Consider the following 55,695-nt stretch of genomic DNA (forward strand, 5'->3'; position numbering starts at 1 on the left):
GACCCTCAGGCTGATCCGGCAACTGCGGGTTTAGGTACTGCGGCGCACCGTGCGTTAGCGGGCGTGCTGGGCAAGCCAGCGGTCCAGGGCATTGCCGAAGGCCTGGCGGTCGCGAGGGCCCAGGGCCGCGGGACCGCCGGTATCCACGCCGCTCCCGCGCAGGGTGTCCATGAAATCGCGCATGCTGAGGCGCTCGCGGATGTTGTCGCGGGTATAGAGCTCGCCGCGTGGATTGAGCGCCTGGCCGCCCTTCTCGATCACCTCCGCGGCCAGCGGGATATCGGCCGTGATCACCAGGTCGCCCGCCGCGAGGCGCCGGACAATCTCGTTGTCGGCCACGTCGAACCCGGCACCCACCTGGATGGAGTCGATCAGCTTGGACGGCGGCGTGCGCATCGGCTGGTTGGCCACCAGGGTCATCGGCGTCCCGGTCCGCTTCGCCGCGCGAAACAGGATTTCCTTGATCACAGCGGGACAAGCGTCCGCATCCACCCAGATCTTCATGGGCCTCCTTCCGGGGCGTTCAATGACGGTTGCGGTACAGGGTATCGGTTCGCGGCGCCTGGCACATTTTTCGCCGCCCGGATTGGCACCCGCACAAGCCCCGCGCTATCCGGGACCTGAACAGGAGACACCTGCTCCTGCCTTCAAACAGGGCGTGCGTTCCGGTCAAGCCACGCATCCAACCCGCAAGGAGCATCCCATGGGCATCGAAGTTACCGGCATTCTGGGCCTCGTCTGGCTGCTGATCGTAATTTAGGGAAACACTGATCAATGCACACACTCGCGCTCGAGTCGCTTTTGCGTGGGAACAAGGCGCGGTGACTGCCGTGCAGTCATTCTGCACAAGGGAACCGCAACGCCGTTCGCGCGCAAAAGCGGCCGAGCCCCTGCTGTCAATGGCTTGTGGGGTTGGCACCCCAGGTTCCCCGATCCTGCGTTGCGCCACTTGCGGGTAGAACCACTACCCGCTGCGCACCGCGCCTTGTCTCGGAAAACCTGGGGTGCCAACGCGAGCGTGTGCATTGATCAGTGTTTCCCTAAGCCATCGTGCGCACCGCGCAAAGCCCCGCCGGCCCGGTCGTCAAGTTGCTGTGGATCCTGATCCTGCTGTTCCTGCCGCTTCTGGGACTGATCGCCTGGCTGCTGTTGGGCCCCCGATAGGCGCCCGTCGCGCCCGTCGCGCCCTTCACAGGCGGCGCAGAAACGCCGCCAGGTCTACGTCCCGGCCCTCCAGTTCGCGGAGCCGCGCAAGCAGCGCTTCCTGAGAGCCGAACCGCTCGTGATCAAAGCCCGGGGCACGGGATGTCCGCTGCGGCCCCGGGATACCCGCGTCCGGGTCCGCAGCACGCCAGCCGAAGTCCGGTGGCGGGGCGGCCGTCCGCGTATCGGCAACCGGAACGGCATCCCGCTCCGCAGGGGCCCGCGGGCTCGGCGGATCGGCGGGGCCCTGCGCCTCACCCAACGCGACATCCTCCGCAACCTCGGGGGTGGCCGCCTCTTCCGACGGCGCATCGACCGAAGGCTCAACCCCCTTGATGGCCGGTCGCCCCGTGCGCGCCCGGTACTGCTCGTGCAGGGTGTTCAGGACCTCGGCCAGGGCTTCCGGGTCCGCCACCTCCAGCGCGTTCTCGAAGGCCCGGCGCAACGGGTCCAGGCCCTGGTCGGCATCCACCTCCGGCGGGGGCGTCTCGCCGGCCGGGGAATCCACAGCTTCCTGGACCGCCGTTGTCGGCGGGGCCGTGGCTTGGGATCCGCCATCCCCGGCGGAACCGACAGCGGATCGGGGAGCGGGTGGAGACCCCTCGAGCCGCCCGCGCCAGAAGCGGCTGAAGGCCGCGTCGGGCCCCTGCGGCGGGTCGTCGTCCAGCGCGTTGGCCAGGCGCTGATACGGGCGGACCGACGGATCGCCCTCGGCAAACAGCGCGACCGGATGCTGCAGGGTGACCGCCGTGCGCAGGCTCTCGTCGCGCTGGACGAACCCCAGGAAATCGACCCGCGTATGCAGGTATTTTTCCACCGCGTTGCCGAAGCGCTGGAACACGCTGCGCGCCTCGGCGACGTCCGCGACCATGTTGACGACCACCCGTACATCCAGCGCCTGCCGGCGCAAGGCGAGTTTCAGCAGGGAGAAGGCGTCCGTCAGGGAGGTCGGCTCCGGGGTGAGCACCAGCAGGACCTGATGGCTGGCCGCGAGGAAGTCCAGCGTGGTGTCGCCGATGCCGGCGGCGGTGTCCAGCAACAGGTCGTCGAAATCCGATTCGATGCGCGCCAGCTCCGTGACCAGGCGCTGCTGGTGGGCCTCGGAGAGCTCGGCATATTCGCGGATACCACTGGCGCCCGGGATGATCCGCAGGCCATGGGGCCCTTCCAGGAGGATCTCCTCGATGCCGCATTCCCCGGCCAGCACCTCGGGCAGCCCCCGTTGCGGACGCAGCCCCAGCAGGATGTTGATGTTGGCCAGCCCGGTGTCGCCGTCGAGGATGCACACCCGCCGCCCCCGGCGCGCCAGGGTAATCCCGAGGTTCACCGCGAGGCTGGACTTGCCCACGCCACCCTTGCCACTGGCCACGGCCAGGACCCGTGGCCGCGCCACCGCTGCGGATCGGGGATCCGCCGAGGCACTGCGATCGGACATTGCGGCTCCCTGCATGGCACTCATCGGCATGGATTGAGGAAACCCTGATCGGTAAAGGATGACGGCGAACTCACGGCCGGTCTACCCCGTCCGGTAGCGCGTCCGAATACCGCACAGTATAGTCGGTTATCAAGAGCGGCCCGGCGCGCAGGCGCCACACGGTGCCACCACCGGGTTCGCGGTTCGGGCAACTGAGACGGCGGGTCGGCTACAGCGTCTCCGGGGAACAGCATGGCGAGGGTCAACACGGCAACGGACGCATTACCCAGCCTGCCCCAGGCGCTGATCCCCGTTCTCGATGCCACCCAGGCAGATGAAGCCGATTTCCAGTCCCTCGCCCGCGCCATCCTGCAGGATGCCGGGATGTCCGGCCGCCTGCTGCAGGCCGCCAACTCCCCCTTCTACTACCGCGGCTCGCCCTGCCGCACCATCGACCGCGCCCTGTTCAGCCTGGGCCTGGACACGGTGCGCAGCCTGGCCCTCACCGCGGCGATCCAGCAGCTGTTCGGCCAGTTCGCACCCCGGCATCGCAGCTACCTGCGTGTGATCTGGCGCCGCGCCCTGACCACCGCCAGCCTCGCCCAGGTCCTCGCGACCCTGACCCGCTACCCCCGCCCGGAAGAGGCCTACCTGGCCGGGTTGCTGATCGACATCGGCCGCCTGATCCGGCTTGCCGGAGACGAGGGCCACTACTGGCCCCTGCTGCAGGCGGCGGAGGATGACCCGCACCTGGTGGCCCTGGAACGCGACAGCTTCGGGTGCCACTACGGCGAGCTGGGCGGTGATTGCCTGGAGACCTGGGGCCTCGGCCCTTTCGTGGCCGATGCCGTGCGCTACCACCTGGAGCCGGCCGAACGCGTGCGCGATGCCCACCACCTGGTGAAGCTGGTGAACCTGGCACATGCCATGGCGTGCCTTCCGGCCACCCTCGCGGCCAGCACCGAGGCCACCTGCAACGAAACAGCGCTGGCCGCCGCCGACACGCTGTTCGGCCTGAACGAGGGTCTGGCACGGGCCCTGCGCGAACGGGTGGCCGAAGATGTCCGGCGCATCGCCGGCTCGCTGGAGATCGATCTCGACGCCCCCGCGCCGGGTCCAGAGACGCAGGACGGGCCGGAATCGAACGACCGGGCAGCCGAACGCGCCCTTGGGGCACGGGTACGGGACCTCACCGAACTGGAACGGATCAACGCGGAGATGGCCCGCGCGACCCGCCTGCAGGACCGCTGCCTGGCCGCGCGGCGCACCCTGTTTTTGACCCTGGGCGTGAGCCAGAGCCTGCTGTTTCTGGTCGACGACGACCAGCAGTCGGTCTCCGCCTGGGTAGAGGATGACGAGACACCCGATTTCACCCTGCCGCTGCTGCCCGGGCGCAGCCTGGTCACCGACACCCTGCTGGACCGCGAAATCCTGCGTCACGAGGAGGAAAACGCCGCCGGCCTCCCGGTGATCGACCAGCAGCTGTTCCGCCTGTGCGAGGCGGAACGCCTGTGGAGCTTTCCGCTGCTGGCCGAGGGTCAGCAGCCCGCCGGCGTGCTGATCCTCGGGCTGACGCACGGCCAGGCGGAGGGCCTGGAACCCCGCAGCGACTTCATCCGCTCCCTGACCCGCGAGATCGCACGCGCCCTGACGCAGCCCCGCCCCGAGCCCCGAGACACGGACGCTACCGAACAGCGCATCCGCGAGACCGTGCACGAGGCCGGCAACCCGCTCAGCATCATCCAGAACTACCTGGGCGTGCTGCACCACAAGCTGGGCGCGGAGCACGAGGCCCGCCACGAGCTGGGCCTCATCAAGGACGAGATCGACCGGGTCGGGCGCATCCTGCTGCGCCTGCGCGATCCGGAGGCCGCCGCGACCGGAGAGACCGGACCGGGCTCGCTGAACGCACTGGTGCGCCAGGTCGCGGACATCGTCGACGGATCCCTGTGCCGGACCCGGGGCATCCAGCTCCACCTGGACCTCAGCCCGTCGGACCCGCCGCTGTCCGTGTCGGCGGATCACCTGCGCCAGATCCTGACCAACCTGCTGAAGAACGCCGCGGAGGCGCAGGAGAACGGTGGCGAGATCAGTATCGCCACCCGCGCCCCGACCACGGTCAACGGCCGCCGCGTAGTGCCCTTGTCGGTCACCGACAAGGGACCCGGCCTGCCACCGGCGGTCCAGGCCGCCGCGTTTGCGCCGGTGGCGTCCAGCAAGGGGCCGGGCCATGCCGGCCTCGGGCTCAGCATCGTCAAGCGCCTGACCGAGGAGATCGGTGCGGGCTTCACCTTCACCAGCACAAGCGCCGGGACGCGCTTCGAAATCACCCTGCCCTTGGTCACACAGGGGACAGCGGACGCATCAGGGATGACGCAACCATGACGCCCTGAGGCCTTGATGACCGACCGCGACACGCCGATCGACCCGCAGTCCGTCCGCATCCTGATCGCCGATGACGATCCCGGCCTGCTCGAAAGCCTGCGGGGCCTGCTGAGTCTGGAAGGCTATCCCGTACGCACCGCCCCGGGTGGCGGCGCCGCCATCGAGGCCCTGCGCGAAAAGCACTATGACCTGCTGCTGCTCGATCTCGCCATGCCGGAACTCGACGGTCTCGATGTCCTGCGCTTCATGCAGGCCGCCGGCCTGGAAACCCTGACCGTGGTGGTGAGCGGCAACAGCACCGTGGAGGACGTCGCCGGAGCCCTGCGCGAGGGCGCGCACGACTATCTGAAAAAACCCTACGAACCGGCCGAACTTCTGGCGACCGTACGCAACGCGCTGCAGCACAAGGCGCTGGAAGACGCCAACCGCGCCATGCGCGCGCGTCTGGAGAAATCCGAGCGCCTGCACCGCATGATCGTGAACAACTCGCCCGACATCGTGTTCGTGCTGGATGCGGAACACCGCTTCCGTTTCGTGAACTCGCGCGTCCACGAACTGCTGGGCTATGCCCGTCAGGACCTGCTCGAGTCCTCCATCCTGGACCTGGTCGAACCCGAGGACCGCGACAAGGCCGCGTATTTTTTCGAACAGGCCACCCGCCGCCAGCCCCATATCCGCTCCGTCGAACTCGCCCTGAAACCGGCGCGCCCGTCCCACACCCGGCACTTCTTCGAGGTCGCGGTGTGGCCCAACGGGGCCGGGGACGAAAACGCCGAGGGCCGGCATGAGGCGCTGACCTACGGCACCGCCCGCGACATCACCGAGCGCAAGGAATCCGAGGCCTTCATCAACTTCCAGGCCTACCACGACCTGCTCACTCGCCTGCCCAACCGCGCCCTGTTCCGCGACCGCGTGGATGTGGCTATTTCCCACGCCCATCGCTCCGGCACGCAACTAGCCGTGCTGTTTATCGACCTGAACCGCTTCAAGGTGATCAACGACTCGCTCGGGCACACGGTCGGCGACCGCCTGCTGCAGGGCGTGGCGCAGCGCCTGCAGGGCTGCATCCGCAAGGGGGACACGCTGTCGCGCTTCGGCGGCGACGAGTTCACCCTGCTGATACCGGGTCTGGCCAGCAGCGAGTCCGCCATCCAGGTGGCCGAGAAGATCCTGGAGAGCCTGCAGGCCCCGTTCCAGATCGGCGACCACGAACTGTTCGTCGGCGCCAGCATCGGCATCGCAATCTACCCGGATGCCGGCGACAACCTCGAGGCCCTGATCAAGAACGCGGACATCGCGATGTACCGCGAAAAGAGTACCGGCAAGACCGGGGTGCGCGTGTACAGCCCGGACATGGGCGGCCACCCCCCGCGCCGGCTGCAGCTGGAACAGGACATGCGCCGCGCCCTGGAGCGCGACGAGTTCCATATCCTCTATCAGCCTCAGGTCGACACGGAAACCGGGCAAATGGTCGGCGTCGAGGCGCTGATTCGCTGGGACCACCCGCAACTGGGGCTGCTGGGCCCGGCCGAGTTCATCCCGGTCGCCGAGGACACCCGCCTGATCGTGGATCTCGACCGCCTGACCCTGCGCACCGCCATTCGCGAGGTGCAGCAGCACATGCAGTCGGGCTATCCGGAACTACATTTGGCCGTGAACCTCTCCCCCGTACTGGTGGAGCGCGACGATTTCGTCGAGGACTTCCTGGGCATCCTGGGCGAGGCCGGCTTCCCGCCCGATCTGCTGGAGGTGGAGATCACCGAGAACCTGCTGATGAGCGACACCCCGGACACGGTGCACAAACTGAACCGGCTGGGGGCCGCCGGCGTGCAGATCGCGGTGGACGACTTCGGCACCGGCTACTCGTCCCTCAGCTACCTGCAGAAGCTGCCGATCCATACCCTCAAGATCGATCGCAGCTTCACGCAGACCATCTGCCGCGAGGACGAGGCCTGCATCGTCAACGCGATCATCTCCATGGCGCGCGGCCTGAACATGAATATCGTGGCCGAGGGGGTGGAGACCGACGCCCACCGCGATTACCTGCGCAAGCTGGAGTGTCCGATGATGCAGGGCTTCCTGTTCGGTCAGCCCGCCCCGCTGCACCGCCTGCTGGAGAACGACGCGATCGCGCCCCGGCCCGTAGCCTGTCAGTAGGCCGCGACCACGACCGCCTGCTCGACCTACTCGACCGCGGCCACCTGCGACTCGGTATCCGCCAGGAAGCGGTGCCCCTGGCGCAGGCAGTAGCGCAGCCACTTGTACAGGAACCGGTTGTGCCGCCAGCGACAGACCAGGCCCGGGTGGCCGCTCAGCATCTCCGGGACGGCACCGTCCCCGATGGTCCGGCAGTGCAGCTCCAGCACCTCGGCCTGGCGCGCGTCATGGAACAGGCGCACGCGCATGTCTGGCTGCTCGCGGCGTTCACCCTGATGATCGAACCGGTAGGTGAGGTGCAGCGTGGTGGTATAGCGGGTGCGCTCCAGCACCTCCAGGTACAGATCCAGCGCGCCCGCCACCCGCGAGACCGAACGCACCGGCTGCCGCTCGAGTTCGGGACACAGACGGCGCAGCGCGAGGTAGTTCTCCTCGTACATCTCCATCAGTGCCGCGAAGCTCTCGGGCCTGGGTTCCAGGTGGGACGGGGTCTGACGCTCCAGCAACATGTCGCGCAGTCTAACAGGCCAGGGCGGCTTCGCCGCGAGCGCCAGTAGTGCCAGGCGGGACACCCCCCGGGGTTTTTGGTACCTTCGAATCGACCAACAAGGATCCGCGACCCCATGGACATAAGCGTCGTCACCACCCGGCCCTTTTCCGACCAGAAGCCCGGCACCTCCGGCCTGCGCAAGCGCGTCCGCCAGTTCCGCCAGCCGCACTACCTCGAGAACTACATCCAGAGCATCTTCGACGCCTGTCCCGACCTGAAGGACGGCGAACTGCTCCTGGGTGGCGACGGGCGCTTCCACAACCGCGAGGCGATCCAGCTGATCCTGCGCATGGCCCTTGCCAACGGTGTGAAGAAGGTCGCCGTGGGGCACGCCGGCCTCCTGTCGACCCCGGCCGCATCGCACCTCATCCGCTCGCGCGGGGCGACGGGCGCCCTGATCCTGTCTGCCTCGCACAACCCGGGAGGCCCGGAGGGCGATTTCGGGGTCAAGCTCAACACCGCCAACGGCGGCCCCGCTCCGCCCTCGGTGACCGACGCCATCTTCGAGCAGAGCACCCGCATCCAGCACTACCGCATCGCAAATGGCACCGAGCACGTGGACATCGATCACCTGCACGCCGGACAGCTGGGCGACATGGCCGTCGAGGTGGTCGATCCGGTCGGGACCTATGCCGATTACATGGCCACCCTGTTCGACTTCGAGCGCATCGGCGAACTCCTGCGCTCCGATCACTTCCGCATGCGCTTCGATGCCATGCATGCCGTGACCGGCCCGTATGCCGAGGAGATCCTGGTCAACCGCCTGGGGGCCCCGGCCGAGACCATCCTGCGCGCCGAGCCGCTGGCCGACTTTGGGGGCCGCCACCCGGACCCGAACCTGTCGCACGCGCGGGAGCTGCGCGAGGCCCTGTACGGCCGCGATGCCCCGGATTTTGGCGCCGCCTCGGACGGTGACGGCGACCGCAATATGATCCTCGGCCGGCATTTCTTCGTCACGCCCTCGGACAGCCTCGCGATCATGGCGGCCAACGCCCACCACATCCCGGCATTTGCCGACGGCCTGAAGGGCGTGGCGCGCAGCATGCCTACCAGTCAGGCCGTAGACGTGGTCGCCACAAAGCTGGACCTCCCCTGCTTCGAGACCCCGACCGGCTGGAAATTCTTCGGCAACCTGCTGGACGACGGACGCATCCGGCTGTGCGGCGAGGAAAGTTTCGGCACCAGTTCCGACCACGTGCGCGAAAAGGACGGCCTGTGGGCCGTGCTGTTCTGGCTCAACCTGCTGGCGGCCCGGCGCCAGTCGGTGGAGGAGATCGTGCGCGATCACTGGCGCCAGTACGGACGCCATTACTACACCCGGCACGACTACGAGGCCGTGGAGAGCGACCGCGCCGAACAGGTGATGGCACGCATCCGCGAACAGCTCTCGGTGCTGCCGGGGCAATCCCTGGCCGGCATGCGCGTGGCGCGCGCGGACGACTTCGCCTACCGCGACCCGGTGGACAACAGCCTGACCGAGCACCAGGGCCTGCGCGTGCTGTTCGAGAGCGGTGCCCGCATCGTCTTCCGGCTGTCCGGCACCGGCACCGAGGGCGCCACGCTGCGCCTGTACATCGAGCAGCACGAGACCCATCCGGAACACCTCGATGCCGACCCGCAGGAACTGCTGCGTCCGCTGATCGAGGCCGCCTCCCGGCTCGGCGACATCCCCGGCCTGACCCGCCGCGAGAAACCCGACGTCATCACCTGACCGGGCCCGCGCGGCATGGATATCACCGCCACCCGCATCCGCTGGCGGCACGCCTATGCCTTCGTGCTGGCCGCCACTGCCTCGGCCGTCGGCCTGGGCAACATCTGGAAGTTCCCCTATATCCTGGGCGAGAACGGCGGGGGTGCGTTCCTGCTGGTCTACCTCGCGGCGATTGCCGTAATCGGTATCCCGGTCATGATGGCCGAGGTCATGATCGGCCGGCGCGGGCGCCGGTCACCGGGCTATGCGGCGCTGGCCGTAGCCCGCGAGAGTCGGGCGCACGATGGCTGGCAGATGGTGGGCTGGATCGGGATCCTAGCGTCATTCGTGATCATGGGCTTTTATGTGGTGGTGGCGGGGTGGGTGTTTTCCTACATCCCGCAGGCGGCGGCCGGGGCCTTTTCCCAGGCCGATGGCGAACAGGTACGGGCGGTCTTCGTGGCCACCACCACCTCGGCCAGCGGAATGCTGTCGTGGACGGCCTTCGGGATCGGTGCCACCTTTCTGATCCTCGGCCTGGGGCTGCGCGGCGGCCTGGAACGCGGCGTCAGCGTCCTGATGCCCCTTCTGTTCGCGCTGTTGTTGCTGGCAATGGCCAGCGGCCTGTGGATCGGCGACGTCCGCAGCGCGGCCGCCTTCATGTTTTGGCCCGATTTCGCGGCACTGGAGCCGCGCAGCCTGCTGATCGCCGTCGGTCATGCCTTCTTTACCATGACCCTCGCGGCCGGCGTGCTGATGATGTTCGGGGCCTACCTGCCACAGGAGATCTCGATCGGCGGCACCGCCGCCGGCATCGCAATCGCGGACACCCTGATTGCCCTGACCGCGGGGCTCGCGATCTTTCCCGTTGTATTCGCCTTCGATCTCGATCCCACGGCCGGCCCCGCTCTGATGTTCGAAGCCCTGCCCCTGGCGCTCAGCGCGATCCCGGCCGGCGCGCTCCTGACCGTGCTGTTCTTCGTCATGCTGGGCCTTGCCGCCTTCGGCACGATGATCACCGGCGTTCAGGTCTTCGTGCACCTGCTCCACGAACGTTTCGGGCTTGGGCACTGGTGGGCGTCCCTTACGGCCACGCTGAGCATCGGGGCGTGCAGCCTGATCACCATTTTTTCCTTCAGCGGGGCGGAATGGGCGCAAATCGATATCACGCTACTTGGGCGCGAACTGCCAACGCTTTACCACCTGCTGGAACACACCTCGATCAATATCCTGCTGCCCCTTTCCGGGCTGATGATCGCGGTGTTCGCAGGCTGGGTGGTCCCGGCGCACATCGCGGCGCAGGAGCTGCCGCACCGGCCGCTTGTCCTGGCCACCTGGCGCTGGACCCTGCGTTTCGTGGCCCCCGCCGCACTCCTGCTGCTGTTCTGGCAGCTCTCGTCCTTCGGCAGCCACCTGCCCCGCCTTTAGGGAAATACTGGGGTAACTAACCCAGCAGGGTCTGCAGTCTCTCCACGGCCTCGCGCAGTCGGGTCTCCGACTGGGTATAGGCGATCCGCAGATAGTCGCGCCCGCGGGTCGGGCTGAAATCCGTACCCGGCGTCAGGGCCACGCCGGCCTGGTCGAGAATGCGTGCGCAAAGCGCCTCGGAGTCCGCTCCGTGGGCGGTACAGTCGGCATAGATGTAGAACGCCCCTTCCGGACGGGCCTGGACCGCGAGCCCGAGCCCCGGGAGCGCGTCCAGGAGCACGTCGCGCCGCTGTTCCAGCTCGCGCACCTGCGTCTGCAGCAGTGCCTCGGTCGCCGGGGTGAAGGCCTCCAGTGCCGCCGTCTGGGCCATCGTGGCCGGGGCCACGAACAGGTTCTGCGCCAGGCGGCGCACCGGGTCCACCCAGGTCTCGGGCACCACCATCCAGCCCAGGCGCCAGCCGGTCATCGCGAAGTACTTGGAGAAGGAGTTGATCACCACCACGTCCGGGAAGCCGGCCGCGGCACTGGGCTCGGGGCGGTCAAAGACAATCTGGGCGTAGATCTCGTCCATGATCACCAGCCCGCCGCGTTCGCGCACGACCTCGACGATCGCGGTCAGGCGTTCGCGCGACAGGCAGGTCCCGGTCGGGTTCGCCGGGGAACCCAGCAGCACCGCCCGGGTGTTCGCGTGCCATGCCCCGGCGATGGCCTCGGGCGTCGGCTGGAAGGCATCCTCGGCGTGCACCGGCAGGCCCACGGGCAGCGCGCCACGCGCGGCGACGAACTGCCGGTTGCAGGCGTAGCCCGGGTCTGGCAGCAGGACCTCCTCGCCCGGGTTCACCCCGGCGGCCAGGGCCAGCAGGATCGCCGCCGACGCGCCCGCCGTGATCACGATCCGCTCGGGATCCACATCGGCACCGTGGCGCCGACGGTAGTCGGCGGCCAGTGCCTCGCGCAGCGCGCGGGTCCCGTGGGCGGGGGTGTAGCGCGTATCCCCGGCGGCCAGCGCCGCACGACCGGCGGCAATCACCGGCGGCGGCGTCGGGAAGTCCGGCTCCCCGACCTCCAGATGGATGATATCGCGCCCGTCGCGCTCGGCCTCCTGGGCACGGGCGAGGATGTCCATCACGCGGAACGGCTCGACCACCCTGGCGAATGCCGACAGGTCCGGGTCATGGGCCGGGCTGGCGAAAGGCGCCGAGGTCATCCTCGACTCAGCGGCGCACGTGCCGCATCAGGCGCTTGCGCTTTTGCTGCTGCCGCGGAGTCAGCTTGTTGCGCCGGCCGGCATACGGATTGCGACCGGACCGGAACTCCAGGCGCAGGGGCGTCCCGACCAGCTTGAGGTGCTTGCGGAAGAAGTTTTCCAGGTAGCGCTTGTAGCTGCCCGGCAGAGAATCGGTCTGGTTGCCGTGGACCACGATCACCGGCGGATTCTGCCCGCCCTGATGGGCGTAGCGCAGCTTGATCCGGCGACCGCTGACCATGGGCGGCGCATGCTCCGCCACCGCGGCCTCGAGCAGGCGCGTGAGTTCCGGCGTGGAGACCTTGCGAAAGGCGCTGGCATGCGCCTCGCGCACATCATCCAGCAGGTGCCCGACATTGGTGCCGTGCAACGCGGAGATCAGGCGCATGCGGGCGAAGTCGACAAAGCCCAGGCGGCGGTCCAGCTCGTCCCGGATGCGCTCGCGCGCATGGTCCTCCATGCCGTCCCACTTGTTGACCGCCAGCACCAGCGCGCGCCCTGCCTCGATCACCATGCCCAGCAGGTGCGAATCCTGGTCCGACAGCCCGGACTGGGCATCGACCACCAGGATCACCACGTGGGCGGCCTCGATGGCCTGCAGCGTCTTGATCACGCTGAATTTCTCGATCACCTCGTGCACCCGCGCCCGGCGCCGCACACCGGCGGTATCGATCAGGGTGTAGTCGGTGCCGTCACGCTCGAAGGGTACGAAGATGCTGTCGCGGGTGGTCCCGGCGACATCGGTGGCCACCACGCGCTCGTCACCAAGGATGCGGTTGACCAGGGTGGACTTGCCGACATTGGGCCGCCCGACAATCGCCACGCGGATGCCCGGCCAGTCGTCCAGGGCCGCCTGCTGCGAGGCTTCGTCGAGCCCGTCGCTGGACGCCGCTTCACTGGCCTCAACGCCGCCGGCCTCCAGCGCCGCGCGACGCGCCGCCGCCACGTCCTTGCGCACGCCCTGCATCAGGCCCTGGACGCCCCGCCCGTGGGCGGCCGCGATGGCCGTGATCGAGCCCAGACCCAGCGCGTAGAATTCGGCACTGACGGAGTCGGCATCCAGGCCGTCGGTCTTGTTCACCACCACCCGGGCCTTCACGCCGGCCGCCCGCAGCTGGTCGGCGATGACCTGGTCCTGCGGCGTCAGGCCATCGCGGGCGTCCACCAGGAACAGCACGTGATCGGCCTCGGCCACCGCGCGCCGAGTCTGCTCGGCCATCGCGCGGTCCATTTCCGCGCCCTCGCCCGACAGGCCGCCGGTGTCCACCACCAGGTAGGGGAAATCGCCCACCTTGCCGATCCCGTACTGGCGATCCCGTGTGAGCCCCGCGACATCGGCCACCAGGGCATCACGCGAGCGCGTGAGCTGATTGAACAGGGTGGACTTCCCGACGTTGGGGCGCCCGACCAGCGCGATCACCGGGATCATCGGTGTTCCCGACCCCCGCGGTACCCAGAGGCGGCTGGCCTAAGCGGGCTCACTCGGCGCCCCGGATCGCGGGGTTCACCGCGGTCAGTTGCCCGTTGTCGGTCACCACGTACAGCGTCCCGTTGACCAGCGTCGGGCGGGTCACCACGGAACCCGAGCTCGCGCGCAGCCGCGCGACGATGCGCCCATCCTCGAGATCGATCCAGTGCAGGTAGCCCTCGTAATCGCCGACGATCGCATGCGGTCCCACCACGACCGGCGCCGTGACCCCGCGCAGGCGCAGCCCGTCCATCTGCCACAGGTCGCCGCCACTGCGCGGCTGCAGGCCCCACACGTGGCTCTCGGCATCGGTCACCACCAGCACGTCGGAGTCGGTGTCCACGTCCGCGCCCTGGTAGGACGAGAAATCGCGGGTCCAGAAGAGCTCGCCGGAATTCAGATCCAGCGCGGCCAGACGGCCCTGATAGCTCGCGGCAATGGCCGCACCGCGATACAGCGGGATATGGCCGTCCACGTCCACCATGCGCTCGACCTCGGTGCGACCACTGGGGATGCCCAGCGTGGTCTCCCACAGGACATTGCCGCGATTAAGCCCCAGCATCAACAGGCGCCCGTTGTCGAAACCGGCCAGCACGCGTCCGGAGGTGATCTGCGGGCGCTGGGCGCCGCGCAGGCTCAGCGAGGGCGTGGTCCGCAGCGCGGTCCACTGGGTCGCGCCCGAGGCGGCGTCCAGCGCATGCAGGCGGCCGTCATTGGTGCGCACGACCACCAGCCCGCCAGCGACGTCCGAGACTGCCAGCACCTCGCTGGACAGCGCGGCGCGCCAGCGTTCCCCGCCCCCTTCCAGGTCCACACCGATCGCATAGCCGTCCAGGGTCCCGACCACCGCGAGGTCTTCGCCAACTCCGACACCGGCCGAGACTCGGGCGTCGTCCAGGCGCACCTGCCAGCGCTGGCTGCCACTCTCCGGATTCAGCCCGGAGACACGTCCACTGGCGTCGGTCATCACCACAAGGTCGTCGGTGATCCCCGGGTAGACCTGCCACAGGAAACGCTCGCCGCCGCTGCCCACCGAGCGCGACCACAGCCGTTCCGGCTGTCCCTCCGCCTCGAACTCCGGCAGTTCGGCCGGGGGCTCGGTGGTATCACGCTGCCACAGCCCGCAGGCGCTGAGGGACAGGATCAGGGCGCCGGCAATCAGCAGACGCATGGCCGGACTTGCAAGGTAAGGCACTGACATCGGGCGACAGATCCTCTAAGGAAACAAGGGTTTATGTACGCACTCGCGTTCGTGTCGCGGGTGCGCGCGAACGACGGGCGGCCCAGGAGTCTGTCGGATTCGGGCGATCGTCGCGAGCGTGGCGGGAGAGCGAGTCCATTTTTTCGGTCTCTCGAGGCGCATAGTGGGCACTATGTAACGAGAGAGAGCGGAAAAAGGGGCCGTTCTCCCACGCGCGCAGCCGATCAGTTCCAAGTCCGACAGACTCCGCCCCCCTCATTCAAACGGAAAGCTCTTCGTATTTCAGGCGCAGATATTCGGGGCTGTGGCCCGCGTCCAGGGCCGCCTCGTAATGTTCCCGGGCGCCCTCGCGATCGCCGCGAGCACGGGCGAGATCGCCCTGCAGCTCGCGCTTCAGGCCGTTGAAGGCCTCACTGCGCACATCCGCGAGGGTGGTCTCGGCGTCGTCCAGACGCTCGGCCAGGATCATCTGGCGCGCGAGACGCAGGGTCAGCACCTCGCGGTAGCCCCGATCGGGGGCCGCGTCGCGCGCGGCCTGCAGGGCGCTGATCGCCGTGTCGTGATCGTCCTGGGCAATGGCGACATCCGCGCGGTAGACCCAGGCCAGCGCACGGTATGGCGTGCCCCGGCCCTGCTCGATGATCGCATCGGCCAGTTCCTGGGCGCGATCGGTCTGCCCGGTCTGGCCGGCCACCTGCAGGGCCTGATACATCTCGGAGGCCGCCTGGGCGCGGGTTTCTTCCCGATCGCTCCACCAGTTCCAGCCGAACAGGCCGGCGACCCCGAGGACCAGGCCAGCCACGATCGCAAGGCCGTTGTCCGCCCACCACTGTTTGATGCGTTCGGCTTTTTCTTCGTCGGTGAGATCGCTCATGCTGTTCCTTGTTCTTGCTGGATCCGCGCTGGCGCGGTTACGACCGCTGCGCCAGCGCTGTACGGAGATGATCGGCCAGTGCGGTACGCTCCACGGCTACCTGCTCGCCTCCCTGCGATCTTAACGGCTTCACCGTCACGGTGCCCGCGGCGTGCTCGTCACTCCCGAGGACCAGGGCGTAGTGGGCGCCGAGGCGATCGGCCCGCTTCATCTGCGACTTGAAGCTGCCGCCGCCACAGTGCTGGACCAGGCGCAAGCCGGGCAGCTCGCCACGCAGCGCCTCGGCCAGTTGCAGCGCCGGCCCCACCAGTTCGTCGCCCCCGACGATCAGGTAGGCATCCGGCCCGGGTGCCGCGGGGGCCTCTTCGCGGGCCTCCAGCAACGCCACCAGGCGTTCCAGGCCCATGGCCATGCCGATGGCCGGGGTCCCGCGCCCGCCCAGCTGTTCGACCAGGCCATCGTACCGGCCCCCGGCGCAGACCGTGCCCTGGGCACCGAGATCGTCGGTGATCCACTCGAACACGGTGTGCGTATAGTAATCGAGCCCGCGCACCAGTCGCGGATTGTGCTCGTAGGGGATGCCCAGCGCATCGAGGTGCGCGCACAGGGCATCGAAATGGGCACGGGAGGCCTCGTCGAGGTCGTCCATCAGGCTGGGGGCGTTGACGACGATCGCACGGGTTTCCGGGTGCTTGCTGTCGAGGATGCGCATCGGGTTGTCGTAGAGCCGACGCTGCGCCTCCTCGTCCAGGGCCTCCCGGTGCTGTTCGAAATAGGCGATCAGATGGTCGCGGTACCGGCGGCGGCTTTCCGGCGTCCCCAGGGTGTTCAGCTCCAGGCGCACGTTGGCCAGCCCCAGCATGCGCCACAGGCGCGCGGTCATCGCCAGCATCTCGGCGTCCACATCCGGCCCCGGCAGACCGAAGACCTCGACCCCGACCTGGTGGAACTGGCGGTACCGCCCCTTCTGCGGCCGCTCGTGGCGGAACATCGGCCCCAGATACCACAGCCGCTGCACCTGGTTGTGCAGCAGCCCGTGCTGGATCCCCGCGCGCACGCAACTGGCCGTGCCCTCGGGGCGCAGGCTCAGGCTGTCGCCGTTGCGGTCATCGAAGGTGTACATCTCCTTCTCGACGATGTCCGTGACATCCCCGATGGAACGCTTGAACAGCTCGGTCGCCTCGACGATCGGCATGCGGATTTCATGGTAGCCGTAGCCCTCCAGGACCTCGCGCAGCGTGTCTTCCAGGTGCTGCCAGACGTGAACGGACTCGGGCAGGATGTCGTGCATCCCGCGGATCGACTTGATCGCTTTCATGATGTCTTTTCTTGTACGTGATGGCCGCGCGGGCAGATCCCGCGTCAGCCTTCCAGGTCGAAGCGCGCGGTGCGGTCGCTCCGGATATGCGGCTCGAGATCGACGGGCGTGCCATCCAGTGTCAGCGAGACCCCCTCGGCGTTGCCGAGGATCACACGGCCTGGCAATTCCAGGCGCAGCGTCTCGCGATCCCCCGAACTGAGGACGCCGGTCAGGACGACCTCGTCAGCGGCGTCGCGGATCTCCACCCAGGAGGTTTCGGAGAACTCCAGCACCAGCTCGGCGCCCCCGGCGGTGTCCGCCGGGGCCGGCGACGTCTCGGCCGGAGCCTCGGCCTCCGGCAGCGAGGCGATCTCGGACGCGACCTCGGGCGTGACCGGTTCCTCCGGCACGGCCACGCGCTCGGTCAGGGACTCGGGCGTGATCGCGAGGGTCTGGCCATCCTCGATGCCAGTGTCAGGGGTACTCTCGCCCGACTCGATGGGCTCGGCTTCGGCGGCCTCGGCCGCCGCGCTATCCTCCGCTCCGCCCTCGGTCGGGAGCGCTTCCGGGGGCGCGGCTTCACCATCCGGCACCACGGCCGGTTCCTCGTCCGTCAGCGCCGGATCCGCAAGGCCCTGTACAGCCTCCCGGGCATCCCCAAGGTTGATAGACGGCAGGCCGAGCGCGCCCGTGCGCTCGTTCCAGGCATAGACCCCGAGCCCCAGCAGGGCCACAAGCAGCAACAGTGCCAGCCAGTAGATCCCGCGGCTGCGGCGGCGCCGGCGTGCCCGCGCCGAGGGAGTCGCGACCGCCTGCAGCTCGGGATCCACCAGCCCGTGCTGTTCGAACGACTGGATCCAGGGTCCCGCGTCCACCCCCAGCTCGCGGGCACAGGAGCGCAGGTACCCGCGTACGTAGGCCGGCGGCATGTGATGAAAGCGATTGGCCTCGAGATCTTCCAGTGTGCCGCGCCCGAGGTGGATCCGACTGGCCAGGGTCGCGGTATCGAGGCCCGCGGCCTCGCGGGCACGGCGCAGACTCGCACCGGGCTCGTTCTCGCCCCCGGGCGTCTCTGCCTCGGCCTCGGCGGGCCGGTCGCGCGTGGTCAGGCCGTGCGCGGCCGAGAACGACGGCTCGGGGTCCGGGTCGCTCCCCTCGGTACGCAGGGGGGCGACGTTGGTGGTCGAATCGTCAACGTCCTCGACCCGCCCCAGGTCCGGTTCCTTGTCGCGCGGATCACTCATCCTTCACGCTCCAGACGCCGCAACTCGGTCATCTCGTCGCTGTCCGGATGCTGACGGCTCAGGCGCTCGGCGCAGGCATTGGCCGCGCGGCTGTTGCCCAGCGCGGTTTCGGCCTGATAGCACAGCAGAAGGGTCTCGGCGCTCTCGATACCCTGGCTGTCCAGCCGCTGCAGGAAGGCGCGGGTCTGCATCGGCCGGCCGTCCTGGTAGGTCAGCCGGGCCATCTCCAGCAGCGCGCGGGGATAGCCGGGATTGATCTCCAGCGCTTGACGGAGCTGGCGCTCCGCCTGCTCGGTATCGCCCGCATCGGCGTGGCAGACGCCGGAGTTCATGTAGGCGATGTCGCGGCGGTCATAATCCGGATTGTCGATGGCGCGCGCGAACAGGGCCTGCGCCTCGTCGAATTCCTCGCGGCTGCACAACAACGCCCCCAGGTTGGTCTGGGCGAAGGGGTTGCCCTCGTCACGGCGCAGGGCCCGGCGGTAATGTTCCTCGGCGCGATCCAGCTGGCCCTTGCGCTCGAGGACCGCGGCCATGCCGATATTGGCCAGGGCATCGCCGGGGTCATAGTCCAGCGCCCGACGCAGGTTGCGTTCGGCCTGTTCGAACTCGCCCTCGCGCAGATACCCGATCCCGAGCTCGGCGTGCACCTCGGCGGCCTCCTCGCGCTCGCCGGACACCGGCCGGTCGGCCGTGGCGGCACAGCCCCCCAGCACCAGCGCCAGCGTCAACGCCGCGGCGAGGCGCCAACCCGCGCGTCCCGTCATGAAGCCCTCCGATCCGTCTGTGGCAATTCGGCGTGCAGGCGGAACATGCGCATCCCGCGATTGGTACGGTCCTCGACCTGGCCCACCAGCTGGCCGCAGGCGGCATCGATGTCATCCCCGCGGGTACGCCGCACGGTGGTGACGTAGCCGGCCTTTTGCAGCCGTCGTTCAAAGGCCAGCACATCGGCCTCCCGCGGGCGGTCGAACGGGGCCCCCGGGAACGGATTGAACGGGATCAGGTTGATCTTGCCGGGAATACCGCGCAACAGTCCGGCGAGCTCGTTGGCATGTTCCGGCTGGTCGTTGACCCCGGCCAGCAGCACGTATTCGAAGGTCACGCCGCTGTGGGCATCGGTCGCCTCCACATAGCGGCGACAGCTGTCCAGCAGCTCGGCGATCGGGTACTTGCGGTTGATCGGCACTAGACGGTCGCGCAGCGCATCATTCGGCGCGTGCAGACTGACGGCCAGCGCGACATCCGTGTGTTCGCTCAGACGATCCAGCGCCGGCACCAGACCGGAAGTGGACAGGGTCACGCGCCGCCGGCTCAGGCCGTAGGCGTTGTCGTCGGTCATGAGCTGGCAGGCCGGCACGACCGCGTCGAAGTTGGCCAGCGGCTCGCCCATCCCCATCAGCACCACGTTGCTCACCGCCCGCTTGCGCCCTTCCGGCGCCGGCAGGCGCTGCATGGCCAGCCACACCTGGCCGATGATCTCGGCGCTGGTCAGGTTGCGGTTAAAACCCTGCTGAGCGGTGGAACAGAAGGTGCAGTCGAGCGCGCAGCCGACCTGGGAGGAGATGCACAGCGTGCCGCGCCCGCCCTCGGGGATGAAGACGGTCTCGATGGCATTGCCGTCGGGGAGCCGCAGCACCCACTTGACGGTGCCGTCGGCGGAGGCCTTTTCCAGCCCGATCTCGGGGACGCGGATCTCGGTCTCGCGCGCCAGGCGCTCGCGCAGCTTGCGCGAGACGTCGGTCATCTGCTCGAAGTCGGTGACCCCGCGCTGATGGATCCACTTGACGAGCTGGGTGGCACGAAAACGCGGTTCACCCCACTGCGCCAGCAGCTCGACAAGCTGTTGGTGGCTGTAGCCCAGCAGATTCAGGGGGGTGGAGGATGCGCTTGCCATATCAGGGACCGGTTGGCTCAAGTCCCCTAGTGTACTGTGCCGAAGGGATGCCTGCCTACGGGGCCCGGTGCACGGTGCAACCGGGCCCCGCAGCACATGCGGTGCGGACCGTCTTAGCGGGTGCGCGGGCAGACGCCGTCGTCACCGAAGAAGAAGGCGATCTCGCGCTCGGCGGTCTCCGGGGCATCGGAGCCGTGCACGGCGTTCTCGTCGATGGAGACGGCGAAATCGGCGCGGATGGTGCCCGGGGCCGCTTCCTTCGGGTTGGTCGCGCCCATGATGTCGCGGTTCTTGGCGATGGCGTCCTCGCCTTCGAGGACCTGAACCAGCACCGGGCCGGAGATCATGAACTCAACCAGATCGTTGAAGAACGGGCGTTCCTTGTGCACGTCGTAGAAGCCTTCGGCCTGTTCGCGGCTCAGGTGCATCATGCGCGCGCCCACGACCTTCAGGCCGGCCTTCTCGAAGCGGCCGATGATGTCGCCGATCGCGTTCTTGGCAACGGCGTCGGGCTTGATGATGGAAAGGGTGCGTTCAACGGCCATGGGGCGGCTCTCCTGCTACTGGGTTTGAAGATCGGTCGCCGGGCCCGCCCTGAAAACGAGAGAACCCGCTGAACAGCGGGTTCCCAACGCAAAATCAACGCGGACACAACGTGCGGCGCGTAGTCTATCGACCTCCCACGCCCACGGCAATCGACCGCGCCAAGACCTTAGTGCACCGCCAGCGTCGTACCGAAGGTCAAAAGCGACTCACAGGAAGATGGGAAGACTGGAAGGAATCATTATGTGTGGCGATCGGGTGGCTCTTGCCGGGGCGAAGCACCGTTGAATTCTTCCAATCTTCAAACCTTCCTGTGAACCGCTCTTGACCTTCAGGGCGCTGATACGAAACCAGGCTTGGGTCTTCAGTCGTCGACGTCGGCCTCGTCCATCCAGGCGGCCTGGATCGCCTCGAGGATGCGCTCGCCGGAGCGGTTGGGGTCATCGTCGAAGTCCGGCAGGTTCATCACCCACTGGCGCAGGTCCACGAAGTTGATGTTGCGCGGGTCGACGTCCGGGTGTTCGTCGGCCAGCTGCATCGCGATTTCCTGGGTATCGGTCCACTTCATCGCCTTTCCCTCGCTCAGTGGTTCTCGGAGACCTGATTGATGGTGTACTTCGGCAGTTCCACCACGAGGTCCGTGTCCGCGACGATCGCCTGGCAGGACAGCCGCGAGTCCGGCTCCAGGCCCCAGGCCTTGTCGAGCATGTCCTCTTCGTCCTCGGTGGCCTCCTCCAGACTGTCCAGCCCCTCGCGCACGTAGACGTGGCAGGTCGTGCAGGCACAGGACTTCTCGCAGGCGTGTTCGATCTCGATCCCGTTTTTCAGGGCGAGATCGCAGATGCTGATGCCCGGCTCGGCCTCGATGGAGGCCCCCTCCGGGCAGATTTCCTCGTGGGGCAGAAAGATTACCTGGGGCATGGTGTCAGTTCCCTGCGTCGTATTCGCTAACGTTGTGTCCGGCGAGCGCGCGCCGGATGCTGTCATTCATGCGCCGCGCGACAAAGGCCTCGGAGGCCTGCTCCACGCGCTTGCGCGCCGCCTCGATGGCGTCGGGGTCGGCCCCCTTCTCGCGTTCGGCGCGCAGGGCGTCGCGCGCCTGCTCGATGGTCTGGCGTTCCGCGGCCTCGAGGTAGCGGTCACCGTCCGTCTCCAGCGCGGCGTCCAGCGCCTCGAGCACGCGGTCGGCCTCGACCTGTTCCTCGCGCAAGCGCCGCGCCTCCATGTCCTCGCGCGCGGAGGAGGCGGAATCGCGCAACATCTGCTCGATCTCGGAATCGGTCAGGCCGTAGCTCGGCTTGACCTCGATATGCGCCTCCACACCCTGGGTCTGCTCGCGTGCCGTTACGTTCAGCAGGCCGTCGGCGTCCACCTGGAAGGTCACGCGAATGCGCGCAGCGCCCGCGACCATCGGCGGGATGCCCGACAATGTGAACCGGGCGAGCGAGCGGTTGGCATCGACCACATCGCGTTCGCCCTGCACCACGTGCAGCGACATCGCGGTCTGGCCGTCCTTGAAGGTGGTGAACTCCTGCGCCCGCGTGACCGGGATGGTGGTGTTGCGCGGGACGATGAACTCGACCAGCCCGCCCATCGTCTCCAGCCCCAGCGACAGCGGGATCACGTCCAGCAGCACCAGTTCGGTATCCGGCTTGTTGCCGGCGAGGATGTCCGCCTGTTGCGCGGCCCCGATCGCGACCACGCGGTCCGGGTCGATGCCGGCGTGCGGGGTGCGGCCGAAGAAGCCCTCCACCGCCTCGCGCACTGCCGGCATGCGGGTGGAACCACCCACCAGCACCACCTCGTCGATGGCGCCGGGCTCCAGCCCGGCATCCTCCAGCACCTGCCGGCAGGCGGCCATGGTGCGCTCCAGCAACGGCCGCGCCAGCTCCACCAGGGTGTCGCGATCCAGCTCGCCGGACCAGGTGGAGCCGTCGGCGCGCCTGACCTCGACCGGGGTACGCGCGGCATCGGTCAGGGCCTCCTTGGCCTGGCGGGCGGCCAGCAGCACGCGGCGCAGGCGCTGCGGATCGGTCTCGCCGGCCATGCCGGCCTGGTTCAGCAGCCAGTCGGCGATGGCGCGGTCGATATCGTCGCCGCCCAGGGCGGAATCACCGCCGGTCGCCAGCACCTCGAACACCCCGCGGCGCAGCTGCAGGATGGAGATATCGAAGGTACCGCCGCCCAGGTCATAGACGGCAATGGTGTTCTCTTCGCCCTGGTCCAGTCCGTAGGCGACCGCCGCCGCGGTCGGCTCGCTGATCAGGCGGAAGACATTCAGGCCGGCCAGCTGTGCGGCGTCCCGCGTGGCCTGGCGCTGGGCATCGTCGAAGTACGCGGGCACGGTGATCACCACGCCTTCGAGTTCGTCGCCCAAGGTCTCCTCGGCCCGCTGGCGCAGGGTATGCAGGATCTCCGCGGACACCTCCACCGCCGTCTTGTCGCCCGCGGCGGTCTCGATGCGCGGCACGCTGGACTCGCCGGTCTTCAGCCGGAACGGCAGCTCGCCGGACAGCGTGGCGACGTCCGCCGCGCCGCGCCCGATGAGCCTTTTGACCGAGGCGATGGTGTTGTGCGGGTCATCCGCGGCGTGCTCGGCAGCCGCATGCCCCACGCTCACCGCATCCGCGGCATAGTGCACCACCGACGGCAGGATATGCCGACCCTGTTCGTCGGGCAGTGTGTCCGCCTCGCCGCTGCGCACGGTCGCGACCAGCGAGTGGGTCGTGCCGAGGTCGATCCCGGCCGCGAGATGGCGCTGGTGCGGCGCGGACTCGGCTCCGGGTTCGGTGATCTGCAATAACGCCATCGGGTATTCGGCTCCTTCACACGGGCGCGGCGGGTGCTACTTGCCGCGCGCCAGGTTCTGTCGGGTTCGTTTCGTTTCTTCCAGCAGGCGATCGAAGAAGCGCAGCTCCAGCACCCGGTCCTTGGCATCCGGCGCGGGTGCTTCCGGGTCTTTCAGGGCATCCGCGACCTTCGCCCGCGCCTCGGCGCGGGCCTGCGCCAGCTCGGTCGCGACCGCTTCCAGTCCGGCCGCATCCCCGCTCGCCGCGGTCTCCTCCAGGCGTTCACGCCATTCGATCTGCGCCTGGATGAACTCGATGTCCTGACTGGTATCGCGTTCGGGGTCAAAGGCCACCCCGGTCCGCTCCAGCAGGTGCACCGCCCGGCGGTAGTCGTCGCCCAGGATCGCGTAGGCCTCGTTCACGTCGGCCGCCACCGCCGCCGCCATGCGGCGCGCCTGGTCACCCTGGCGCACGAAGCGGTCCGGGTGCAGTTCCGCCTGCAGGCGACGAAAGCGCTCGTCCAGCTGTTGCCGGTCGACCTCGAAGGCCACCGGCAGGTCAAACTGCTCGAATGGGTCGTTCATTGCGTCCCTTGCGACGGGCTTGCAAAAGAAAAGGGGTGGTACGACAGCCACCGGGGACGTATCCCCGGGCAACCGCCATGCACCACCCCGCGTGCGAGGCTCAGTCAGATGCTGAAGCTTTCACCGCAGCCGCACCGGGCCTTCTCGTTCGGGTTGTTGAACTTGAACCCCTCGTTCAGGCCTTCCTTGCCGAAGTCCAGCTCGGTGCCGTCCAGGTACACGAGGGACTTCGGGTTCACGACCATCTTGACGCCACGATCCTCGAAGACCGTGTCGGTCTCCTCGATATCGTCGGCGAACTCCACCACGTAGGCCATGCCGGAGCAGCCGGTCGTCCTGACGCCCAGCCGAACGCCCACACCCTTACCCCGCTTCTCGAGGAAGTTGTGGATGCGTTCGGCCGCGGGTTCGGTCACTGTAATCGCCATAGAGCCCTCAGGCAGATTTCTTCTCGGCTTCCGCGGCCTGGCCGTGGCGCTCCTGGTAGTTCGACACCGCCGCCTTGATGGCGTCCTCGGCCAGCACGGAGCAGTGGATCTTCACCGGCGGCAGGGCCAGCTCTTCGGCGATCTGGGTGTTCTTGATCTGGCTCGCCTCTTCCAGGGTCTTGCCACGCACCCATTCGGTGAGCAGCGAGCTGGAGGCGATCGCCGAGCCGCAGCCGTAGGTCTTGAACTTGGCGTCCTCGATGATGCCCTCGTCGTTGACCTTGATCTGCAGCTTCATCACGTCGCCGCAGGCCGGGGCGCCGACCATGCCGGTGCCGACCGTGTCGTCGTTCTTGTCGAAGCTGCCGACGTTGCGCGGATTTTCATAGTGGTCCAGAACCTTGTCACTGTACGCCATGACCGTTCTCCTGTTGCGTGTGTACGCGTTGCGTTAGTGGTGTCGAGCGGGCCCCTAGTGGGCCGCCCACTCGACGGTGCTCAGATCGATGCCGTCCTGGTACATCTCCCACAGCGGGGAGAGCTCGCGCAGCTTGGCGACCGCGGCGCGCACGATCTCGACCGTATGGTCGATCTCCTCCACGGTGGTGTAGCGACCGATGGAGAAGCGGATCGAGCTGTGTGCCAGCTCGTCGTCGCGGCCCAGTGCGCGCAGCACGTAGGACGGCTCCAGGCTGGCCGAGGTGCAGGCCGAGCCGGAGGACACCGCGATGTCGCGCAGCGCCATGATCAGGCTCTCGCCCTCCACGAAGTTGAACGACACGTTCAGGTTGTGCGCGACACGCTGTTCCTGGTCACCGTTCAGGTAGACCTCTTCCATGCCGTCGAGACCGGCCCAGAGGCGGTCGCGCAGCATGCGCACGCGCTCCAGCTCGGGACCCATCTCGGCACCGGCGATCGCGAACGCCTCGCCCATGCCGACGATCTGGTGCGGCGCCAGCGTGCCGGAGCGCATGCCGCGCTCGTGGCCACCGCCGTGCATCTGGGCCTCGATACGCACCCGCGGCTTGCGCCGCACGAACAGCGCACCGATGCCCTTCGGACCGTAGGTCTTGTGCGCGGAGAAGCTCATCAGGTCTACCGGCAGCTTCGACAGATCGATGGCGACCTTGCCGGTGGACTGCGCGGCGTCCACATGGAACACGATCCCGCGCTCGCGGCACAGGTTGCCGATCGCCTCGATGTCCTGGATGACTCCGATCTCGTTGTTCACGTGCATCACCGAGACCACGATGGTGTCGTCACGCATCGCGTCTTCCAGCTCCTGCATGTCGACCAGGCCGTTTTCCTTCACGCCCAGGTAGGTGACCTCGAAGCCTTCGCGCTCGAGCTGGCGCGTGGTGTCCAGCACAGCCTTGTGCTCGGTCTTCACCGTGATGATGTGCTTGCCCTTGCGCTGGTAGAAGTGCGCCGCGCCCTTGATCGCCAGGTTGTCGGCCTCGGTCGCACCGGAGGTCCAGATGATCTCCTTCGGATCGGCGCCCACCAGCTGGGCCACCTGGCCCCGGGCGTTCTCGACCGCCTTCTCCGCGTTCCAGCCAAAACTGTGGCTGCGCGAGGCCGGGTTCCCGAACAGCCCGTCCTTGGTCAGGCAGCCCGCCATCTTTTCCGCCACGCGCTCGTCGACCGGCGTGGTGGAGGAATAGTCGAGATAGATCGGCAGTTTCAGGTCACTCATGGGGCGTTAGCTCCTCTCCGCGGCCGCCTCGGCGGCCGCATGGCTTTTGTCGGTCGAGGCCTGCAGGGAGGCGCCGTGCATCACGACCTCCTGCACACCGTCTTTTTCCATTTGTTCGCGGTGGCGCTGCAGCACATCCGCCAGCGAGCGGGTACTGAGAAAGTCGTAGACCTGCTGGCTCAGATCGGTCCACAGGTCGTGCGTCAGGCAGCGCGAATCGGAATTGCAATTGGCCTTGCCACCGCAGCGGGTCACGTCCACCGGCTCGTCCACCGCCACCACGATATCGGCGACGCTGATGCCCTCCGGATCCCGGCTCAGGGCATAGCCTCCGCCCGGACCGCGGCTGCTGTTCACCAGCCCCTTGCGGCGCAGCCTGGAAAAGAGCTGCTCCAGATAGGACAATGAGAGCTTCTGCCGGCGCGCCACCTCGGCCAGGGATACCGGCCCGTTGCGGGTGTGCATCGCCACATCCAGCATGGCGGTCACGGCGTAGCGGCCTTTGGTCGTCAGTTTCATGGTTGAGTGCACTTGTCGGTCATTTGCCGGCAAGCTTAGCAATACCTGACAAAAACGATCAAGTATTCCCCTGCTGTTTACGTTCTTGTTCGCTCGTGGCAGCTCCCGGGACCTCGCATTCGTCCGGCTCCAGGCCCTCCAGATCGCAGGCCTCCAGCGGGCCGGAATCGTCTTCGCCCAGGGCCTCGCCCGGGTCGATCCCGGCGCGCTTGAGCGCCTGGCAGGCCCGCTCCATGCGTTCGTCCAGGTCGTGCACCCGCTGCACGATACGGTGGATCGCGTTGGCCACCGGGTCGGGCATGTCGCGCGACAGGCCGTAGGCATCGAAGCCCATGCGGTCGGCCATCTGCTGGAATCGTGGATCGGGCTCGGGCCGTGGCCCGATGACCCGGGCCGGGATGCCGACCGCGGTCGCATCGGCCGGCACGTCCTTCAGGACCACCGCGTTGGAGCCGATGCGCGCATGGTCGCCAACGTGGATCGGGCCCAACAGCTTGGCACCCGCCCCGATGACCACCTCGTTGCCGAGCGTCGGGTGGCGCTTGCCCCCCTCCCAGGTCGTGCCGCCCAGGGTGACCTGGTGATAGATCGTGCAGTCGTCGCCCACCTCGGCGGTCTCGCCGATCACCACGCCCATGCCGTGGTCGATGAAGAAGCGCCGGCCAATGGTCGCACCGGGATGGATCTCGATGCCGGTGAGCCAGCGGCTGAAGTTGCCGACCACCCGGCCCAGCCAGCGCAGGCGATGCGTCCACAGCCAGTGCGCGAGGCGGTGATACCACAGGGCATGCAGCCCGGGGTACGCGGTCAGCACCTCGAAGGCGTTGCGTGCCGCCGGGTCGCGGTCAAACACGCAGCGAATGTCCTCGCGCATCCTGTCAAACATCGGCCGGCCTCATTCCTGAGTCTTGCACTAAGGTATCACGCGCCCCGCGCGCGCCCTCAGCGGCCCCTTTCCGTGTGCGTCAATATACCGCGCAGCATGCGCACCTCGCTGGCGCTCAGGCCGGCCCGCAGATACAGGTGGCGCAGGCGCCGCATCAGGTGGCGCGGGTTGTCCGGATCGAGCACATCGATGGTGGTCAGGGCCTGCTCGAAATGCCGGAACAGCCCCTCCATCTCCGCCTGGGTCGCGGGCGGGTCCCGCTCCACCCCGGTCGGCTCGGCTCCGGACACGGCGGGTGCTTCGCCATTCAGCGCCGCCATGCGCAGCGCGTAGGTCATCACCTGAACGCTGCCGGCCAGATTCAGGGAGCTGAAATCGGGGACGGTGGGTATCTGCACAAAGGCATTGCAATGATCGAGTTCGGCGTTGGTCAGACCGCTGTGCTCGCGGCCAAAGACCAGGGCCACCGGCCCCTCGGGGGCGTTTCCCAGCGCCTGCCCGGCCGCGACATCGGGGCCCAGGACCGGCACCGAGTGGGTGCGCAGACGGGCGCTGGTCCCCACCACCCAGACACAGTCGCGGATCGCGGCGGCGAGATCCTCGACCACGCGCGCACCCGCCAGCAGATCGTCCGCGCCCGAGGCCAGCGCCGTCGCGTCGGCATGCGGGAACCGCTCCGGCGCCACCAGCACGAGGTCGGTCACCCCCATGGCCTTCATCGCACGTGCGGCGGAACCGATGTTGCCCGGGTGCGTCGTGCCCACCAGCACGACCCGCACCCGACCGAGGCGTTCTTCCATTCCCGGGGCCCTGTATTGAACGGTGCGGGATTGTACACGCGCACGGTCACGACTTCCCAAGAAAGAGCCGCTTGTGTATTGTTCGCGGCCTTCCCGCGGCGCGCCACAGGCGCCCGCCGGACACCCCGCAGAACACCAGGAGACCCCCATGCACCCCATGCTGAACACGGCGGTATCGGCGGCCCGCGAGGCCGGACGCATCACCACCCGCGCCTGGGGCCGGCCGGATCGCATGAATACCCGCGAGAAGGCCCGCAACGACTGGGTTTCGGACGTCGACCTCTCGGCGGAACAGGCGATCGTGCAGACCCTGCGCCGCGCCTACCCCGATCACGCGATCATGGCCGAGGAAGGCGGCGAGCAAAGCGGTGCCGATGCCGATTTCGTCTGGATCATCGACCCGCTGGACGGCACCACCAACTACCTGCGCGAGATCCCGCAGTACGGCATCTCCATCGCGCTGAAGCACAAGGGACGGCTGGAACAGGCGGTGGTCTACGACCCGCTGAAGGAAGAGCTCTTTACCGCCACCCGAGGTGCCGGTGCCTTCCTCAACAGCCGCCGCATCCGGGTCTCCGAGCGCAAGGACCTCAACGGCGCGCTTCTGGGTACCGGCATCCCGTTTCGCGAGGGCCAGGACCTGGAGCGCTACCTCAGCAGCCTGCGCCACCTGATCCCGGGCACGGCCGGCGTGCGCCGCCCGGGCTCGGCCGCGCTGGATCTGGCCTGGGTCGCCTGCGGGCGCTTCGACGGCTTCTGGGAGATGGGCCTCCAGCCCTGGGACATGGCCGCGGGCCTGCTGCTGGTGCAGGAAGCCGGCGGCGTGGTCAGCGACTGGCAGGGCAACCCGGACGTGATGCGCCGCGGCGACGTCGTCGCCGGCAACCCCAAGGTCCTCAAGGCGATGCTCCAGCGCCTGCACAAGGCCGAAAAGGAAGCCTCCGCCCGCTCCGACGCCTGAAGGGCCTGTTGGGTCACCACGAAGCACACGAAGGCACGAAGAAGGTCAGATGCGACTAACAGGAAGGTTAGAAGATCGGAAGGAATTTAGTTTGGATGAATGACCCCGGAAACGGGCAAATCGCCACCAGAAATCGTTCCTTCCAGCCTTCCCTTCTTCCTGTTAACCGCCCTTGACCTTCTCCGTGTCCTCTGTGCGCTCTGTGGTAATACAGCCCTTCAGCGATCGCGCTGCTGCAGCCAGAGGATCAGGCGGGCGTGGTGGTGCGGGTCGGACTCGATGGCGCGCCCCGGGCGCAGGTCGTATTCCGCGAACGCCGCATCCACCGCCTCGCTGGCATCACGCCACTCCGCGCTGAGACGGAAGATCAGGGTCGTCGGCGACGGCCGGTGCACCGCCGGATGGAAGCGCTGCGAGATCATCCCCGGCAGCGGCGGCTCCGGCTCCGAGCGGAAGCCGTCGTCATCGCGGAAGCGTTCCCAGGCCGCCTCCAGCAGTGCCAGCGCCGGCCCCTGCTCACCCTCGCCCGTGGCGGCCTTCCAGTCCCGCAGGCCGCGCGCGACAAAGGCGTAATCATTCAGCGTGGCCGTCCCGGCCTGATCCGCGGGCAGCCCCATCAGCGTGGGCAATTGGTCCGGATCGGAAGCGACCTCCAGCAGCCAGCCGTGCACCGCCGCACCCGCCTCGCGGAAGCGCTCGTCATGCTGCGCCCCCTCCGCAAGGGCGGAGAGCAGCAGGCCATGCGCCCCGGTCAGGACCTTCTCGTCCCGCGGCAGGCCGCGCGCCTCGCGCGCCCGGATCAGCATCTCGCGCCCGGCGTTCACCTGCTCGCGAACCTCCGCCTCGTCCAGGTCAAAGCGCTCCACCAGGGCCTCGACCCCCGCGCCGCGCCGGGGCAGGTAGCCGAGATCGAACACGGAACTGCCCTCCATGCCGAACCACGCGCGCACCAGGTCCGGGTAGTCATGGTCCGCCAGCGCGGACTCCAGATCCGCCTCGGGCCACAGGTAGGCACCCCCCTCATGCCCTTCCTCGTCGACCGCCGACAGGCTGGAGGCGAACCCGCGGAAACCACCCTCGGCGGTATCCGCCTGCTCGCCGGTCTCGTCCTCGCGCAGGGCCATGTCGCGCTTGACGAAGTCGAGGTTCTCCAGCCCCAGCTCGATCCAGTCTTCGCGACCGAAATGCTCACCGGCCCGTAGATACAAAAGCGCGAGCTGGGCCTGATCCTCCAGCATCACCTCGAAATGGGGCTCGTTCCAGTCCGGCGACTCGGAATAGCGGAAGAACCCGCCCCCCAGCACGTCACGCAGACCGGAGTGCGCCATCTCGTCGAGCGTGATTTCCAGGAACTCGCCGACCCAGGGAGGCGCGGTGCCCGCCTGTTCGGCCTCCAGCATCGCGTGCAGATACGGCGAATGCGGGAACTTGGTGGAGCTGCCGAACCCGCCCTGCAGGTCGTCGGACTCGCGCTCCAGGCGACTCCACAACACCTGCGGCAGGCGGCCGGCGCGGCTTTCCGACAAGGGCTCCTCGCCCGCACGCAGTTGCTGGGTCAGCTCGTCACTGCCGCGCCGCGCCAGATCGACCAGCCGGTCGTAGTCCGCCTCCAGGCGTTCGGTAATGCCGTCGAGGAACTCGGCGAACTGATCGCGCGGGGCATAGACCACGCCGGTCAGGGCATGCCCCTGGGGCGTAACCACCACGTTGAGCGGCCAGCCCGCGCTCCCGGCAGTGGCGCGCTGAAACTCCAGCAGGTAGCTGTCCAGCGCCCCGTCGACCTCGCGATCGACCTTCACCGGGATGAAATTCTCGTTCAGCCGCTCGGCAATGCCCTCGTCCTGGAAGCTCTCTTCCTGCATGACGTGGCAGTAGAAGCAGGAGTAGTAACCGCTGGAGATCAGCAGCGGCCGCCGCTCCTCCCTGGCCTGTTCCAGCAGGGCCGGATCCCAGGCCCGCCACTGGACGGGGTCGTCCGTGTGCAGCCGGAGGTAGGGCGAGATGCTGTCGGCCATCTCGGGGTTGGCCTGCGCCGCACCGGGCATCGCGAGGGCTGCGACCAGCAGCGAAACGACCAGACCGACCCGGCGATTTTCCGGCGTTGCAAACATGTGACCCTCCAGCAGCATCTAGAAAAGGTTGCTACCCTTTGGGACGCGAAGACCGGAAAGGTTCATCCCTGCAGCCCAATGGTCTCCGCGGATCGCATCCGGGATCCGGCACTTGTACATGCGCTGTATAAATGTCGTACAATTTCTCCATGGCGAGCGCAACGCACATCGAACTTCAAGACGAAGAAGGCCTGTACCCGATCCGCCACGTGTGTGCGGAAACGGGCATCAACGACGTGACGCTGCGCGCCTGGGAGCGTCGCTACGGGCTCATTCGTCCCATGCGCACGCCCAAGGGCCACCGGCTCTACAGCCCCGGCGATATCGCCCGCATCAAGCGAATCATGGAACTGCTGGACCAGGGCATCCCGGTCTCCCAGGTCCACCGGGTTCTGGACGACGAACCCACAGCCGCCACTCCCCGCCCGGATCCGGACGCGACCGAAGACGCCCCGGACACCACCACAACGCCCCGTCATCGCGACAGCCCCGGCCCCGGGATTGCACCCCACACCATGGACCCGGTTGCCGAGGCACTGTACGACTCGGTCACGGATCTGGATGCAGGGGAGCTGGATCGCGTCTACGCCCGGCTGGTCATGCGCCACGGCTGGAATGGCGTGCACGAAAGCGCCTTCCTCGAGGTGTACCGCCGCCTGCGCGAGGAATCCCGACACAATGCCGAGGGCGAGGTCCGCCTGGCGGTGTTCGCCGCCTGGGCCACGGCGGCATTCGCGGACCAGCTGCGCTCGGCCACGCGCGCCTGCGACGACCCGTCCTACCCCTGCTTGGTGCTCGGCGGCGGCCACCAGCAAGTCGGTGGTATGCTGCTGCAGCTTGCCTGCGCCCGCCACGGCCTGAAGACCCTGCCCCTGTTCGACGCCACCAGCCCCGAGGGTCTGGAGACGCTGATGCGCCGTCTGCGTGCCCCGGCGCTGATCATCCATGGTTCCTCGCAGTTGATGCGCAGCCCCGAACTGCCCCGGGTGGAGGCCATCCTCAACCAAGCCGGACCGCCCTGCTACCTTGCCGGCTCGGCCGCGCTGGAGCTTTCCAAGGTCAAGCACGGCCGCACGGTGGAGGTTCTGCCCGGACCGCCGCTGGAGGCCGCCGCACGACTCTCCCGGCACCTGCCCCAGTAGCCGCCGCGCGCGCCTCCCGGCTCAGTGGCCACCTCCGCCGCATCCGTGCGCACCCTCCTGGTTGTGCTCGGCGACCAGCTCGCCCCCGACCACCCGGTTCTGCAGGAGCTGGACCCCGACCGGGATGCCGTGTGGATGGCCGAGGTGGCCCACGAATCCCGCCACGTCCTCTCGCATGCGGCCCGCACCACCCTGTTTCTGTCGGCGATGCGCCACTTCGCCCGGCAGCTCCGCAAGGCAGGCCTGAGCGTTCACTATCGCCATCTCGGGGAGCACCCCGAGCCAACCCTGGGCGAGGCCTTGGACACCGACCTGGAACGGCTCCAGCCGACCCGGGTGATCGTCCTCCAGCCGGGGGAACATCGTGTATGCCGTCAGCTTGAGGCCACCTGCCGCACCCGGGGCGTGCCAATGGAGGTCCGCGAGGATCCCTGCTTCCTGGTATCGCAGACGACCTTCGAGCAATGGGCCGGGACGCGCAAGCAGCTGCGCATGGAGTACTTCTACCGCCAGCAGCGAGCCGCCCTGGGCATCCTGATGAATGGCGACGAACCCGCCGGTGGACAGTGGAACTTTGACGCCGACAACCGCGGACATTTCGGCCGGGACGGGCCCGGCCTGCTGCCGCCCCCCGTCGCCTTCGAACCCGACACGATCACGCGCGAATGCCGGGATGCCGTCGCCCGGTATCTGCCGGAACTGGCGGGCCAGACGGATGCGTTCGACTGGCCGGTCACCCCGGAACAGGCACAACAGGCCCTGGCCGACTTCATCCAGCACCGCCTGCCCCTGTTCGGCACCTATCAGGACGCGATGTGGACCGACCAGCCGTGGCTCTATCACGCCCGCCTGTCGGCCGCGCTGAACCTGCACCTGATCCATCCGCGCTCGGTGATCGACGCGGCGGAACAGGCCTGGCGCGACGGCCATGCGCCGCTCCCCGCGGTCGAGGGGTTCATCCGGCAGATCCTCGGCTGGCGCGAATACGTGCGCGGGCTGTACTTCCACTTTGGCGAGGCCTGGCACGAATGGAACGCCCTGGAGGCGGAGCAGCCGCTGCCGGCCCTCTACTGGGATGCCGAAACCTCCATGCAGTGCCTGCACCAGGCCGTGGGCCAGACCCTGAAACGCGGTTATGCGCACCATATCCAGCGACTGATGGTCACCGGGCTGTTCGCCCAGCTCCTGGGCGTGCGCCCGGCCGAGATCCACGCCTGGTATCTGGGTATCTACGTCGACGCCGTGGAGTGGGTGGAACTCCCCAACGTGGTGGGCATGTCGCAGTATGCCGACGGCGGCCGCATGGCCTCCAAGCCGTACGTCGCCACCGGCCGCTACATTCAGCGCATGAGCAACTACTGCCGGCACTGCCCGTTCGACCCGGCCGAAGCCCTCGGCGCGAAGGCCTGTCCGTTCACCACGCTCTACTGGGACTTCCTCGACCGTCACCGCGAGCGCTTCGCCCGCCACCCGCGCACCGCGCTGCAGTGGAAGCACCTCGAGAAGATGGACCCCGAACGCCTCGAGGCCATCCGCGACCAGGCCCGCCACATCCGCAACACACTCGCGCAGGGAGACCGTATCTGATGCCGCGCCCCGGCCCCACCCTCGTCTGGCTGCGCCGCGACCTGCGCCTGGCCGACCAGCCTGCCCTGCACGCCGCCAGCGAGCGCGGCGGGCCGGTCATCCCGGTGTTCATCCATGCCCCGGAGGACGAGGCGCCCTGGCAACCGGGGGCCGCATCCCGCTGGTGGCTGCACCACAGCCTGCAGGCCCTGGACCAGGACCTTTGCAAGAACGGTTCGCGCCTGATCCTGCGCGCCGGCCCCGCCCTTGACAACGTGCGGACCCTGGTACGCGAGACCGGTGCCACTGCCGTCTACTGGAACCGCCTGTACGACCCCGCCCGGGTCCTGCGCGACCCGGAGATCAAGGCCGGCCTGCGCGCCGATGGCCTCGAAGTCCACAGCTTCAATGCCCACCTGCTGGTCGAGCCCTGGGAGGTCGAAACCGGCCAGGGCCGGCCCTACAAGGTCTTCACCCCATTCTGGAAGGCCTGCCTGCACCGCGGCATTGATCGCGACCCGCTGCCCGCGCCCAACGACCTGCCGCCCCCCGATGCCTGGCCCGCCAGCCTGCGCCCGGAAGACCTCGGACTCCTGCCCGAGATCGACTGGGCCGGGGGCCTGCGCGCCGCCTGGACGCCCGGGGAGGACGCGGCCCACCAGCGGCTGACGCAATTCCTCGACGGCGCGCTGCACGCCTACGCCAGCGAACGCGACCGCCCGGACCATGACGGTACCTCGCGCCTGTCACCGCATCTGCACTTCGGCGAGCTCTCCCCGCGCCAGATCCTGCGCGCCCTGCGCCAGACCGGCCTGCATCCGGACCACGGAGGACCCGAGGCCTTCGTGCGCGAGCTCGGCTGGCGCGACTTCGCCCATCACGTGCTCTATCACTTCCCCCACACCCCGGAACGGCCGCTGAACCCGCGCTTCGAGGCCTTCCCCTGGCGCGAGGACGCGGCGGACCTGCGCGCCTGGCAGCAGGGCCGCACCGGGCTCCCGATCGTCGATGCCGCCATGCGCCAGTTGTGGGAGACCGGCTGGATGCACAACCGCCTGCGCATGGTGGTCGGCTCCTTCCTGACCAAGAACCTGCGCCTGCACTGGCAACACGGCGCGCACTGGTTCTGGGACACCCTCGTGGATGCCGACCTCGCCGCCAACACCCTGGGCTGGCAGTGGGCCGGAGGCTGCGGCGCCGATGCCGCGCCCTACTTTCGCGTGTTCAACCCGCAAACCCAGGGCGAACGCCACGACCCCGACGGCGCCTTCGTGCGCCGCTTCGTCCCCGTACTCAAGGACGTCGAAACGCGGTATATTCACGCGCCCGGCGCCAGCGGCGCACGCGGCTATCCGGCCCCCATCGTGGACCTGAAAGCCAGCCGCCAGGCCGCACTCGAGGCCTTCCAGGCCATCAAAGACCACTGATCGAAACAGGCCCCTACCATGAGCTTCTCCGAACAGAACCTGCAGTACCCCAAGGACGTGAGCTACAACTTCAGCCGCTACGACGACACCACCCCGGTACGCGTCACCCACGAGGGCAAGCGCTTCATCGGCCAGCTGCTGAACCACGAGGCTCCCTACCGTATCCGCGTCACCGAGGAGGTCGTCAGCCCGGGCGCCTCGCGCTTCATCTCGGTGCGCGAGATCCAGGTCCAGACCCTCGAAGCGGTGGAATTTCTGCACAACGGCCACCACGGGCACTGAACCACTGCCGACGGCCGCGCCCGACTCCGGGCGCGGCCGTTGTTCCCCCGGCGTCGACCCGACATCGCTGCACGCAGCGCGCGCGGGACTGCTACTCTCGTAACAGGACCTCCGCCAAAAGGGACGACTGCCATGCACCGCTTACTTGCATCTTTCCTGCTTGGTGCCCTGCTGCTCCCCGGCCTGGCACTCGCCGACAAACCCGGCGATCAGCGTGCCATTGCCGGCATGGACACCGGGCGCATCCTCTGGGACATCACCATCGGCGAACCCGACCGGCTGATCGCCCGCCTGAGCGTGATCCGCGAGACCTACGACGACATGCAGCGCCAGGGCCTGGAGCCGGAGATGGTGTTTGCCTTCCGGGGCGGCGCGGCGGGGCTGATCGCCCGCTCCACCGACCACCTCGATATCGAGGACGTCTCCGCCGTGCGCCATATCCACGAACGGCTGGAGGGCCTGCTGGAACTGGACGGCATCCACATGGAGGCCTGCAGCATTGCCACGCGGCGCTTCGACCTCGAACAGGACGACCTGCTGCCCGGGATTCACCTGGTCGGCAACACGTTCCTCTCGATCATGGGCTACGAAAACCAGGGCTATGCAACCATCCGCATTGACTGACCCCGGCCGCGGAATGCCGGTACAATCAACCCGGACGGAGATGGGGCCCGCCCCTGCACCGCAAATGCGGCGGCGGCCCGGTACACGAACGCCCTGACCGGATCGCGGAAGGCCACAAACGGCCGCTGACGAAGAAGACGGGAGACCTGCTTGGCGCATATGGAAATCACGACCTTCGGCACCGTCGGCGTGCGCGTGGAGGACCGTGACATACCCGCTCTCTCCGGGACGAAACTCGGCCTGCTCCTCACCTATGTGGCGGCCGAGAGCCCGCGGCGTATCCCGCGCGAGGAACTGGCCCGCCTGTTCTGGCCCGACCTGGACGCCGACAGCGCCCGGGTCAACCTGCGCCAGGGCCTGTTCCAGCTGCGTCGCCAGCTACCCGCCGGCGACCCGCCCCTGCTCGACACGACGCCCCGCTATGTGCGCTTCCAGCCGCAAGCGGACTCGCGCATCGACTTCCTCACCCTGCAGCGTGCGCGCTCCGAGCGCCGCACGACCGAGGGGCGGGAGACCACGGCACCCCCGCCGGACCTGGCCATTGTGTGCGAGTACCGCGGACACTTCCTCGAGGGCCTGCGCGCCCTGCAGGACCTGCCGGAACTATCCGCCTGGGCCCAGTCCCAGCGCGACCATCACTGGCAGAATCTTCTGGTCTTCATCGGCCACAATCTCCCCGAACTCGCCAAGCCCAACGAGGGCGAACCCCTGCTGGCCGAGCTCCACCGCCTGCTGGCCATGGAGCCCCACGACGAGACCCTGCACCACCTCCTGATGAAGGCCCTGGCGGCCAGCGGCCACCCCAAGCGCGCGCTCGAGCACTATGCCCACCTGGAGGCCGAGGCCGGCAAGCCCCCGGGCGAACTGCTGGCGCGCACGCGCGAGGAAATCCTGGGCGCCGAACGCGCCGAGGCCAGCCATCAGCACGCCAGCCCCGAGGATGCCGAGCCCGCCACCCTGCGCCCCGAACGCCGTCGGGTCACGGTCGTGGCCTGCCATGTACAGCCCGATGCCGACGCCGACATCGAGATCCAGCAGCAACAGGTCAACCGCACGCTGGAGCATGTCGACTTCGTCCTGTTGAGCCACCACGGCCATGTCGTGCCCTCGCCCGGCCATGGCCTGCTCGCCTATTTCGGCTATCCCGCCGGACGCGAAGAGGCGACGGTCGACGCCGTGCATGCCGCCTGGCAGGCGCTGGAGAGCGCCCCCGGTGACTGCCAGCTGCGCCTCGCCGTGGATACCGACCTGATCGTCACCGGCGCCGACCCGGATCTGCCCGACCCCGCCGGCCAGCTCACCGCCCGCGTACACGAGTGCGCCCAGCGCGCCGACCCCGGCACCCTGCGCGTCAGCGCACCCACCCATGCCCGCGTGTCCGGCTACTTCAGCTTCCGCGAGGCGGAGGACGGCACGGGCGCCTACCGCGTCACCGGCGATCCCGGTCCGCTGGACCGCGTGGATGCCCAGACCCTGCGTGGCCTGACGCCGCTGACCGGCCGCAACCCGGAACTGCAGGCACTGCGTAGCCACTGGGATCAGGTGCTCGACCGCGACGAGGTCCGCTTCGTGCTGGTTCAGGGCGAGGCCGGTCTGGGCAAGAGCCGCCTGGCCCGCGGGCTCGATCTCCAGGTCCGCGGCCAGGCCCGCTCACGCTACCTGCTCAAGTGCCGCGAGGACCGCGCCCGCCAGCTCCTGGCCCCGGTACGCCAGGCCTTCGCCACCTGGATGGGACACGACACCCTGCGCGATGCCCGAAAGCGCCGACTCGCCGGCGCCCTCAAGCATGCCGGGGTCGCCCCGGAGCTTGCGCCACGCCTGGCCCACTGGCTCACCCATCCGGACGCCGACGGCCCCGAAAGCCTCGCCCACGAAGGGCTGGACCGCGACCGCATCATCGACACCCTGGTCGAACTGGTGCAGCGGCGCGCCGCCCACGGTCCGACCCTCCTGATCTGCGACGATCTCCACTGGATGGACTCGGGCACGGCGGAGTTCCTGCGCCGGCTGTACCAGCGCCTGCAGCACCAGCCGGTGATGGCCATCCTGACCGCGCGCATGAGCTTCCGCTCCTCCTGGCGCGATCTCTCACTGCAGCACATCCGACTGCACGGCCTGGACGATGCCGCCGCCCGCGACCTGGTCGATCGCCTGGACCCCCACGGCCGCCTGGCCAGCGGCGTGCGCGACCAGCTGGTCGAACGCGGCGAAGGCGTGCCGCTGTTCCTCGAGGAACTTACGCGGTATGCCCTGGAGGCTGCCCGCAGCGGTCAGCTCCCGGACACCCTGCCACCCGGTCTCTCCAACCTGCTGGTCGCACGCCTGGAACAGCTGGGCAGCGCCCGGGAACTGGCCCACTCGGCCGCGGTCATCGGCCGCGACTTCGATACCCGCATCCTCAGCCGACTGCGTGGTCAACCCGCCGACACCATCCGACGGCAGCTGACCCGGCTGACCGGAAAGGGATTCATCGAACCCGCCGGCATGGTGGACGGCGTGCGCTATCGCTTCCGCCACGCCCTGTTCCGCCAGGCGGCCTACGAGTCGATGCTGCTGAGCGAACGCACGCGCCTGCACGGCCAGCTGGCCGACCTGATGCAGGAAGACGGCGAGAACGGCATGCAGACCGCGGACTGGGGCCGCATCGCCAGCCACCTCTACCATGCCGCTCGCTACCCCGAGGCGGTCAGCGCCTGCCTGCATGCCGGCGAGGCGGCGTTCGCGCGAGGCCTCCTGCCCGAGGCCTCGCACTACTTCGAGGATGCCCTGGCCTGCCTGGAGCGCCATCCGGCAGCTCACAAGGAACATGACCCGACGGATTTGGAACACAACACGCTGCGGGCCCTCGGCGGGCTCGGCGCGTCCAATCTGGCCCTGCTGGGCTACGGTTCGCGCACGGTCAATGACATCTTCGAACGGGCCATGCACCTGACCGCGCCGGAGCAGGATCCGGTGCAGTACTTCCGCGTGCTGTGGGGTTTGTGGCACGGCGCCGGCTCCTGGCATGGCTTCACCGAGGCCCACCGTCTCGCCGGGGAGATGGAACAGCTCGCCGAGCGATCCGGCGACCGCCTGCTGCGGATCGCCGCCCATTACGTACAGGGCAACACCCACTTCTGGACCGGTCGCTTCGCCGAGGCCCTGGAACATCAGACCCGGGCGGTGGAGCTCTATCGCGAGGAAGACCACGCCGCCCTGGTAGCCCGGCACACCGAGAACCCGGCCATCAGCGCGCGCGGCTTCATGGCCTGGACGCTGCTCCACCTGGGGAACCACGCGCGCGCCTGGGCCGAGATGGACACCGCCTGCGAGCAGGCGGACGCACTCGGCCATCGGCCCACCGAGGCCTTCGTGCAGGCCTTCCGCGCCGTGCTCGGCTTCTACAGCGGGGATCCGGACTCCACCCTGCCGGCGGCACGCCGAACGCTCGCCATCGCGCGCGATTACGACTACCCGCTGTGGCGCGCCGCCGGCATCACCCTCGAGAGCTGGGCCCTCGCCCGCCAGGGACAAGCCGACGCCTGTCAGACCATCGAGCAGCAGGTGGAGGCCATGCGTCACATCATGGACGGGGTCAACACCATCTTCCAGTACATCCTGCTGGACGCCCTGCAGGCCAGCGGCACCGCGGCGGACCAGCGCCTGAGCGTCGCCGACGTCGCCCTGGCCGGCTGCCGCAAGCGGGGCGACCTCGCGTTCGAAGCGCCGATCCGGCGCCTGCGCGCCGTGGCCCTGCTCGACCAGAGCCAGGGACGCGACGAAGAAGGCTGGCACGAACTCGAGCGCGCCCGCCGTATCGCCCACGAACAGGGCAACCCCAATATCGAGCGCCAGGCCCTACTGGATCATGCGCGCTACGCCACGGACCCCCAGGTGCAGTCCTGGGCCGAGCGCGAACTCCTGCGCATCAACCACTGCATCATTCCCCGCCCGCACCCGGACGAACCCCGCCAGCGCGACCCCCGCCTCGCCTGAGGCCGTACACGCTCCAGCGAACGGGACAGCCCACAACCGGGGCCGCGGCGGTGGTGCTGCCACCACCCAAAAAAGAAAAGGCCCGAACCTTCCGGTTCGGGCCTTCTCGGGATATGGCGTCCCCACGGGGATTCGAACCCCGGTCGCCGCCGTGAAAGGGCGGTGTCCTAGGCCTCTAGACGATGGGGACGTAGAGGCAACGTCTTGTTGCTATTCCGGTGGGCCTTTGGGCCGGTCTTCTTCGCTACCCGGTGGCCGATGCAGAAGCGTCGTCACCAGACCGTTGAATACCAGCAAAAACCCGATCGGTACCAGCGCGATGAGGGGCTTGGACCAGGTCTGTTCCCCGGTGAGCATCAGCCCGAATCCGCCGATCAATCCGACTACTGCCAGCACCAATCCAACGTAGAGTGATATGACCCCGAAACGATGCATTGATGAACTCGCAAATCACCTGAGTGGTGGAGCCAGGCGGGATCGAACCGCCGACCTCCTGCATGCCATGCAGGCGCTCTCCCAGCTGAGCTATGGCCCCGTGTCAGGCGAGCGCGTACTGTAGCCAGCACCCCGAAATGTGTCAACCCGCTTCGGCGGAAATTTTCGCCAGCGCGCGGTCGATGCGGGCCAGGGCGCGCTCGCGCCCGATGAGCACCAGCGTATCATCGATAGGCGGGGAGACCGTACCCCCGGTGAGGGCCACGCGCAGCGGCTGTGCGACCTTGCCGAGCTTCAACTCCAGGCGCTCGCCGGTATGCACCACCACCTCGTGCAGCGGCTCCTTTTCCCAGGCGCCCAGTGCGCTGAACCCGTCGTGCAGGGTCTGCAGCACGGGCTTTGCCTCGGCGGTCAGCTGCTTGCGCGCGGCCTTCTCGTCGTAGTCCTCGAACTCGCGATAGAAGTACACGCTGTTCTCGGCCATCTCGCGCAGCGTGCGCGCGCGTTCGCGCTGGGCGATCACCACATCGCGCATCGCCGGACCATTGGCCGGATCGATGCCCAGCTGGCCCAGGTGCCAGCCGAACTCCAGCGCCACATGATCCGGGTCCAGCGACTTGATGTAGTGCTGGTTGAGCCACAGGAGCTTGTCGGGGTTGATCGCCGAGGCGGACTGGTTGACGTCCTCGATATCGAACAGACGCACCAGTTCGTCCACCGAGAAGATCTCCTGGTCGCCGTGGGCCCAGCCCAGGCGCACCAGGTAGTTCAGCAGCGCCTCCGGCAGGTAGCCCTCGTCGCGGTACTGCATCACCGAGACCGCCCCGTGGCGCTTGGACAGCTTGGCACCGTCCGGGCCCATGATCATCGGCAGGTGGCCGTAGCGCGGCGGTTCCACGCCCAGCGCTTTCAGGATGTTGATCTGGCGCGGGGTATTGTTCAGGTGGTCATCGCCACGGACCACATGGGTGATCCCCATGTCCATGTCGTCGACCACCACCGTCAGGTTGTAGGTCGGCGAGCCGTCGGAGCGGGCGATGATCAGGTCGTCCAGCTCGCTGTTCTGGAACGCGACCTTGCCACGCACCATGTCATCGACGACGGTCACGCCCTCGTCCGGCGTGCGAAAGCGGATGACCGGCTCCACGCCCTCGCGCGGCTCGGTGCGCGCACGGCAGCGACCGTCGTAGCGCGGCTTTTCCTTGCGCGCCTTCTGCTCCTCGCGCATCGCATCCAGCTCTTCCTTCGTGCAGTAGCAGCGATAGGCGTGGCCTGCAGCCATCAGCTGGTCGATCACCTCCTTGTACCGGTCGAAGCGTTCCGTCTGGTAGAACGGCCCGTGATCGTAGGTCAGCCCCAGCCAGTTCATGCCCTCGAGGATCGCGTTCACCGACTCCGCGGTGCTGCGCTCCAGATCGGTGTCCTCGATCCGCAGTACGAACTCGCCACCATGGTGGCGGGCGTACAGCCAGGAGAACAGCGCGGTGCGGGCACCGCCGATATGCAGATAGCCGGTCGGACTGGGGGCAAAACGGGTGCGAAAACTCATGCGGGCTACTCGTCTCGATCGGGAGGTGGAAAACGAAGGCGCATAGGGTAGCAGAACGCCACTGCACTGCCGCGCGGACCGCCGACTATACTCGAAATGAGTACACAGACCGGCCGAACCCGGGCCCAAGGAGTACCCATGAATACCGCTCTTACTCGGCTCTCCACACTGCTCGTGCTGACGGGAGGCCTCGCGCTGGCCGGAAGTGCCATGGGCAGCGACCGCATCGCGCCGCCGGATGGCGCGAAGGTCTATTTCATCAGCCCGCAGGATGGCGAAACGCTCGAAAGCCCGGTGCGGGTCCAGATGGGCCTGCGCGGCATGGGTGTCGCCCCGGCCGGTGTGGAGATGGACAACACCGGCCACCACCACCTGCTGGTGAACAAGCCGCTCGACGAGGTGGACCTGGACGCCTCGCTGCCCTTCTCCGACCACAAGCGCCATTTCGGCGGCGGGCAGACCGAGGGCGAGCTGGAACTGGAACCCGGCGAATACGCCCTGCAACTGCTGTTCATGGACTACCGTCACATCAGCTTCGACCCGCCCGTTGTCTCCGAGAAGATCACGATTACCGTGGAATAGATCTGTACCACACCATCAAAAAGCCCCCCTCCGTTTCCGGAGGGGGGCTGGCGCATTCGATTCCGATGCGGCCGGTTACGGCAGCGCAGGAATCTCGAACTGCGGCATGTCGCCGGTCAGCGCGTGCATGAAGGCCTCGATATCCGCGACCTCGTCATCGCTGAAGTCCTGCCCCAGCATTTCCTCGCCCATGATGCGGATCGCCTCTTCCAGCGTGGCGGTCTCCCCGTTGTTCATGTAGGGGTAGGTCAGGGCCACGTTGCGCAGGGTCGGGGTCTTGAACGCAAACCGGTCGCTCTCCTCACCCGTGACCAGGTAGCGGCCCTCGTCCTCCGAACCCGGCACCTGGATACGGTGGAAGTTGCTGTCGGTCAGCGCCGGCCCACGGTGACAGGCCACGCAGCCGTTGTCGGCGAACAGTTTCATCCCGCGCATCTGCTGCTCGCTCATCGCGCCCTCATCCCCGGCCAGCCAGCGATCCAGCGGCGAGTTCGGGGTGTTCAGCGTACGCTGGAACGTCGCCAGCGCCTTGGCCACGTGGTCGGTATTGATCACGTTGTCGCCGTCATAGTCGGGATAGGCGGCCTCGAATTTCTCCTGGTACTCATTGAACTCCTCCAGGCGGGCGATCGCATCCTCCAGCGGCATCGCCATCTCGATCGCGTCCTGGATCGGGCCCAGGGCCTGCCCCTCCAGGTCGTCCTCTCGGCCATCCCAGAACTGCGCGGTGAAGAAGCCGGAATTCAGCACGGTCGGGGTATTGCGCTCGCCAACCTGGCCGTCATGGCCTACCGCGCGCGGGATGCGGTCCGCCCAGCCCAGCGCCGGGTTGTGGCAGGTCGCGCAGGAGATCACGCCGGAGCTGGAGATGCGCGGCTCGAAGAACAGCATCTTGCCCAGCTCGATCTTCTCCTTGGTCATCGAGTTGTCCGCCGGGATCGGCGGCAGCGCCGGCAGCGGCTCGAACACATCGCGATACTGCGAGTAATCAGTATCCGCCACGGCGGGCGCGGCCACGCCCAGCGCCAGGGCGGTGCAGGCCGAAAAGATGGCGCTGCGAAGATAAGAACCTCGGATCATGGCAAAGTCTCCCTGAAATTGGATCGGTGTCGGCGAAGACCGATATAGACTCGGTCCAAATCACCTGAATCCCACCCTATCGACCCGGTATTCGATCGACCAGCGAAATCAGCGCTCCCGTTGATCCAGATCAATCACTGCGGTTGGTCGCTCATCAAACGCTCTTCTTGCCAGCCTGTTTGCACCCCAGTACCCTTCGCCCCGCCTCCAGGTGCCCTGGCGTTCCATCGCCGGGGATAATCGGGAAGCCGGTGCGCGAACTGCCGTTCGCAATGCCGGCACTGCCCCCGCAACGGTAGGTGAAGACAACGGATCAACAACCACTGCGCCGCAATTCGGTGTGGGAAGGCGATCCGCCCGGGCACCCCCGCCCGCTTCACGAGTCCGGAGACCGGCCAGGAGGAAACCTGACGCTGCGGCGGGCAAGCGGTCGGGTCGGGCTTGCTGTGTCTATAGTCCCCGACCTCCCCTGGCCCACCCAGCGTCGTTCCATCCACGGCGCACGGGGTGTGCGTCCCAGGGAGAATGACCTTGAACAAACCGACCCGACGACCCGGCCGGCCGCCACTCCTGGCTCCGGCCCCGACCCTTCTCGGCCTGTTGATCGCCAGTGGCGGGGCTTCCCCCCTCCAGGCACAGTTCGAGTTCGGCAGCGAAGCCGACGGCTTCGCCATCACCCTGGACCCGCTCATCCAGGGCCGCTACGCCATCGAGCGGGTCGACGAGGGAACCACCACCGAATTCGACTTTCGCCGTGCCTGGCTGGACACGACGGGCACCCTCTTCCACCCCGATCTTAGTTTTCGCCTGCAGCCCGACTTCAGCAGCGGCGAGCTCTCGATGCGCGATGTCTGGCTCCAATACGCACTGACCGAGTCCCTCGACCTGCGCGCCGGCCAGTTCACCGTGCCCTTCGGCCTGCCGCGGGACATCGGTGGCCCCAACCGGCTGTTCACCGAATTGAGCATCGCGGGGAATCAGTTCGAGGTCCCGGCTGGACGCGATACCGGCGTCACCCTACTGGGGGGCGACGGCGACGACCGGGCCTGGGCCATCGGCGTGTTTGATGGTCGCGGCCGCCTTGACCAGCGGGATGACCGACCGTCCACCTCCGGCCACCTGTTCAGCGCTCGGGGGGCCTGGGCACCGGTAGGCACCCTTCCACGCGACAACACGACCGTCGGCAAGCCGGTCGAGCATACAGTGGCCCACGGCGTCGGCCTGCAGGCGGCGAACCGCAATCACCTGCGCGACTGGACTCGCGGGCGGGAGAACCAGGTAAATCAGCAACGCGCCGACTGGGTCACCGCAACGGCCGACAGCGTCGTCAAGTTTGCCCGCACCGCCATTTCATTCGCCGCCTTCCGCCGCGACGTATCGCCCGATCACGGCCCCGCATACCACGACTTGGGCGCCGAACTCGAGCTGGCTCAGGCACTGCCCTGGGAGGGGCTAGAGGTTGCCGCGCGCCACGCTGTGCTGCGCCACGACGCCGGCGACGACCTCGGCACCGACGAGCGCTGGCAGCGCGAGCGGGGCGCCGGCCTCAACTGGTACCACCGCGGCCAGCGACAAAAAACCCAATTGATGTGGCTGGACCGCGACGCCGGCACTTCGGACTGGGAGCTGCACTTGCAGCACCAATTCCGCTTCTGACACTGGAAAGGAGATCCGACATGACTCGAACCCCCTTTACACCGGCCCTCCGGATCGCCGGCCTTGTCCTGTTCCTGCTTGCTGCCACCGGCGCCCATGGCGACGAGGTGACGCTCCCCATGCCCGGCCCCTGGGGCAAAGACTACAGCGAGACGATGGACAACCCGGCCACAGTAGACGCCACCGAGGCCTTCCAGCGCTTCCGCCAGCAAAGCATGCAGGGCACCTCAGCCACCTACCGCAGCATCGAGCAGATCCTGCGCTACGACGCACCGTTCGCCGAGCGCCTGCCCGACCTGGCCGAGGAACTGGCGCGCCGAGCCGCCGACATCGAAACCTGGTTCGCTCGCGAGACCCCGGCGCGGGACGGCGAACCCGGCGCCCTGCCCGCGGCCTGGGAGGACCCGGAGTTCTCCGAGTACAAGGCAGCCTACCGCGAGGCCGCCGAACGACTGCAGCGCAAGGTCGAGGCGGCCGAGGACCTGGAGAACGAAGACTTCCAGCTTCGCGCCACCGAGGCCCTGAACGGCGTGCGCCACCATTGCTTGGCCTGCCACGACCACTACCGCCGCCGCTAAACCGGGCGGGAACCAAGGGGCCGCCTCACGGCGGCCCTTTCCGTGGTCCTGATCGAGAAGAAACCGCCTTCGCCTGCAAGCAGACTCCTACAGGTTCCTGGCGATGTGGGAACCTGCTTGCAGGCGAAAAGCCCAGTGCCCCACAACACCCACCGGAGTCACCCCTGCCTGCGGAAGATCGGGGCCGCCGCCGCTTAGTCCCCGTCCATGCCGCGGTAACGGCGCACATGCGCCGGGTCGTACAGCGCACTGTCGCGGAAATCGCCCGGGTCCAGCGCCGGGCCCACCAGGATCAGCGCCGAGCGCCGCGTGGTCAGGGCCTGCGCCCGTTCCGCGATATTCCCCAGCGAACCGCGCACCACGGTCTCGTCCGGCCAGCTGGCACGGAAGACGATGGCCACCGGGCAGTCGCAGCCGTAGTGCGGCCGCAGGTCCTCGACCACGGTCTCGATATTGTGCAGCGAAAGATGGATCGCCAGGGTCGCCCCGGTGGCGGCAAAGCTCGCCAGCCGTTCGCGCTCCGGCATGGAGGACGCCCGTCCCGGCGTGCGCGTCAGCACCACCGACTGCGCCACCTCCGGCACCGTCAGTTCCCGCCCCAGAGTCGCGGCGGCGGCGGAGAATGCCGGCACGCCGGGCGTGATGCTGTACTCGATCCCGGCCGCCTCCAGCCGACGGATCTGCTCGCCCAGCGCGCTGTAGACCGACAGGTCGCCGGAGTGCAGGCGCGCCACGTCCTGGCCCGCCGCGTGGGCGCGTTCGATCTCCTCCATGATCGCGTCCAGCGTCAGCGGCGCGGTGTTGACCACGCGCGCCCCCTCCGGGGCATGTTCCAGCACGGCCTCCGGCACCAGTGAACCCGCGTACAGGCACACCGGACAGGCCGCAATACGATCCCGGCCGCGCAGGGTCAGCAGATCCGCGGCACCCGGGCCTGCACCGACAAAATGAACCGTCATGATGACTCCTCGAAAAGATGTTGGCGGTCGACCCAGGCCACCGCGCAGCTGGCCTGCGGTGACAGACGCCGCGGCAACAGCAGACGCGCGCCCTCGCCGGCCGCTGCCAGCGCCGCTGCCTCGGCCACGGAACCGACCCCGGCCGTTGCACGCACCCGTGGCGATTCCGTCAGCACTCCCCCCTGGCAGTCCGCAAGGGCGGCCATGGACGGGAATACGAGTTCCAGTTCCAGCTCCCGTGCGACCGTCGCCAGCATGCGACTGTCACTCTTATGCACCGGTGCCGCCAGCTGCCGGGCCCCGAGCACTCCGGCACGCTCCACTCCCAGCACGGCGCGAGCCTCGGCCAGTACCTCGCGCATCAGACCCTCCAGCTCCCGGGCCGTACAGGCGGAGGCGAAGCCGACGCCCGGCACGACCAAGCCCCCCTCCTGGTTCAGATCCGGCGCAGGGCCCACAGGGTCACCGGCCGCAGCGGTTTCCAGCCGGACATCGCGCCGAGCGGTTCCGAGCGACTCACATTGATGCGTGTCAGCTCGCCACCATGGCGCTCGCGAGCCGCCGCCAACACCGCATCGCCCTCCACCGTCACGCTGCTGGCGACCAGGCGCCCCCCCGGGCACAGACGCTCCACGCAGTGTTCCACCAGCCCGGGCGTCGTCAGCCCACCACCGATGAAGATCGCGTCGGGGGCAAACAGGTCATCCAGCGCCTCCGGCGCGCGCCCGTGGATGCGGCGCAGTGCCGGCACTCCCAGTGCGCTCGCGTTGCGCGCGATGCGTTCCAGGCGCTCCGCGCGCGGCTCGATGGCCACGGCGGTGTTGGCCGGATCCGCCAGCATCCACTCGATGCCGATGGCACCGGAGCCGGCGCCCACGTCCCACAGCCGCTCGCCGCGACCGGGCGCCAGCAGGGCCAGCGCCACCGCCCGCACCTCGCGCTTGGTGATCTGACCGTCCTGCTCGAACTGCGCCTCCGGCCGGCCGGCACTGGCGGCCAGCACCTGCGCCGCCGGATCGGCCCGGCATTCCAGCGCCACGGTGTTCAGCGCCTCGATCGCGACCTCCGGCCAGGCCCCGGCGCGCGCGCGGACGACCGCCTCGCGGTCCGCACCGAGGGACTGCAGCACGGTCAGGGTGGAATCGCCGAAGCCGAGCCCGGTCAGCCAGTGCGCCAGTTCCGCCGGGGTATCCCCGTCGCGGCTCAGGATCAGCAGTCGCGCGCCGTCATGCAGCCAGGGCCGCAGCGCCTCCATCGGCCGGCCGTGCACCGACAGGCAGCGGGTCTGCTGCAGCGGCCAGCCCATGCGCGCGGCGGCCAGGCTGAACGCCGAGGGCGCCGGCCAGACGGCGGTCTGCGCGACCGGAAAGCGCCGCATCAGGGTCGCCCCCACCCCGAACCAGAAGGGGTCACCGCTGGCGAGCACGCACAGCGGCTGCCCGGCGCGCGCCTCGATCCAGTCCAGCGCGATCTCCAGCGGCGACGGCCACACCAGGCGCTCCTGCCCCGGCCGCTCCGGCAGCATCTCCAGATGCCTGGCGCCGCCGATCACCGTCGCCGCCGTGTCCAGCACCATGCGGGCATCCGGGGCCAGCCCGGCGAGCCCCTCCGCGCCCACGCCGACGATGTTCAGCCATGGCGCTCGCTCCTCGTTGGTGGCTAGACTGGTCATCCTCATGAGCTCCCGTTCATCCACCGATACCGGCCCCCGGGCAGCACGCCCGCGGCAGATCCTGCTGCTGGGCGGCACCACCGAGGCCGCAGCCCTGGAACCGCTGCTGGACGGCCACCCGTGGCTGCACGCCACCGTATCGCTGGCCGGACGCACGCGCAGGCCCGCGCCCTCGCGACTGCCTCGGCGCACCGGCGGGTTCGGCGGCGCCGAGGGCCTTGCCGCCTGGCTGCGCGACCACGCGATCGACGCCGTGGTGGACGCCACCCACCCGTTCGCGCGGCAGATCTCGGCCAATGCCGTCGCCGCCACGCGCCACGCCGGCGTACCCCTGGCCCGGCTGACCCGGCCGCCGTGGCAGGCGGCCCCCGGGGATCACTGGCTGCGCGTGCCCGACCTGGAGGCCGCCGCCCGCGCGCTCCCCGGCCTCGGCCGGCGCGTGCTCATCACCACCGGGCGCCAGCACCTGGAGGCCTTCGCGGCCGCGCCCGAGCTGGACTACGTGATCCGCTCCATCGACCCGCCGGAACCGCCGCCGGCGCTGCCCCGGGTCACCTGGCTGCGGGCCCGCGGCCCGTTCAGCCTGGCCGATGAGCACCGGCTGCTGGAGACCCACGCCATCGACGTGCTGGTCACCAAGGACAGCGGCGGCGCGGCCACCGCCCCCAAGCTGCAGGCCGCCCGCGAACGCGACATCCCGGTGGTGATGGTGGACCGGCCGCCGGACGCCCCCGGGGTGCCCCGCTTCCACGCCCCGCAGGCGGCCCTGGAGTGGCTGGAAGGCCTCCCGCGCGTTCACCGCGACTCCGCCGACTCGACATAGCGCGGGGTGTACACATGGCGCCGGCCGGAGCGGCGCTCCAGCACCCGGGTGGAGGCGGCGCCCACGATCACCAGCGTGCTCATGTTGGCCGCCGTCGGGTCCACCTCGCCGAGGGTGGAGATCTGCACGTCTTCGCGTTTGCCGCGTCCCACCGCGGTGGCCAGCACGACCAGTGTCTCCGACCCCTGCACCTCGCGCACGATGCCCAGTGCCTCCCCCAGCTGCCAGGGACGTGCGCGCGAGATCGGGTTGTAGAAGGCCATGGCGAAGTCGGCCTCGGCCGCCAGCCGTACCCGACGCTGGATCAGCGACCAGGGCTTGAGGTTGTCCGACAGCGAAATCACGCAGAAATCGTTCCCCAGCGGCGCACCCAGCCGCGCCGCGGCGGCCTGCATCGCCGAGATCCCGGGAGTCACGTCCACCTCGACTCCCGCCCAGCGTTGCGCTTGCGCCCCTTCCAGGGCCTCGAAAACCGCCGCCGCCATCGCGAATACGCCCGGATCGCCACCCGAGACCACGGCCACGTCCCGCCCCTCGGCGGCCATGTCCAGGGCGTGCATCGCGCGCGCCAGTTCCTCACGGTTGTCCGAGGAATGAACACGGTGATGAGGGCCCGCAATCCGTTCCAGGTACGGCCCGTACCCCACCAGATCGGTGGCCGCTTCGAGACGGGCAGCGACCTCCGGTGTGATCCATTCCGGCCCCGCCGGACCCACCCCGACCACACTCAGCCGACCGACCACCGGACCGCCATCCCCGCTCATCGCCGAACCCCGCGCCCGGGGATCACGATCATCGAGAAATAGGGCACCCGTTCCGGGATCTCGGACAGCGGCAGGACCCGCTCCTCGGCAGTGCTGGCGCGTTCCACGTACCAGGCGCGCTCACTCAGCCCCAGCTCCTGCAGGACACCGACCACCGCATCGCGATGGGTCCCCACTTTCATGATGACCGCTGCATCAGTCCCCTGCAGGGCCTGGCGCAGATCGTCGATCGGCATCGTGCCCGGGATCACCGTCAGCAGGTCATCGCGCATGGTCAACGGAGTTGGCAGTTGGGCGGCAGAGGCCATCATCGAAGTCACTCCGGGCACAATACTCGTGCGAAAGCGCTCCTTGAGCCGCAGGTATACGTGCATGAAGGAGCCGTAGAAGAACGGGTCGCCCTCGTTCAGCACCACGACCGAGCGCCCGGCTTCCAGTTCGGCCGCCAGCTGCTCGGCACAGGCGTCGAAGAACTGTTCGATGCGGCGGCGGTATTCCTCGGAGCCGTGCGGAATCTCGTTGGTCACCGGGTACTCCAGCGGCATCTCGCACTGGCCGGTACCAAGGTGGGCGTCCACAATCGCACGCGCCTGACCGCGCCCGCCACGGCGGCAGAAGTAGGCCACGACCGGACTCTGTGCGATCAGCCGCGCGGCCTTCAACGTCAGCAGCTCGGGATCGCCAGGCCCGGTGCCGACTCCATACAGGCAGCCCGCCTCCGGAGATGCATTCACAGGGGAAGAAGTCTTCATATCCGGTCACTCGCAAAGGCGTTGATGGCCGCCGCGGCCATGGCGCTGCCACCGCGGCGTCCGAAGATGGTCAGGTACTCGAGGTCCAGCGGGCTGGCGGCCAGCGCCTCCTTGCTCTCCACCGCACCGACAAAGCCCACCGGGATACCGAGTACCGCGGCCGGACGCGGCGCGCCCTGGTGCAGCATCTCCAGCAGGTGAAACAGGGCCGTGGGCGCATTCCCGATCGCCACCACCGCACCCTCCATATGCGGTCGCCACCATTCCAGCGCCGCCGCCGAACGCGTTGTGCCCATACGCTCGGCAGCAGCCACCACTCCGTCCTCGCGCAGGCTGCAGATCACCGGGTTATCCGCCGGCAGCCGGGCGCGCGTGACCCCATGCGCCACCATGTTGCTGTCGCAGAGGATCGGCGCGCCAGCAGCCAGCGCCGCGCGAGCCGCCCGGGCCACGCCAGCCGAAAACCCGACGTCCTGCGGCAGGTCGGTCATACCGCAGGCATGGATCATGCGTACCACCGCAGACACCAGATCCTCCGGAAAACGATCCAGCGCCGCCTCGGATCGAATAATCGCGAAGGATTCCCGGTAGATGGCTGCGCCGTCGCGCTCGTAATCCGGTACGACCCCCGCGGTATCGCTCTGCGTCATGTTTCTTCTCCGTTATTCATCATCGCGTTGAGGCGCCGACGCAGGTCGGTCGGGCCCAGCCTGCGCAGGGCCGCGAGCATCCCGACGCGCTCTGCGTGCGTAATCTGTTCAAGCGCCGACAGGGCCGCTCGCAGCTGATCCGGTGAAAGACCCTCAAGAAGGGCCTCCCAGTGCGCCGGGGCAGATTGCAGCGACAGGTCGTAATGCCCCGCCCGCGCCGCAAGGACCACCCGGGCATTCGCGGGCCTCCCGCAGTGCTTCTCGCAGCCACTGACATGCAGATATTCGTCATCCGCCAGCAGCCCGCGGGCGGCTGTCCCGAGCATCGCGGCGTCCGCCCGAGTGAATGTCGTACCCGCCGAGCATCCCCCCTGACCGACACAGGCGCTCACCACTAGGCGAGGATCTCGTGGATCCGTTACTCCGCCCCATTCAGCCAGCCGGTCCAGGGTGATCGGCCGCGCCCCGACCAGCAGCACGCTGCGCCAGGGAGTCAGCCGCAGGCGCCCTTCTTGGCCGCGGATCTGCTCGGCCAGCCCCCGCAGGGCCTCGGCGCGCAGGGATCCGAACGGGAACGCGACCCCGAAGGCATCGCCATTCAGGCACGCACCAATCCCGGAGTCGGCGTTTTCGCTGCTCCGTGCCGCAACCGGATCCCCACCCGGAAGCACCCGCTCCAGCCCGGGAGGCGTCAGGGCCTTCGCGCCGAACCGAGCCAGTGCGCCGGGCAAACGGCCCGGCGGATCCGGATCCCCCTGGCGCAGCGCCACGAATTGCTCGAGGACTTGCAGGGCAGCGTCCACGGCCTTCTCCGGGCGTGCCCACCCAAGCACCGTCGCGGCGTGAGCCGACGCCCCGACGGCCACGCGAATCCACACGCCACCCGGTCCCGTACAGGCCTCCAGTCGAAGGTCCGCCGGCACTCTACCCAGCGGCAACCCGCCACCCGCCTCCACCAGCACCCCGACCTTCGGCGGCAGTGCGCGCAGGCGCGGGGTTGCGCCCAGTGCCCGCGCAAGTTGCCGCGCGATGGGCTGTACATCCATGGCGGCCTCCGGGTCGATATCCGTCGCTGGTGCCACCAGCACATTGCGCACCGCCTCCGCCTCGGGATCGCGATCCGCCAGACCCGCCGCCTCCAGTTCGGCCCGTGCCGTCTCCAGGCCCGGCGTGTCCAGACCGCGCAATTGCAGATTGCCGCGACTGGTCAGCTCCAGGTCACCGGAACCGAAACGCAGCGCCACCTCGGCGAGGATGCGCGCCTGCGCCGCGTCAAGCCCTCCGATCGGGTGACGTACCCGCATCAGAAGCCCGTCTCCGGTCGTCATGGGCGCAGCGACTCCGGGACACGCCCGGCGCACACGCGGATGCTCGGCACCCAACGGCTTCGGACCCCTGCTCATGACCGGATCCGCACGCCGCGAGCGACCAGGGTCCAGGCCACCCCGCCGACAACCAGGGTGGTCCCCACGAGCACCCAGAAGGTTGTGGCCCAGGCGAAGGACCCGGTCCCCAACAGGCCGTAGCGAAAGCCCTCGACCATGTAGTACAGCGGGTTCAGCGCTGCCAGCGACTGCCAGGGCTCGGGCATCCGTTCCACCGGATAGAACAGCCCTCCCAGATAGATCAGGGGGGTCAGCACAAACGTCGCCACCACGGAGGTGTGGTCGAAACTGCGCGCGTACAGGCCATTCAGCAGGCCGGCCAGGGCGAACAGCGTGGCACTGACCAGCGCGATCCCCAGAGTCGCCGCCAGGTGGTGCAGTTGCAGGTTGGTAAACGGGATCGCAACCAGCGCCACTAGCGCCCCGGCCAGCAGACCGCGGATCACCCCGCCGGTTGCAAAGCCCGCCACGATCAGCCAGGCGGGGAGTGGCGCAACCAGCAATTCCTCGATGTGCCGCTGCAGGCGCGCGCCATAGAACGCCAGCGTCACATTGCTGTAGGCGTTGGTGGACACGGCCAGGATGATCAGGCCCGGCAGGATGAAATCGGCGTAGTCGACGCCACGCATGGTGCCCAGCTCGCGCCCGACCAGGTGGCCAAAGATCACCAGAAACAGAACGGTCGTCACCACTGATGGCAGCAGGTTCTGCACCCAGGCACGCAGGAAGCGGCGCACCTGCTTGATCACCATCCCGCGGTAGGCAAATCCGTAAGCCGCGAGCCTCATGTCCCGGCCCCCTGCGATGCACTGGCACGTTCCGCGATGCGCTGCAGGAACAGCGACTCGAGCCGGTTGCGCTTGTTGCGCAGGCCCGCCACCCGGACACCGTACACACCGAGACGCTCAAAAAGCGCGTTCACCTCCATACCCTGCGGCAGGTCAATCTCCAGGGTCCAGCGATCCACCCGCCGGATCGCCAACCCTTCCAGCTCGGGGCACGCATCAAGGGGGGCGCTCAACTCGAGCACCAGGGTCTGCACGTTCAGCCCGTGCAGCAGTTCGCCGGTCTCGCCGCGCGCAACGATCTCGCCCTGATCCAGAATCGCCAGCGAATCGCACAGCGCTTCCGCCTCCTCGAGGTAGTGCGTCGTCAGGAGGATGGTCACACCATCCGCATTCAGCGCACGCAGCAGTTCCCAGGTTGTATGGCGTCCCTCGAGGTCAACCCCCGCGGTCGGCTCGTCCAGCAGCAGCACGCGCGGGCGGTGCACCAGCGCCCGGGCAATCATCAGCCGGCGCTTCATTCCGCCCGACAGCCCCCAGGCGGACTGCCGCCGCCGGTCCGCCAGGCCCACCTGTTCCAGTACCTGGCCAGTACGCTCGCGCGCCCGCCGCGGGGACAATCCGTAATAGGCCGCCTGGGCTTCAACAATCTCGCCCACCGGCTCGAAGCTGTTGAAGTTGATCTCCTGCGGCACCACGCCCATGCAGGCCTTCGCCGCAACCGCCTGTGTCGCCACGTCGAAGCCGCAGACCCGGATCGACCCGCGATCGGCCCGCACCAGCGTGGTCAGCAGTCCCACCAGGGTCGTCTTGCCGGCCCCATTCGGCCCCAGCAGGCCGAAAAAACGGCCCGCCGGGACTTCCAGGTCCACGTCCGCCAGCCCGACCCGGCCACCGGCATAGCGCTTGGCCACCGACTTCAGGGCGATTGCCGGGGCCATCATGGCGCCAGCCCCCCGGTGTCCCTGGCCAACCCGACGATGCGTCCGGCCCGATCCACCGCGCAGACCTCCAGCGCCGTGGTCTCCGGCAGCATCCCGCGCGCCCGCTTCCAGGCGCGCGCACTGATACGGTCGGCCAGCGCCACACCCTGCTCCAGGCAATCCGCAAGCGCCTGGGCGCTGGTATTCGCCGCGCGGATGCGCGCGACTAGTTCCTGGCTGCCTCCCAGATCCGCCGCCTCCTCCGCCAGCGCGTCGAGATCGATGCGCGACTTGCGGCTGTGGGCATCCAGGTGTCCGGCCGCGAATTTGCTGAGCTTGCCGAACCCCGCGGCCAGCACCACCGCAGGCAGAGGATGACGCCCCAGGTACTTCAGTGCCGCCCCGAACAGATCCCCCATCTCGATCAGCGCCATGTCGTCCAGGCCGTACTGTTCGCGCATCGCCGCCTCGCTGGTACCCCCGGTGCAGCAGGCCACACGCGGACAGCCGTTGGCGCGGGCCACGTCTATGGCCTGATGAATGGATGCGATATAGGCGGCGCAGGAAAACGGCCGGACGATGCCGGTGGTGCCCAGGATCGAGAGCCCCCCGAGGATCCCCAGGCGGGCGTTCATGGTCCGCCCGGCAATGCGTTCGCCACCGTCCACGCCGACCGTGACCCTGAAGCCCCCGCTGTACCCAGCGGCTGCAG

Annotated in this window: 52 protein-coding genes, 2 tRNA genes, 1 pseudogene and 1 riboswitch (1 of these 56 running past the window's edge); of the genes and pseudogenes, 17 read left to right on the forward strand and 38 right to left on the reverse strand. The window is 68.5% G+C overall.

The genetic code is table 11. From position 1 onward, the window contains the following. Positions 1-54: 54 nt before the first annotated feature. Positions 55-504: a YaiI/YqxD family protein gene (locus F614_RS0102355; RefSeq protein ID WP_018866806.1), complete on the reverse strand. Its 450-nt coding sequence runs from the start codon at positions 502-504 to the stop codon at positions 55-57. 22 nt (positions 505-526) lie between these two features. Between F614_RS0102355 and F614_RS14765 the strand changes: the two genes are divergently transcribed. Next, positions 527-760, forward strand: coding sequence for a hypothetical protein (locus F614_RS14765; RefSeq protein ID WP_155986819.1), 234 nt, complete (start codon positions 527-529; stop codon positions 758-760). A gap of 284 nt (positions 761-1,044) precedes the next feature. Beyond that, positions 1,045-1,164 (forward strand): annotated as a pseudogene (locus F614_RS14215) (PLDc N-terminal domain-containing protein); the annotation flags it as partial. A gap of 25 nt (positions 1,165-1,189) precedes the next feature. Here the strand turns inward: F614_RS14215 and F614_RS0102365 are convergent. Next, positions 1,190-2,638, reverse strand: coding sequence for a MinD/ParA family protein (locus F614_RS0102365; RefSeq protein WP_019558185.1), 1,449 nt, complete (start codon positions 2,636-2,638; stop codon positions 1,190-1,192). A gap of 231 nt (positions 2,639-2,869) precedes the next feature. Here F614_RS0102365 and F614_RS0102370 point away from each other — a divergent pair, with 231 nt between their 5' ends. Both F614_RS0102370 and F614_RS0102375 read left to right on the forward strand, forming a co-directional pair. Further along, a complete protein-coding gene (locus tag F614_RS0102370) occupies positions 2,870-5,002 on the forward strand; it encodes an HDOD domain-containing protein (protein WP_026329785.1) in 2,133 nt (710 codons plus the stop codon). 15 nt (positions 5,003-5,017) lie between these two features. After that, positions 5,018-7,159 carry an EAL domain-containing protein gene (locus F614_RS0102375; RefSeq protein ID WP_018866810.1) on the forward strand — a complete coding sequence of 714 codons (2,142 nt, stop codon included), beginning with the start codon at positions 5,018-5,020 and terminating at the stop codon, positions 7,157-7,159. A gap of 26 nt (positions 7,160-7,185) precedes the next feature. Here F614_RS0102375 and F614_RS0102380 read toward each other — a convergent pair whose 3' ends face one another. Then, entirely contained in the window at positions 7,186-7,668 is a 483-nt protein-coding gene (locus tag F614_RS0102380; RefSeq protein WP_018866811.1) for a DUF1249 domain-containing protein, read from the reverse strand. Between the two features lie 114 nt (positions 7,669-7,782). On the opposite strand from F614_RS0102380, the gene F614_RS0102385 reads away from it, so the two are divergent. Further along, on the forward strand, positions 7,783-9,420 hold the full coding sequence (locus tag F614_RS0102385) for an alpha-D-glucose phosphate-specific phosphoglucomutase (protein WP_018866812.1): 1,638 nt from the start codon (positions 7,783-7,785) through the stop codon (positions 9,418-9,420). A gap of 15 nt (positions 9,421-9,435) precedes the next feature. After that, a complete protein-coding gene (locus F614_RS0102390; RefSeq protein WP_018866813.1) occupies positions 9,436-10,827 on the forward strand; it encodes a sodium-dependent transporter in 1,392 nt (463 codons plus the stop codon). Positions 10,828-10,843: 16 nt separating this feature from the next. On the opposite strand, the gene F614_RS0102395 is transcribed toward F614_RS0102390, so the two are convergent. From F614_RS0102395 to F614_RS0102485, 19 genes are all read right to left on the reverse strand, one after another. Beyond that, a complete protein-coding gene (locus F614_RS0102395; protein ID WP_018866814.1) occupies positions 10,844-12,034 on the reverse strand; it encodes an aminotransferase class I/II-fold pyridoxal phosphate-dependent enzyme in 1,191 nt (396 codons plus the stop codon). Positions 12,035-12,041: 7 nt separating this feature from the next. Beyond that, entirely contained in the window at positions 12,042-13,502 is a 1,461-nt protein-coding gene (der, locus tag F614_RS0102400; protein WP_018866815.1) for a ribosome biogenesis GTPase Der, read from the reverse strand. Positions 13,503-13,551: 49 nt separating this feature from the next. Further along, a complete protein-coding gene (gene bamB / locus F614_RS0102405; RefSeq protein WP_018866816.1) occupies positions 13,552-14,712 on the reverse strand; it encodes an outer membrane protein assembly factor BamB in 1,161 nt (386 codons plus the stop codon). A gap of 289 nt (positions 14,713-15,001) precedes the next feature. Next, positions 15,002-15,616 carry a tetratricopeptide repeat protein gene (locus tag F614_RS0102410; RefSeq protein ID WP_018866817.1) on the reverse strand — a complete coding sequence of 205 codons (615 nt, stop codon included), beginning with the start codon at positions 15,614-15,616 and terminating at the stop codon, positions 15,002-15,004. A gap of 37 nt (positions 15,617-15,653) precedes the next feature. Further along, positions 15,654-16,934, reverse strand: coding sequence for a histidine--tRNA ligase (hisS, locus tag F614_RS0102415; protein WP_018866818.1), 1,281 nt, complete (start codon positions 16,932-16,934; stop codon positions 15,654-15,656). A gap of 44 nt (positions 16,935-16,978) precedes the next feature. Beyond that, positions 16,979-18,160 carry a helix-turn-helix domain-containing protein gene (locus F614_RS0102420; RefSeq protein WP_018866819.1) on the reverse strand — a complete coding sequence of 394 codons (1,182 nt, stop codon included), beginning with the start codon at positions 18,158-18,160 and terminating at the stop codon, positions 16,979-16,981. Further along, entirely contained in the window at positions 18,157-18,927 is a 771-nt protein-coding gene (pilW, locus tag F614_RS0102425; protein WP_018866820.1) for a type IV pilus biogenesis/stability protein PilW, read from the reverse strand. The genes F614_RS0102420 and pilW overlap by 4 nt, the downstream gene beginning before the upstream one ends. After that, positions 18,924-20,057 (reverse strand): bifunctional tRNA (adenosine(37)-C2)-methyltransferase TrmG/ribosomal RNA large subunit methyltransferase RlmN, encoded by a 1,134-nt coding sequence (locus tag F614_RS0102430; RefSeq protein ID WP_018866821.1) that lies wholly within the window; start codon positions 20,055-20,057, stop codon positions 18,924-18,926. Before F614_RS0102430 ends, pilW begins: the two co-directional genes overlap by 4 nt. Positions 20,058-20,170: 113 nt before the next feature. Then, positions 20,171-20,602 (reverse strand): nucleoside-diphosphate kinase, encoded by a 432-nt coding sequence (gene ndk, locus F614_RS0102435; RefSeq protein WP_017942415.1) that lies wholly within the window; start codon positions 20,600-20,602, stop codon positions 20,171-20,173. 362 nt (positions 20,603-20,964) lie between these two features. Then, the gene (iscX, locus tag F614_RS0102440; protein ID WP_018866822.1) at positions 20,965-21,168 is read right to left on the reverse strand and encodes a Fe-S cluster assembly protein IscX; all 204 of its coding nucleotides are present in this window, start codon (positions 21,166-21,168) and stop codon (positions 20,965-20,967) included. Between the two features lie 14 nt (positions 21,169-21,182). Next, positions 21,183-21,521, reverse strand: coding sequence for an ISC system 2Fe-2S type ferredoxin (gene fdx / locus F614_RS0102445; RefSeq protein ID WP_018866823.1), 339 nt, complete (start codon positions 21,519-21,521; stop codon positions 21,183-21,185). A 4-nt stretch (positions 21,522-21,525) separates the two neighbouring features. After that, positions 21,526-23,409: a Fe-S protein assembly chaperone HscA gene (hscA, locus tag F614_RS0102450; RefSeq protein WP_019592974.1), complete on the reverse strand. Its 1,884-nt coding sequence runs from the start codon at positions 23,407-23,409 to the stop codon at positions 21,526-21,528. Positions 23,410-23,445: 36 nt separating this feature from the next. Beyond that, positions 23,446-23,973, reverse strand: a complete 528-nt coding sequence (gene hscB / locus F614_RS0102455) for a Fe-S protein assembly co-chaperone HscB (RefSeq protein WP_018866825.1) — start codon at positions 23,971-23,973, stop codon at positions 23,446-23,448. A 104-nt stretch (positions 23,974-24,077) separates the two neighbouring features. After that, on the reverse strand, positions 24,078-24,401 hold the full coding sequence (iscA, locus tag F614_RS0102460; RefSeq protein ID WP_017942410.1) for an iron-sulfur cluster assembly protein IscA: 324 nt from the start codon (positions 24,399-24,401) through the stop codon (positions 24,078-24,080). Between the two features lie 7 nt (positions 24,402-24,408). Further along, a complete protein-coding gene (gene iscU, locus F614_RS0102465; RefSeq protein WP_018866826.1) occupies positions 24,409-24,819 on the reverse strand; it encodes a Fe-S cluster assembly scaffold IscU in 411 nt (136 codons plus the stop codon). 54 nt (positions 24,820-24,873) lie between these two features. After that, the gene (locus tag F614_RS0102470; protein WP_018866827.1) at positions 24,874-26,097 is read right to left on the reverse strand and encodes an IscS subfamily cysteine desulfurase; all 1,224 of its coding nucleotides are present in this window, start codon (positions 26,095-26,097) and stop codon (positions 24,874-24,876) included. Positions 26,098-26,103: 6 nt separating this feature from the next. Further along, a complete protein-coding gene (locus F614_RS0102475; protein ID WP_018866828.1) occupies positions 26,104-26,616 on the reverse strand; it encodes an Rrf2 family transcriptional regulator in 513 nt (170 codons plus the stop codon). Positions 26,617-26,674: 58 nt separating this feature from the next. Then, positions 26,675-27,502 (reverse strand): serine O-acetyltransferase, encoded by an 828-nt coding sequence (gene cysE / locus F614_RS0102480; RefSeq protein ID WP_196799349.1) that lies wholly within the window; start codon positions 27,500-27,502, stop codon positions 26,675-26,677. A 56-nt stretch (positions 27,503-27,558) separates the two neighbouring features. After that, positions 27,559-28,302: an RNA methyltransferase gene (locus F614_RS0102485; RefSeq protein ID WP_019558187.1), complete on the reverse strand. Its 744-nt coding sequence runs from the start codon at positions 28,300-28,302 to the stop codon at positions 27,559-27,561. 148 nt (positions 28,303-28,450) lie between these two features. Between F614_RS0102485 and F614_RS0102490 the strand changes: the two genes are divergently transcribed. Further along, positions 28,451-29,263, forward strand: coding sequence for an inositol monophosphatase family protein (locus F614_RS0102490; RefSeq protein WP_018866831.1), 813 nt, complete (start codon positions 28,451-28,453; stop codon positions 29,261-29,263). 218 nt (positions 29,264-29,481) lie between these two features. Here F614_RS0102490 and F614_RS0102495 read toward each other — a convergent pair whose 3' ends face one another. Further along, the gene (locus F614_RS0102495; RefSeq protein ID WP_019558188.1) at positions 29,482-31,392 is read right to left on the reverse strand and encodes a thioredoxin domain-containing protein; all 1,911 of its coding nucleotides are present in this window, start codon (positions 31,390-31,392) and stop codon (positions 29,482-29,484) included. A gap of 113 nt (positions 31,393-31,505) precedes the next feature. On the opposite strand from F614_RS0102495, the gene F614_RS0102500 reads away from it, so the two are divergent. From F614_RS0102500 to F614_RS0102525, 6 genes are all read left to right on the forward strand, one after another. After that, entirely contained in the window at positions 31,506-32,516 is a 1,011-nt protein-coding gene (locus tag F614_RS0102500; protein WP_019558189.1) for a MerR family transcriptional regulator, read from the forward strand. A gap of 24 nt (positions 32,517-32,540) precedes the next feature. Next, entirely contained in the window at positions 32,541-34,103 is a 1,563-nt protein-coding gene (locus tag F614_RS0102505; RefSeq protein WP_019558190.1) for a cryptochrome/photolyase family protein, read from the forward strand. Beyond that, complete coding sequence (locus F614_RS0102510; RefSeq protein ID WP_019558191.1) at positions 34,103-35,509, forward strand: deoxyribodipyrimidine photo-lyase; 1,407 nt, start codon at positions 34,103-34,105, stop codon at positions 35,507-35,509. The genes F614_RS0102505 and F614_RS0102510 overlap by 1 nt, the downstream gene beginning before the upstream one ends. A gap of 18 nt (positions 35,510-35,527) precedes the next feature. Beyond that, entirely contained in the window at positions 35,528-35,791 is a 264-nt protein-coding gene (locus F614_RS0102515) for a hypothetical protein (protein WP_019558192.1), read from the forward strand. Between the two features lie 132 nt (positions 35,792-35,923). Further along, positions 35,924-36,415: a hypothetical protein gene (locus F614_RS0102520; protein WP_018866837.1), complete on the forward strand. Its 492-nt coding sequence runs from the start codon at positions 35,924-35,926 to the stop codon at positions 36,413-36,415. A gap of 159 nt (positions 36,416-36,574) precedes the next feature. Continuing rightward, positions 36,575-40,390, forward strand: a complete 3,816-nt coding sequence (locus F614_RS0102525; RefSeq protein WP_019558193.1) for an AAA family ATPase — start codon at positions 36,575-36,577, stop codon at positions 40,388-40,390. 114 nt (positions 40,391-40,504) lie between these two features. On the opposite strand, the gene F614_RS0102530 is transcribed toward F614_RS0102525, so the two are convergent. From F614_RS0102530 to gltX, 4 genes are all read right to left on the reverse strand, one after another. After that, a tRNA-Glu gene (locus tag F614_RS0102530) sits at positions 40,505-40,580 on the reverse strand. Positions 40,581-40,600: 20 nt separating this feature from the next. Further along, positions 40,601-40,825 carry a hypothetical protein gene (locus F614_RS14220; RefSeq protein WP_026279239.1) on the reverse strand — a complete coding sequence of 75 codons (225 nt, stop codon included), beginning with the start codon at positions 40,823-40,825 and terminating at the stop codon, positions 40,601-40,603. A 24-nt stretch (positions 40,826-40,849) separates the two neighbouring features. Then, positions 40,850-40,925 (reverse strand) — tRNA-Ala (locus F614_RS0102535). Positions 40,926-40,967: 42 nt separating this feature from the next. Continuing rightward, a complete protein-coding gene (gltX, locus tag F614_RS0102540) occupies positions 40,968-42,374 on the reverse strand; it encodes a glutamate--tRNA ligase (RefSeq protein WP_018878900.1) in 1,407 nt (468 codons plus the stop codon). Positions 42,375-42,512: 138 nt separating this feature from the next. On the opposite strand from gltX, the gene F614_RS0102545 reads away from it, so the two are divergent. Next, positions 42,513-42,956 carry a DUF4399 domain-containing protein gene (locus F614_RS0102545; protein ID WP_026280890.1) on the forward strand — a complete coding sequence of 148 codons (444 nt, stop codon included), beginning with the start codon at positions 42,513-42,515 and terminating at the stop codon, positions 42,954-42,956. Positions 42,957-43,031: 75 nt separating this feature from the next. On the opposite strand, the gene F614_RS0102550 is transcribed toward F614_RS0102545, so the two are convergent. Beyond that, the gene (locus F614_RS0102550) at positions 43,032-44,036 is read right to left on the reverse strand and encodes a cytochrome-c peroxidase (RefSeq protein WP_019558194.1); all 1,005 of its coding nucleotides are present in this window, start codon (positions 44,034-44,036) and stop codon (positions 43,032-43,034) included. Positions 44,037-44,228: 192 nt separating this feature from the next. Then, positions 44,229-44,451: riboswitch (cobalamin riboswitch) on the forward strand. A 110-nt stretch (positions 44,452-44,561) separates the two neighbouring features. Between F614_RS0102550 and F614_RS0102555 the strand changes: the two genes are divergently transcribed. Continuing rightward, positions 44,562-45,692 (forward strand): porin, encoded by a 1,131-nt coding sequence (locus tag F614_RS0102555; RefSeq protein WP_026329787.1) that lies wholly within the window; start codon positions 44,562-44,564, stop codon positions 45,690-45,692. 20 nt (positions 45,693-45,712) lie between these two features. Beyond that, positions 45,713-46,270 carry a cytochrome c gene (locus tag F614_RS0102560; RefSeq protein ID WP_018878374.1) on the forward strand — a complete coding sequence of 186 codons (558 nt, stop codon included), beginning with the start codon at positions 45,713-45,715 and terminating at the stop codon, positions 46,268-46,270. A gap of 194 nt (positions 46,271-46,464) precedes the next feature. Here the strand turns inward: F614_RS0102560 and cobM are convergent, their stop codons facing one another. The 3 genes from cobM to F614_RS0102575 are packed head-to-tail and all read right to left on the reverse strand — an operon-like array spanning position 46,465 to position 48,901. Then, positions 46,465-47,229, reverse strand: a complete 765-nt coding sequence (gene cobM, locus F614_RS0102565; protein WP_018875740.1) for a precorrin-4 C(11)-methyltransferase — start codon at positions 47,227-47,229, stop codon at positions 46,465-46,467. Further along, the gene (locus tag F614_RS0102570) at positions 47,226-47,687 is read right to left on the reverse strand and encodes a cobalamin biosynthesis protein (RefSeq protein ID WP_018866848.1); all 462 of its coding nucleotides are present in this window, start codon (positions 47,685-47,687) and stop codon (positions 47,226-47,228) included. Before F614_RS0102570 ends, cobM begins: the two co-directional genes overlap by 4 nt. After that, positions 47,666-48,901 (reverse strand): bifunctional cobalt-precorrin-7 (C(5))-methyltransferase/cobalt-precorrin-6B (C(15))-methyltransferase, encoded by a 1,236-nt coding sequence (locus tag F614_RS0102575; RefSeq protein ID WP_019558196.1) that lies wholly within the window; start codon positions 48,899-48,901, stop codon positions 47,666-47,668. Before F614_RS0102575 ends, F614_RS0102570 begins: the two co-directional genes overlap by 22 nt. 4 nt (positions 48,902-48,905) lie before the next feature. Between F614_RS0102575 and F614_RS0102580 the strand changes: the two genes are divergently transcribed. Next, a complete protein-coding gene (locus F614_RS0102580; RefSeq protein ID WP_019558197.1) occupies positions 48,906-49,724 on the forward strand; it encodes a cobalt-precorrin-6A reductase in 819 nt (272 codons plus the stop codon). Here F614_RS0102580 and cobJ read toward each other — a convergent pair. The 7 genes from cobJ to F614_RS0102615 form a co-directional block, all read right to left on the reverse strand. Next, complete coding sequence (gene cobJ, locus F614_RS0102585; protein ID WP_018880464.1) at positions 49,697-50,488, reverse strand: precorrin-3B C(17)-methyltransferase; 792 nt, start codon at positions 50,486-50,488, stop codon at positions 49,697-49,699. The two genes, F614_RS0102580 and cobJ, sit on opposite strands and share 28 nt — an antisense overlap. Continuing rightward, the gene (locus tag F614_RS0102590; RefSeq protein ID WP_038032902.1) at positions 50,485-51,240 is read right to left on the reverse strand and encodes a precorrin-2 C(20)-methyltransferase; all 756 of its coding nucleotides are present in this window, start codon (positions 51,238-51,240) and stop codon (positions 50,485-50,487) included. Before F614_RS0102590 ends, cobJ begins: the two co-directional genes overlap by 4 nt. After that, a complete protein-coding gene (locus tag F614_RS0102595) occupies positions 51,237-51,890 on the reverse strand; it encodes a precorrin-8X methylmutase (RefSeq protein ID WP_018875744.1) in 654 nt (217 codons plus the stop codon). The genes F614_RS0102590 and F614_RS0102595 overlap by 4 nt, the downstream gene beginning before the upstream one ends. After that, positions 51,887-53,218: a precorrin-3B synthase gene (gene cobG / locus F614_RS0102600; protein ID WP_018878378.1), complete on the reverse strand. Its 1,332-nt coding sequence runs from the start codon at positions 53,216-53,218 to the stop codon at positions 51,887-51,889. Before cobG ends, F614_RS0102595 begins: the two co-directional genes overlap by 4 nt. 71 nt (positions 53,219-53,289) lie before the next feature. After that, entirely contained in the window at positions 53,290-54,063 is a 774-nt protein-coding gene (locus F614_RS0102605; RefSeq protein ID WP_038028170.1) for an ABC transporter permease, read from the reverse strand. Then, a complete protein-coding gene (locus F614_RS0102610; RefSeq protein ID WP_018878379.1) occupies positions 54,060-55,004 on the reverse strand; it encodes an ABC transporter ATP-binding protein in 945 nt (314 codons plus the stop codon). The genes F614_RS0102605 and F614_RS0102610 overlap by 4 nt, the downstream gene beginning before the upstream one ends. Beyond that, positions 55,001-55,695 carry the 3' portion of a cobalt-precorrin-5B (C(1))-methyltransferase gene (locus F614_RS0102615; protein ID WP_018875748.1) on the reverse strand. The gene runs 415 nt beyond the window's last position, so 695 of the gene's 1,110 nt are visible here — the last part of the coding sequence; its start codon lies off the right edge, out of view — the gene reads right to left on this strand; its stop codon occupies positions 55,001-55,003. The genes F614_RS0102610 and F614_RS0102615 overlap by 4 nt, the downstream gene beginning before the upstream one ends.

The organism is Thioalkalivibrio sp. ALE12, assembly GCF_000381105.1.
In the GTDB taxonomy this organism is placed as follows: Bacteria; Pseudomonadota; Gammaproteobacteria; order Ectothiorhodospirales; family Ectothiorhodospiraceae; genus Thioalkalivibrio.

Bases quoted from the DNA above. Each gene is read 5' to 3' on its own strand.
- iscU (WP_018866826.1), bottom strand. From the start codon at position 24,819: ATGGCGTACAGTGACAAGGTTCTGGACCACTATGAAAATCCGCGCAAC.
- F614_RS0102605 (WP_038028170.1), bottom strand. From the start codon at position 54,063: ATGAGGCTCGCGGCTTACGGATTTGCCTACCGCGGGATGGTGATCAAG.
- iscA (WP_017942410.1), bottom strand. From the start codon at position 24,401: ATGGCGATTACAGTGACCGAACCCGCGGCCGAACGCATCCACAACTTC.
- F614_RS0102390 (WP_018866813.1), top strand. From the start codon at position 9,436: ATGGATATCACCGCCACCCGCATCCGCTGGCGGCACGCCTATGCCTTC.
- F614_RS0102510 (WP_019558191.1), top strand. From the start codon at position 34,103: ATGCCGCGCCCCGGCCCCACCCTCGTCTGGCTGCGCCGCGACCTGCGC.
- F614_RS0102475 (WP_018866828.1), bottom strand. From the start codon at position 26,616: ATGAAACTGACGACCAAAGGCCGCTACGCCGTGACCGCCATGCTGGAT.
- F614_RS0102560 (WP_018878374.1), top strand. From the start codon at position 45,713: ATGACTCGAACCCCCTTTACACCGGCCCTCCGGATCGCCGGCCTTGTC.
- hscB (WP_018866825.1), bottom strand. From the start codon at position 23,973: ATGAACGACCCATTCGAGCAGTTTGACCTGCCGGTGGCCTTCGAGGTC.
- cysE (WP_196799349.1), bottom strand. From the start codon at position 27,502: ATGTTTGACAGGATGCGCGAGGACATTCGCTGCGTGTTTGACCGCGAC.
- ndk (WP_017942415.1), bottom strand. From the start codon at position 20,602: ATGGCCGTTGAACGCACCCTTTCCATCATCAAGCCCGACGCCGTTGCC.
- F614_RS0102555 (WP_026329787.1), top strand. From the start codon at position 44,562: ATGACCTTGAACAAACCGACCCGACGACCCGGCCGGCCGCCACTCCTG.
- F614_RS14765 (WP_155986819.1), top strand. From the start codon at position 527: ATGACGGTTGCGGTACAGGGTATCGGTTCGCGGCGCCTGGCACATTTT.
- fdx (WP_018866823.1), bottom strand. From the start codon at position 21,521: ATGCCCCAGGTAATCTTTCTGCCCCACGAGGAAATCTGCCCGGAGGGG.
- F614_RS0102470 (WP_018866827.1), bottom strand. From the start codon at position 26,097: ATGAGTGACCTGAAACTGCCGATCTATCTCGACTATTCCTCCACCACG.
- gltX (WP_018878900.1), bottom strand. From the start codon at position 42,374: ATGAGTTTTCGCACCCGTTTTGCCCCCAGTCCGACCGGCTATCTGCAT.
- hisS (WP_018866818.1), bottom strand. From the start codon at position 16,934: ATGAAAGCGATCAAGTCGATCCGCGGGATGCACGACATCCTGCCCGAG.
- F614_RS0102485 (WP_019558187.1), bottom strand. From the start codon at position 28,302: ATGGAAGAACGCCTCGGTCGGGTGCGGGTCGTGCTGGTGGGCACGACG.
- F614_RS0102500 (WP_019558189.1), top strand. From the start codon at position 31,506: ATGTCGTACAATTTCTCCATGGCGAGCGCAACGCACATCGAACTTCAA.
- F614_RS0102610 (WP_018878379.1), bottom strand. From the start codon at position 55,004: ATGATGGCCCCGGCAATCGCCCTGAAGTCGGTGGCCAAGCGCTATGCC.
- bamB (WP_018866816.1), bottom strand. From the start codon at position 14,712: ATGCGTCTGCTGATTGCCGGCGCCCTGATCCTGTCCCTCAGCGCCTGC.
- F614_RS0102515 (WP_019558192.1), top strand. From the start codon at position 35,528: ATGAGCTTCTCCGAACAGAACCTGCAGTACCCCAAGGACGTGAGCTAC.
- pilW (WP_018866820.1), bottom strand. From the start codon at position 18,927: ATGACGGGACGCGCGGGTTGGCGCCTCGCCGCGGCGTTGACGCTGGCG.
- F614_RS0102490 (WP_018866831.1), top strand. From the start codon at position 28,451: ATGCACCCCATGCTGAACACGGCGGTATCGGCGGCCCGCGAGGCCGGA.
- hscA (WP_019592974.1), bottom strand. From the start codon at position 23,409: ATGGCGTTATTGCAGATCACCGAACCCGGAGCCGAGTCCGCGCCGCAC.
- F614_RS0102575 (WP_019558196.1), bottom strand. From the start codon at position 48,901: ATGACCAGTCTAGCCACCAACGAGGAGCGAGCGCCATGGCTGAACATC.
- F614_RS0102375 (WP_018866810.1), top strand. From the start codon at position 5,018: ATGACCGACCGCGACACGCCGATCGACCCGCAGTCCGTCCGCATCCTG.
- F614_RS0102595 (WP_018875744.1), bottom strand. From the start codon at position 51,890: ATGACGCAGAGCGATACCGCGGGGGTCGTACCGGATTACGAGCGCGAC.
- F614_RS0102545 (WP_026280890.1), top strand. From the start codon at position 42,513: ATGAATACCGCTCTTACTCGGCTCTCCACACTGCTCGTGCTGACGGGA.
- der (WP_018866815.1), bottom strand. From the start codon at position 13,502: ATGATCCCGGTGATCGCGCTGGTCGGGCGCCCCAACGTCGGGAAGTCC.
- F614_RS14220 (WP_026279239.1), bottom strand. From the start codon at position 40,825: ATGCATCGTTTCGGGGTCATATCACTCTACGTTGGATTGGTGCTGGCA.
- F614_RS0102525 (WP_019558193.1), top strand. From the start codon at position 36,575: ATGGAAATCACGACCTTCGGCACCGTCGGCGTGCGCGTGGAGGACCGT.
- F614_RS0102395 (WP_018866814.1), bottom strand. From the start codon at position 12,034: ATGACCTCGGCGCCTTTCGCCAGCCCGGCCCATGACCCGGACCTGTCG.
- cobM (WP_018875740.1), bottom strand. From the start codon at position 47,229: ATGACGGTTCATTTTGTCGGTGCAGGCCCGGGTGCCGCGGATCTGCTG.
- F614_RS0102550 (WP_019558194.1), bottom strand. From the start codon at position 44,036: ATGATCCGAGGTTCTTATCTTCGCAGCGCCATCTTTTCGGCCTGCACC.
- F614_RS0102410 (WP_018866817.1), bottom strand. From the start codon at position 15,616: ATGAGCGATCTCACCGACGAAGAAAAAGCCGAACGCATCAAACAGTGG.
- F614_RS0102430 (WP_018866821.1), bottom strand. From the start codon at position 20,057: ATGGCAAGCGCATCCTCCACCCCCCTGAATCTGCTGGGCTACAGCCAC.
- F614_RS0102495 (WP_019558188.1), bottom strand. From the start codon at position 31,392: ATGCTGCTGGAGGGTCACATGTTTGCAACGCCGGAAAATCGCCGGGTC.
- F614_RS0102365 (WP_019558185.1), bottom strand. From the start codon at position 2,638: ATGTCCGATCGCAGTGCCTCGGCGGATCCCCGATCCGCAGCGGTGGCG.
- F614_RS0102420 (WP_018866819.1), bottom strand. From the start codon at position 18,160: ATGAGTGATCCGCGCGACAAGGAACCGGACCTGGGGCGGGTCGAGGAC.
- F614_RS0102380 (WP_018866811.1), bottom strand. From the start codon at position 7,668: ATGTTGCTGGAGCGTCAGACCCCGTCCCACCTGGAACCCAGGCCCGAG.
- F614_RS0102580 (WP_019558197.1), top strand. From the start codon at position 48,906: ATGAGCTCCCGTTCATCCACCGATACCGGCCCCCGGGCAGCACGCCCG.
- iscX (WP_018866822.1), bottom strand. From the start codon at position 21,168: ATGAAGTGGACCGATACCCAGGAAATCGCGATGCAGCTGGCCGACGAA.
- F614_RS0102590 (WP_038032902.1), bottom strand. From the start codon at position 51,240: ATGAAGACTTCTTCCCCTGTGAATGCATCTCCGGAGGCGGGCTGCCTG.
- F614_RS0102385 (WP_018866812.1), top strand. From the start codon at position 7,783: ATGGACATAAGCGTCGTCACCACCCGGCCCTTTTCCGACCAGAAGCCC.
- F614_RS0102520 (WP_018866837.1), top strand. From the start codon at position 35,924: ATGCACCGCTTACTTGCATCTTTCCTGCTTGGTGCCCTGCTGCTCCCC.
- cobJ (WP_018880464.1), bottom strand. From the start codon at position 50,488: ATGAGCGGGGATGGCGGTCCGGTGGTCGGTCGGCTGAGTGTGGTCGGG.
- cobG (WP_018878378.1), bottom strand. From the start codon at position 53,218: ATGACGACCGGAGACGGGCTTCTGATGCGGGTACGTCACCCGATCGGA.
- F614_RS0102370 (WP_026329785.1), top strand. From the start codon at position 2,870: ATGGCGAGGGTCAACACGGCAACGGACGCATTACCCAGCCTGCCCCAG.
- F614_RS0102355 (WP_018866806.1), bottom strand. From the start codon at position 504: ATGAAGATCTGGGTGGATGCGGACGCTTGTCCCGCTGTGATCAAGGAA.